At 59.3% G+C, this 57,671-nt stretch carries 53 protein-coding genes (2 of these 53 running past the window's edge); 40 read left to right on the plus strand and 13 right to left on the minus strand.

The window, feature by feature from the left end; all coding sequences use genetic code 11:
• The 6 genes in view from AC07N6_RS01785 to AC07N6_RS01810 are tightly spaced (at most 41 nt apart) and all read left to right on the plus strand, a layout consistent with a single transcriptional unit that may run on beyond the window.
• Positions 1–712, plus strand: the 3' portion of a protein-coding gene (locus tag AC07N6_RS01785; protein WP_494780611.1) for a YqgE/AlgH family protein. It extends 74 nt beyond the left edge of the window; only the last 712 of its 786 coding nucleotides appear in the window; the start codon falls outside the window, past its left edge; it ends in the stop codon at positions 710–712.
• A 16-nt stretch (positions 713–728) separates the two neighbouring features.
• Positions 729–1,115, plus strand: coding sequence for a Holliday junction resolvase RuvX (gene ruvX / locus AC07N6_RS01790; protein ID WP_050467300.1), 387 nt, complete (start codon positions 729–731; stop codon positions 1,113–1,115).
• Positions 1,112–1,633, plus strand: a complete 522-nt coding sequence (pyrR, locus tag AC07N6_RS01795) for a bifunctional pyr operon transcriptional regulator/uracil phosphoribosyltransferase PyrR (protein WP_494780612.1) — start codon at positions 1,112–1,114, stop codon at positions 1,631–1,633. Before ruvX ends, pyrR begins: the two co-directional genes overlap by 4 nt.
• Positions 1,626–2,585 (plus strand): aspartate carbamoyltransferase catalytic subunit, encoded by a 960-nt coding sequence (locus AC07N6_RS01800; RefSeq protein WP_494780613.1) that lies wholly within the window; start codon positions 1,626–1,628, stop codon positions 2,583–2,585. The genes pyrR and AC07N6_RS01800 overlap by 8 nt, the downstream gene beginning before the upstream one ends.
• Positions 2,586–2,625: 40 nt before the next feature.
• The gene (locus AC07N6_RS01805; protein ID WP_494780614.1) at positions 2,626–3,912 is read left to right on the plus strand and encodes a dihydroorotase; all 1,287 of its coding nucleotides are present in this window, start codon (positions 2,626–2,628) and stop codon (positions 3,910–3,912) included.
• A 41-nt stretch (positions 3,913–3,953) separates the two neighbouring features.
• The gene (locus tag AC07N6_RS01810) at positions 3,954–4,754 is read left to right on the plus strand and encodes a lysophospholipid acyltransferase family protein (RefSeq protein WP_494780615.1); all 801 of its coding nucleotides are present in this window, start codon (positions 3,954–3,956) and stop codon (positions 4,752–4,754) included.
• On the opposite strand, the gene AC07N6_RS01815 is transcribed toward AC07N6_RS01810, so the two are convergent.
• Positions 4,684–5,526: a symmetrical bis(5'-nucleosyl)-tetraphosphatase gene (locus AC07N6_RS01815; protein WP_494780616.1), complete on the minus strand. Its 843-nt coding sequence runs from the start codon at positions 5,524–5,526 to the stop codon at positions 4,684–4,686. The two genes, AC07N6_RS01810 and AC07N6_RS01815, sit on opposite strands and share 71 nt — an antisense overlap.
• 266 nt (positions 5,527–5,792) lie before the next feature.
• Between AC07N6_RS01815 and AC07N6_RS01820 the strand changes: the two genes are divergently transcribed.
• The 24 genes from AC07N6_RS01820 (at position 5,793) to waaA (ending at position 34,695) form a co-directional block, all read left to right on the plus strand.
• Positions 5,793–6,158 carry a hypothetical protein gene (locus AC07N6_RS01820; RefSeq protein WP_494780617.1) on the plus strand — a complete coding sequence of 122 codons (366 nt, stop codon included), beginning with the start codon at positions 5,793–5,795 and terminating at the stop codon, positions 6,156–6,158.
• A complete protein-coding gene (locus AC07N6_RS01825; RefSeq protein WP_494780618.1) occupies positions 6,152–6,946 on the plus strand; it encodes an ABC transporter permease in 795 nt (264 codons plus the stop codon). Before AC07N6_RS01820 ends, AC07N6_RS01825 begins: the two co-directional genes overlap by 7 nt.
• Entirely contained in the window at positions 6,946–8,184 is a 1,239-nt protein-coding gene (locus AC07N6_RS01830) for an ABC transporter ATP-binding protein (protein WP_494780619.1), read from the plus strand. The genes AC07N6_RS01825 and AC07N6_RS01830 overlap by 1 nt, the downstream gene beginning before the upstream one ends.
• Before the next feature lie 9 nt (positions 8,185–8,193).
• Positions 8,194–9,117 carry a class I SAM-dependent methyltransferase gene (locus AC07N6_RS01835; protein WP_494780620.1) on the plus strand — a complete coding sequence of 308 codons (924 nt, stop codon included), beginning with the start codon at positions 8,194–8,196 and terminating at the stop codon, positions 9,115–9,117.
• A gap of 3 nt (positions 9,118–9,120) precedes the next feature.
• On the plus strand, positions 9,121–12,204 hold the full coding sequence (locus tag AC07N6_RS01840; RefSeq protein WP_494780621.1) for an FkbM family methyltransferase: 3,084 nt from the start codon (positions 9,121–9,123) through the stop codon (positions 12,202–12,204).
• 2 nt (positions 12,205–12,206) lie between these two features.
• Entirely contained in the window at positions 12,207–13,346 is a 1,140-nt protein-coding gene (locus AC07N6_RS01845; RefSeq protein WP_494780622.1) for a glycosyltransferase, read from the plus strand.
• A gap of 58 nt (positions 13,347–13,404) precedes the next feature.
• Positions 13,405–14,697: a hypothetical protein gene (locus AC07N6_RS01850; RefSeq protein WP_494780623.1), complete on the plus strand. Its 1,293-nt coding sequence runs from the start codon at positions 13,405–13,407 to the stop codon at positions 14,695–14,697.
• A gap of 422 nt (positions 14,698–15,119) precedes the next feature.
• Positions 15,120–17,594: a glycosyltransferase family protein gene (locus AC07N6_RS01855; protein WP_494780624.1), complete on the plus strand. Its 2,475-nt coding sequence runs from the start codon at positions 15,120–15,122 to the stop codon at positions 17,592–17,594.
• Positions 17,587–18,576, plus strand: a complete 990-nt coding sequence (locus AC07N6_RS01860) for a glycosyltransferase family 2 protein (RefSeq protein WP_494781262.1) — start codon at positions 17,587–17,589, stop codon at positions 18,574–18,576. The genes AC07N6_RS01855 and AC07N6_RS01860 overlap by 8 nt, the downstream gene beginning before the upstream one ends.
• A complete protein-coding gene (locus AC07N6_RS01865; RefSeq protein WP_494780625.1) occupies positions 18,573–18,923 on the plus strand; it encodes an EamA family transporter in 351 nt (116 codons plus the stop codon). The genes AC07N6_RS01860 and AC07N6_RS01865 overlap by 4 nt, the downstream gene beginning before the upstream one ends.
• Positions 18,924–19,008: 85 nt before the next feature.
• Positions 19,009–20,043 (plus strand): GDP-mannose 4,6-dehydratase, encoded by a 1,035-nt coding sequence (gene gmd, locus AC07N6_RS01870; RefSeq protein WP_494780626.1) that lies wholly within the window; start codon positions 19,009–19,011, stop codon positions 20,041–20,043.
• On the plus strand, positions 20,021–20,938 hold the full coding sequence (locus AC07N6_RS01875; protein ID WP_494780627.1) for a GDP-mannose 4,6-dehydratase: 918 nt from the start codon (positions 20,021–20,023) through the stop codon (positions 20,936–20,938). The genes gmd and AC07N6_RS01875 overlap by 23 nt, the downstream gene beginning before the upstream one ends.
• Before the next feature lie 323 nt (positions 20,939–21,261).
• Entirely contained in the window at positions 21,262–22,329 is a 1,068-nt protein-coding gene (rfbB, locus tag AC07N6_RS01880; RefSeq protein ID WP_494780628.1) for a dTDP-glucose 4,6-dehydratase, read from the plus strand.
• The gene (gene rfbD, locus AC07N6_RS01885; RefSeq protein ID WP_494780629.1) at positions 22,326–23,225 is read left to right on the plus strand and encodes a dTDP-4-dehydrorhamnose reductase; all 900 of its coding nucleotides are present in this window, start codon (positions 22,326–22,328) and stop codon (positions 23,223–23,225) included. Before rfbB ends, rfbD begins: the two co-directional genes overlap by 4 nt.
• Complete coding sequence (rfbA, locus tag AC07N6_RS01890; protein WP_494781263.1) at positions 23,225–24,109, plus strand: glucose-1-phosphate thymidylyltransferase RfbA; 885 nt, start codon at positions 23,225–23,227, stop codon at positions 24,107–24,109. The genes rfbD and rfbA overlap by 1 nt, the downstream gene beginning before the upstream one ends.
• A 5-nt stretch (positions 24,110–24,114) precedes the next feature.
• A complete protein-coding gene (gene rfbC, locus AC07N6_RS01895) occupies positions 24,115–24,654 on the plus strand; it encodes a dTDP-4-dehydrorhamnose 3,5-epimerase (RefSeq protein ID WP_494780630.1) in 540 nt (179 codons plus the stop codon).
• A 261-nt stretch (positions 24,655–24,915) separates the two neighbouring features.
• Positions 24,916–26,049: a glycosyltransferase family 4 protein gene (locus AC07N6_RS01900; protein WP_494780631.1), complete on the plus strand. Its 1,134-nt coding sequence runs from the start codon at positions 24,916–24,918 to the stop codon at positions 26,047–26,049.
• Positions 26,050–26,102: 53 nt separating this feature from the next.
• The gene (locus AC07N6_RS01905; RefSeq protein WP_494780632.1) at positions 26,103–27,233 is read left to right on the plus strand and encodes a glycosyltransferase; all 1,131 of its coding nucleotides are present in this window, start codon (positions 26,103–26,105) and stop codon (positions 27,231–27,233) included.
• A 94-nt stretch (positions 27,234–27,327) separates the two neighbouring features.
• On the plus strand, positions 27,328–27,888 hold the full coding sequence (locus AC07N6_RS01910) for a sugar transferase (RefSeq protein ID WP_494781264.1): 561 nt from the start codon (positions 27,328–27,330) through the stop codon (positions 27,886–27,888).
• 83 nt (positions 27,889–27,971) lie between these two features.
• Entirely contained in the window at positions 27,972–29,942 is a 1,971-nt protein-coding gene (locus AC07N6_RS01915) for a polysaccharide biosynthesis protein (protein ID WP_494780633.1), read from the plus strand.
• Between the two features lie 34 nt (positions 29,943–29,976).
• Complete coding sequence (locus AC07N6_RS01920; RefSeq protein WP_494780634.1) at positions 29,977–31,353, plus strand: phosphomannomutase/phosphoglucomutase; 1,377 nt, start codon at positions 29,977–29,979, stop codon at positions 31,351–31,353.
• A gap of 46 nt (positions 31,354–31,399) precedes the next feature.
• On the plus strand, positions 31,400–32,380 hold the full coding sequence (gene waaC, locus AC07N6_RS01925) for a lipopolysaccharide heptosyltransferase I (protein WP_494780635.1): 981 nt from the start codon (positions 31,400–31,402) through the stop codon (positions 32,378–32,380).
• Between the two features lie 155 nt (positions 32,381–32,535).
• The gene (gene kdoO / locus AC07N6_RS01930) at positions 32,536–33,405 is read left to right on the plus strand and encodes a Kdo hydroxylase KdoO (protein WP_494780636.1); all 870 of its coding nucleotides are present in this window, start codon (positions 32,536–32,538) and stop codon (positions 33,403–33,405) included.
• Between the two features lie 3 nt (positions 33,406–33,408).
• Positions 33,409–34,695, plus strand: coding sequence for a lipid IV(A) 3-deoxy-D-manno-octulosonic acid transferase (gene waaA / locus AC07N6_RS01935; protein ID WP_494780637.1), 1,287 nt, complete (start codon positions 33,409–33,411; stop codon positions 34,693–34,695).
• Here the strand turns inward: waaA and AC07N6_RS01940 are convergent.
• From AC07N6_RS01940 to AC07N6_RS01955, 4 genes are all read right to left on the minus strand, one after another.
• Positions 34,677–35,642, minus strand: a complete 966-nt coding sequence (locus tag AC07N6_RS01940; protein ID WP_494780638.1) for a UDP-glucose 4-epimerase family protein — start codon at positions 35,640–35,642, stop codon at positions 34,677–34,679. The genes waaA and AC07N6_RS01940 overlap by 19 nt on opposite strands.
• Positions 35,643–35,778: 136 nt before the next feature.
• Positions 35,779–37,230, minus strand: a complete 1,452-nt coding sequence (locus AC07N6_RS01945) for an efflux transporter outer membrane subunit (protein WP_494780639.1) — start codon at positions 37,228–37,230, stop codon at positions 35,779–35,781.
• Positions 37,223–40,378, minus strand: coding sequence for an efflux RND transporter permease subunit (locus tag AC07N6_RS01950; protein ID WP_494780640.1), 3,156 nt, complete (start codon positions 40,376–40,378; stop codon positions 37,223–37,225). Before AC07N6_RS01950 ends, AC07N6_RS01945 begins: the two co-directional genes overlap by 8 nt.
• An 11-nt stretch (positions 40,379–40,389) precedes the next feature.
• Complete coding sequence (locus AC07N6_RS01955; RefSeq protein WP_494780641.1) at positions 40,390–41,562, minus strand: efflux RND transporter periplasmic adaptor subunit; 1,173 nt, start codon at positions 41,560–41,562, stop codon at positions 40,390–40,392.
• Positions 41,563–41,994: 432 nt separating this feature from the next.
• On the opposite strand from AC07N6_RS01955, the gene AC07N6_RS01960 reads away from it, so the two are divergent.
• Both AC07N6_RS01960 and AC07N6_RS01965 read left to right on the plus strand, forming a co-directional pair.
• Complete coding sequence (locus tag AC07N6_RS01960; protein WP_494786240.1) at positions 41,995–42,171, plus strand: hypothetical protein; 177 nt, start codon at positions 41,995–41,997, stop codon at positions 42,169–42,171.
• A 57-nt stretch (positions 42,172–42,228) separates the two neighbouring features.
• Complete coding sequence (locus AC07N6_RS01965) at positions 42,229–42,870, plus strand: TetR family transcriptional regulator (RefSeq protein WP_494780643.1); 642 nt, start codon at positions 42,229–42,231, stop codon at positions 42,868–42,870.
• A 12-nt stretch (positions 42,871–42,882) separates the two neighbouring features.
• Here the strand turns inward: AC07N6_RS01965 and AC07N6_RS01970 are convergent, their stop codons facing one another.
• From AC07N6_RS01970 to AC07N6_RS02000, 7 genes are all read right to left on the minus strand, one after another.
• Positions 42,883–44,187 carry a TolC family outer membrane protein gene (locus AC07N6_RS01970; protein ID WP_494780644.1) on the minus strand — a complete coding sequence of 435 codons (1,305 nt, stop codon included), beginning with the start codon at positions 44,185–44,187 and terminating at the stop codon, positions 42,883–42,885.
• Between the two features lie 196 nt (positions 44,188–44,383).
• A complete protein-coding gene (locus AC07N6_RS01975; protein WP_050467344.1) occupies positions 44,384–44,707 on the minus strand; it encodes a rhodanese-like domain-containing protein in 324 nt (107 codons plus the stop codon).
• An 8-nt stretch (positions 44,708–44,715) separates the two neighbouring features.
• Positions 44,716–45,381: a protein-L-isoaspartate O-methyltransferase family protein gene (locus AC07N6_RS01980; RefSeq protein ID WP_494780645.1), complete on the minus strand. Its 666-nt coding sequence runs from the start codon at positions 45,379–45,381 to the stop codon at positions 44,716–44,718.
• Positions 45,382–45,391: 10 nt separating this feature from the next.
• Entirely contained in the window at positions 45,392–45,538 is a 147-nt protein-coding gene (locus AC07N6_RS01985) for a hypothetical protein (RefSeq protein WP_494780646.1), read from the minus strand.
• The gene (locus AC07N6_RS01990) at positions 45,528–48,725 is read right to left on the minus strand and encodes an efflux RND transporter permease subunit (RefSeq protein WP_494780647.1); all 3,198 of its coding nucleotides are present in this window, start codon (positions 48,723–48,725) and stop codon (positions 45,528–45,530) included. Before AC07N6_RS01990 ends, AC07N6_RS01985 begins: the two co-directional genes overlap by 11 nt.
• A gap of 3 nt (positions 48,726–48,728) precedes the next feature.
• A complete protein-coding gene (locus AC07N6_RS01995) occupies positions 48,729–49,919 on the minus strand; it encodes an efflux RND transporter periplasmic adaptor subunit (RefSeq protein WP_494780648.1) in 1,191 nt (396 codons plus the stop codon).
• Between the two features lie 63 nt (positions 49,920–49,982).
• Positions 49,983–50,612 carry a TetR/AcrR family transcriptional regulator gene (locus tag AC07N6_RS02000; RefSeq protein ID WP_494780649.1) on the minus strand — a complete coding sequence of 210 codons (630 nt, stop codon included), beginning with the start codon at positions 50,610–50,612 and terminating at the stop codon, positions 49,983–49,985.
• A 397-nt stretch (positions 50,613–51,009) separates the two neighbouring features.
• Here AC07N6_RS02000 and AC07N6_RS02005 point away from each other — a divergent pair, with 397 nt between their 5' ends.
• From AC07N6_RS02005 to AC07N6_RS02035, 7 genes are all read left to right on the plus strand, one after another.
• A complete protein-coding gene (locus AC07N6_RS02005; protein ID WP_494780650.1) occupies positions 51,010–51,270 on the plus strand; it encodes a YkgJ family cysteine cluster protein in 261 nt (86 codons plus the stop codon).
• A gap of 461 nt (positions 51,271–51,731) precedes the next feature.
• Positions 51,732–52,316, plus strand: coding sequence for a cupin domain-containing protein (locus AC07N6_RS02010; protein WP_494780651.1), 585 nt, complete (start codon positions 51,732–51,734; stop codon positions 52,314–52,316).
• A 23-nt stretch (positions 52,317–52,339) separates the two neighbouring features.
• The gene (locus AC07N6_RS02015) at positions 52,340–53,005 is read left to right on the plus strand and encodes an amino acid ABC transporter permease (RefSeq protein WP_494780652.1); all 666 of its coding nucleotides are present in this window, start codon (positions 52,340–52,342) and stop codon (positions 53,003–53,005) included.
• Positions 53,006–53,039: 34 nt separating this feature from the next.
• Positions 53,040–53,795, plus strand: coding sequence for an amino acid ABC transporter ATP-binding protein (locus tag AC07N6_RS02020; RefSeq protein ID WP_494780653.1), 756 nt, complete (start codon positions 53,040–53,042; stop codon positions 53,793–53,795).
• A gap of 27 nt (positions 53,796–53,822) precedes the next feature.
• Complete coding sequence (locus AC07N6_RS02025; RefSeq protein WP_494780654.1) at positions 53,823–54,650, plus strand: substrate-binding periplasmic protein; 828 nt, start codon at positions 53,823–53,825, stop codon at positions 54,648–54,650.
• A gap of 47 nt (positions 54,651–54,697) precedes the next feature.
• Entirely contained in the window at positions 54,698–55,771 is a 1,074-nt protein-coding gene (locus AC07N6_RS02030) for an arginase family protein (protein WP_494780655.1), read from the plus strand.
• Position 55,772: 1 nt separating this feature from the next.
• On the plus strand, positions 55,773–56,984 hold the full coding sequence (locus AC07N6_RS02035) for a M20 family metallo-hydrolase (RefSeq protein WP_494780656.1): 1,212 nt from the start codon (positions 55,773–55,775) through the stop codon (positions 56,982–56,984).
• Positions 56,985–57,045: 61 nt separating this feature from the next.
• On the opposite strand, the gene arsC is transcribed toward AC07N6_RS02035, so the two are convergent.
• Entirely contained in the window at positions 57,046–57,399 is a 354-nt protein-coding gene (gene arsC / locus AC07N6_RS02040; protein ID WP_494780657.1) for an arsenate reductase (glutaredoxin), read from the minus strand.
• Between the two features lie 245 nt (positions 57,400–57,644).
• Between arsC and AC07N6_RS02045 the strand changes: the two genes are divergently transcribed.
• On the plus strand, positions 57,645–57,671 hold the 5' portion of the coding sequence (locus tag AC07N6_RS02045) for an undecaprenyl-diphosphate phosphatase (RefSeq protein ID WP_494780658.1). The gene runs 828 nt beyond the window's last position; only the first 27 of its 855 coding nucleotides appear in the window; its start codon is at positions 57,645–57,647; its stop codon lies beyond the right edge, outside the window.

Here is a 57,671-nt window from a genome sequence, read left to right on the forward strand (position 1 = left end):
TTTCGATCCTTTCGGCCGCATCCAGGCCCGTCGCGCGGCCGCTGCCGCCGCCGCGGCAAGTGAAGACGACGCGGCCGGGGCCGGCGACGACGCTTCCGCCGAAGAGGCCAAGGCTCCGCTGGAGCTGGACCTGACCAATCATTTCCTGATCGCCATGCCGTCCATGCTGGATCCGATCTTCGGCGGCACCGTGGTCTACCTGTGCGAACACAATCACAACGGCGCGCTCGGGGTGGTCATCAACAAGCCGACCGACATGACCATGGACGTGCTGTTGGACCGTATCAACCTCAAGCTCGAAATCAAACCCGACACGCCCGACGCCATGCCCGAGGTATACCGCCGACCGGTGATGTTCGGCGGCCCGGTGCAGGTGGAGCGCGGCTTCGTGCTGCATTCCGTGCAGCATTCGACATCGGATTCCTTTTCTTCCACGCTGCAGGTGACCGACGACATCGCCCTGACCACCTCCAAGGACGTGCTGGAAGCGGTGGCGCTGGGCAACGGCCCGGCGCAAGTGCTGGTCAGCCTGGGTTGCTCGGGCTGGAGCGCCGGCCAGTTGGAAGACGAACTCGGCCGCAACGGCTGGCTGACGGTGAAGGCCGACCCGGCCATCATCTTCGAGCTGCCGGTGGAAGAACGTTTCACCGCCGCGCTGGCCTTGCTGGGCATCGACCCGGTGATGCTGTCCGGCGATGCCGGACGCGCCTAGGTTCGGAGCGCGCCGCTTGGAGACTTTGCTTGCCTTCGACTTCGGCCTGAAACGCATCGGCGTGGCCGTGGGCAACACCGGCCTGAAGCAGGCGCAGCCGCTGGCGGTGATCAGCGAGCCGACCAACGACGGCAAGTTCGCCGCCGTCGGCCGGCTGATCGCAGAATGGCAGCCCAGCCGCTGCGTGGTCGGCCTGCCGCTGCATCCGGACGGCGCGGAACACGAGATGAGCGTGCGCTGCCGGCGTTTCGCCAACCAATTGCATGGCCGCTTCGGCGTCGAGGTGGCGCTGGTCGATGAGCGCTACTCGTCGGCCGTGATCGCGCAGCAGCGCGGCGAGCAGATCGACGACCAGGCGGCCGCCATCATTTTGCAGCAATACTTTGACGAGTCCGACTCATGAGCACAACAACCTCCACGCCTTCCGCGCTCGATGCGGAAGCGCTGTACCGGACGCTGGCGCAGCAGGTCAAGGCCGGCTTGCAGGGCGCGCCCGATGTCGCGCTGGTGGGCATCCATTCCGGCGGCGCCTGGCTGGCCGAACGCCTGGCCGATGAGCTGAAGCTGGGCCAACGCCTGGGCTTCATCGACGTTTCCTTCTACCGCGACGATTTCTCCGAGAAGGGCCTGCGCCCCGACGTCAAGCCCAGCCAGATCCCGTTCGATGTCGAAGGCGCCACCATCGTGCTGATCGACGACGTGCTCTATACCGGGCGCACCACGCGCGCGGCGATCAACGAGCTGTTCGACTACGGCCGTCCGGCGCGCGTGCTGCTGGCGGCGCTGGTCGACCGCGGCGGGCGCGAGCTGCCGATCGCCGCCGATTTCCTGGCCGAAACGGTCACGCTGTCCAAACAAGAAAACCTGCAATTGCAACGCGCCGACGATGGCCGATTCTCCCTGACGGTGGTCCATGCTTAATCCACAACTGAACAAAAACGGCGAACTGCAACACCTGCTGACCATTGAAGGTCTGCCCAAAGCGATCCTGAACCATATCCTCGACACTGCCTCGTCCTTCGTCAGCATCGGCGACCGCGAAGTGAAGAAGGTACCGCTGATGCGGGGTAAAAGCGTGTTCAACCTGTTCTTCGAGAACTCCACGCGCACCCGCACCACCTTCGAGATCGCCTCCAAGCGCCTGTCGGCCGACGTGATCAACCTCAACATCCAGGCATCGAGCACCAGCAAGGGCGAGTCGCTGCTGGATACCATCGACAACCTGGCGGCGATGCACGCCGACATGTTCGTGGTGCGCCACGCGCAATCCGGCGCGCCGTTCCTGATCGCCAAGCACCTGATCGACACCAAACAATCGCACGTCCACGTGGTCAACGCCGGCGACGGCCGCCACGCGCACCCGACCCAGGGCTTGCTGGACATGTACACCATCCGCCACTACAAGAAGGACTTCACCAACCTGCGCGTGGCGATCGTGGGCGACATCCTGCACAGCCGCGTGGCGCGCTCCGACATCCATGCGCTGACTACGCTGGGCGTGCCCGAAGTGCGCGCCATCGGCCCGCGCACCTTGCTGCCCGGCGGGCTGGAGCAGATGGGCGTGCGCGTGTTCCACAACATGGAAGAAGGCCTGAAGGACGTCGACGTCATCATCATGCTGCGCCTGCAGAACGAGCGCATGAGCGGGGCCTTGCTGCCCTCGGCGCAGGAGTTCTTCAAGAGCTACGGCCTGACGCCCGAGCGCCTGGCGCTGGCCAAGCCGGATGCGATCGTGATGCACCCGGGCCCGATGAACCGTGGCGTGGAAATCGATTCGGCGGTGGCCGACGGCGCCCAGGCGGTGATCCTGCCGCAGGTGACCTTCGGCATCGCGGTGCGCATGGCGGTGATGGGCATCGTGGCGGGCAATTGAATTATCAGACGAACGACCTCGTTAAGAAAATACTGAACTGATGAAACTGCATATCAAGAACGGCCGGCTGATCGATCCGGCCAACGGCATCGATGCGCAACAGGATGTGTATGTGGCGGCCGGCAAGATCGTCGGCATCGGCCAGGCGCCTGCCGACTTCACCGCCAACAAGACGCTCGACGCCACCGGCCTGGTGGTCGCGCCCGGCCTGGTCGACCTCTCGGCGCGCCTGCGCGAGCCGGGTTACGAATACAAGGCCACGCTGGAATCCGAAATGCAAGCCGCGATGCAGGGCGGCGTGACCAGCCTGGTGTGCCCGCCGGATACCGATCCGGTGCTGGATGAACCGGGCCTGGTGGAGATGCTGAAACATCGCGCCAAGTCGCTCAACCAGGCGCACGTCTATCCGCTGGGCGCGCTGACCGCCGGCTTGAAGGGCAAGGCTTTGACCGAGATGGCCGAGCTGACCGAAGCCGGTTGCATCGGCTTCTCGCAGGCCGAAGAGCCGATCACGGACACCACCGTGCTGATGAGCGCGCTGCAATACGCCAAGACCTTCAATTACACCGTCTGGCTGCGTCCGCAGGATCCGCACCTGGGCCGCTTCGGCATCGCCCACAGCGGCCCGGCGGCGTCGCGCCTGGGCCTGTCCGGCGTGCCGGTGATGTCGGAAACCATCGCGCTGTACACGCTGTTCGAGCTCATGCGCGCCACCGGCGCGCGCGTGCACCTGTGCCGCATCTCCTCGGCCGCCGGCCTGGAGCTGGTGCGCCAGGCCAAGAGCGAAGGCCTGCCGGTCACCTGCGACGTTGGCGTGCACCACATCCACCTGTGCGACCTGGACATCGGCTTCTTCGACTCCAACGCCCGCCTGACCCCGCCGCTGCGCTCGCAGCGCGACCGCGAGGCGATCCGCGCGGCGCTGCTGGACGGCACCATCGATGCGGTCTGCTCCGACCACACCCCGGTCGATGACGACGAGAAGCTATTGCCTTTCGGCGAAGCCTCACCCGGCGCCACCGGCCTGGAACTGCTGCTGTCGTTGTCGCTGAAATGGGCGCTGGAGTCCGATGGGCAGGGCAAGGATGTGCTGTCCAAGGCGATCGCCAAGGTCACCCACCGCGCCGCCAAGGTGGCTGGCCTGAAAGCCGGCAACCTGGCGCTGGGCAGCCCGGCCGACCTGTGCCTGTTCGACCCCAATGCGATGTGGAAGGTGGAGGGCGCCGCGCTGGCCAGCCAGGGCAAGCACACGCCTTTCCTCGGCTATGAACTGCCCGGCGTGGTCAAGGCCACCATCGTGTCCGGCCATATCGCGTTCGAGCGCTGATCCCAACCACAGCCGCCGAAGCCACGCCCGCCAGGATCGCCATGTTCGTCTTCCGTCTGCTGCGCCTGATTGCGCATTTGTTCCTCGGCATGGCGATCTGCGCCATCCTGTTCCCGTTCACCTCGGCCAAGGGACAGGAGGCGCACATCCGCCGCTGGTCGCACAAGCTGCTGCGCATCTGCGGCATCGCCGTGAAGATCGACAGCCCGCAGCCAATCCCGCGCGCGCTGCTGGTGTCCAACCACATCAGCTGGCTGGATATCTTCGTGGTCAATTCGCTGCAGCCTTGTCGCTTCGTGGCCAAGTCGGATATCCGCGGCTGGCCGCTGATCGGCTGGCTGTGCGCCAAGACCGGCACCATCTTCATCTCGCGCGGCAAGGCCAGCGACGTGCGGCGCATCTTCAAGGGACTGGTGGAAAGCATCGAAAAGGGCGAACACGTGGCCTTCTTCCCGGAAGGCACGACGGCGCCGCAAGGCACGCTGCTGCCGTTCCACGCCAACCTGTTCGAGGCGGCGATCGACGCCAAGGCGCCGGTGCAGCCGTATGCGCTGCGTTACGTGGATCGCGAAGGCAAGCTGCACCCGGCTGCCGACTTCATCGGCGACATGAGCATCGTGGAGAGTATCCTGGCCATCCTGAAATCGCGCGGCATGACGGCCGAGCTGAAGCAGCTTGCCATCATCCCGACCGAAGGCGCGCACCGGCGCGACCTGGCGCGCGTTTCGCACGCCGCCATCGCCGTGGGCCTGGGCTACGCGGTGGAAGATCTCAGCCCGGCTTCTGCGCCTGCGGACATTGCACCTGGAACAGCGCCCGATCCTCAAGCCGTACCGCGGTAAGCTTGCCGCCCCAGACGCAGCCGGTATCCAGCGCGATCAGGTTGGGGCGCAGCATCAGCCCCAGCGTCGACCAGTGGCCGAACACCACGGTCATATCCTCGGTGCGGCGGCCCGGCACCTCGAACCAGGGCACCAGCCCCTCCGGCGCCGAATCGGCCCCTTCCTTCACTGAAAAATCCATCGTGCCATCGGCCTGGCAGAAACGCACCCGCGTGAAGGCATTGATGATGCAGCGCAGGCGATCGTAGCCGGCCAGGTCATCGCTCCAGCGCGCCGGCTGGTTGCCGTACATGTGCGTGAGGAAGTCTACCCATTGGTCGCTCTGCAGCATGGCCTCCACTTCGCCGGCCAAGGCCAGGGCCTGTTCGAGGTTCCACTGCGGCAACACGCCGGCATGCACGATCAGGTGACCCTGCTCATGGATCGCCAGCGGCCGGTGGCGCAGCCAGTCGATCAGCTCGTCGCGGTCGGGGGCGTCGAGGATGTCGTGCAGGGTGTCGTCCTTGTGCAGCGGGCGGATGCCTTGCGACACCGCCAGCAGGTGCAGGTCATGGTTGCCCAGCACGGCCTGGGCACGATCGCCCATGGCCATGACGGTGCGCAGGGTTTGCAGGGATTGGGGGCCGCGGTTGATTAGGTCGCCGGCGAAGATCAGGTGATGTGCTTGCTCGCAGGGAAGTTGCTCCAAAAGTGCCATCAGACTTCCGCGGCAGCCTTGTACGTCGCCAATGATGTATTGAGTTTGGGTGGCGTAGGGAACTAAAATTGTCATTTTGCAAGATTTTGAAATTCGTGCACACGGAAATCCTGGTTTTCAATCGTTCCACAGGTGAACAATAATGTTGCACTTTCCACAGAAACACGAGTGCACGCATTCTAGCTGGTCACCTGAACCTGCATCGAGTTGCTTTTTGTGCCGGCCGGTTGCTCGGGGCGAAGCTGGGATACTGGTGCTTGCGAGATTATGTAATAGATTGGACAGATGTCTGCGACGATGTAAAATCGTGACTTTTCTCTCAGCAAGCGCGGTCAGGCACCATGTCCATTCTTGTCATCCTTTCTGGAGGCATAGCCGTTTGTGTTTTGCCTTTTTTGGTTAATGGTGTCCAGCAGGCAAAAGGTCGGTTTTCCAGCCTCGTGGGCTCAGCCATTTCGGCTTCTGCTGAGCTTACGGTCAAAATGCGAGAGGTCATCGTCGCTTCACGTCGCGCTATTGGCAAGGCTGAACATTACTCTGGAAGAACCAGTCATCAATTTCTCTGGCTATTGTGGGGGCGGCGGCGCGCGGCGCGCCGCAGGTGTCATCTGGTAATTGATGATACGGCCATTTCGGTCGGGAGCTTCCGTGCTCCTCCGCGTGAAGCAATCGTCTATCACGTCATCCAAGAGTGCGCACAATGCTGAGCATGTTCCGATCCTTATGGAGCTACCGGGGTTTCATCATTGGGAGCGTGAAGCGCGAATTCCAATCAAAATACCGTAATTCCCTGTTGGGTTCGGCGTGGACGATACTCAACCCCCTCTCCATGATCGTTGTTTATACCGTGATCTTCTCGCAGATCATGCATAGTCGTCTGCCTGGCGTAGCCAATCAATTTGGCTACAGCATCCATCTTTGCGCAGGCATGCTGACCTGGGCTTTGTTTTCCGAAATTGTCGGGCGAGGCCAGAATACCTTTATCGAGAATGCGAACTTGCTCAAGAAGCTGAGTTTTCCACGTTTGTGTCTGCCTGTTATCGTAGTTGCCAATGCCTTGGTCAACTTCGTGATCGTCTTCGGGTTGTTCACCGGTTTCCTGGTGTTATCGGGTAATTTTCCGGGGCTCCCCTATCTGGCCTTGATTCCACTCTTGATGCTGCTGGTGCTTTTTGCCGTCGGCCTGGGGGTGGCCTTGGGGGTACTTAACGTCTTCTTCCGCGATGTTGGTCAATTCTTCGGTATTTTTCTGAATTTCTGGTTTTGGCTCACGCCCATCGTTTATACCGTGGAGGTACTGCCTGAACGTATTCGCGTCCTAATCCACTTGAACCCCATGACCAGCATCATTGAGTCGTTCCAAATGATACTGGTGGCGAAACGCTGGCCCGACTGGTATGGTCTGTGGCCTGTTTTCGTTCTTGTAATATTTCTGTGCTTGATAGCCTTGAGCCTGGTCCGCAAGCGTGCGGGCGAAATGGTGGACGAACTTTGATGGGCTCGATTACTGTTGCAAACTTGGGCAAGGCATACCGCCGATATCCTTCGCGCTGGGCTCGCCTGCTCGAATGGCTCGATCCGCGTAACAAATCGAGGCACTCCCTGCATTGGGTATTGCGTGGTTTGGACTTCTCCGTACGCCCGGGCGAGGCTGTCGGCATTATTGGTATCAATGGCGCGGGCAAGAGCACCTTGCTGAAGATGATCGTGGGCACCACGCAGCCCACAACCGGCAGTGTAAAGATGACAGGCCGCGTAGCCGCCTTGCTGGAACTGGGTATGGGTTTTCATCCCGACTTTACCGGCCGCCAGAACGCCATCATGGCGGGGCAGTTATTGGGGATGGATGTCAAAGAGATCCAAACCTTGATGCCTGAGATCGAGGCATTTGCCGAGATCGGCCAGTACATTGATCAGCCTGTGCGCATGTATTCCAGCGGTATGCAGGTTCGACTGGCATTCGCGCTGGCGACGGCCCGCCGGCCAGATGTCCTCATTGTGGATGAGGCGCTCTCGGTGGGGGATGCTTATTTTCAGCATAAAAGCTTTGATCGCATCCGCAAATTCCGGGAACAAGGTACGACTCTCTTGATCGTATCGCACGATAAGCAAGCCATTCAGAGTGTCTGTGATCGCGCCATCCTGCTCGGGCGTGGCGGCCTCCTGATGGAGGGCGCACCCGAGGCGGTGATGGATTATTACAACGCCATGCTGGCTGAACATCAAAACCAGAGTGTTCGGCAGATTGAGTTGGAAAACGGTAAGACGCAGACTATCTCCGGTACCGGTGAGGCGACTGTTGCTGATATACAGCTTGTCAACACGGATGGTCATGCCGTCGAGGTCGTTGATGTGGGGGAATCCCTTTGCCTCAAGGTGGAAGTGTTGATCAATCAGGATCTGCCCAGATTGGTATTGGGTTACGGCATTCGAGACACGTTAGGTCGTTTCATTTACGGGACGAACACCGATCTCACCAAGCAGGCTCTCCTTAATGCGCCTGCCGGAGGAAAATACCTCTTCGACATCCAGTTTGTTGCCAATCTGGGGCCAGGATCTTATTCGATTGCTACCGCCCTGGCCAGCTCCGAAACCCATCTCGTCAATAATTATGAGTGGCGTGACCTTGCGCTGGTTTTTGATGTCGTCAATCAAAGCAAGCCATCCTTTGTTGGCTGCAATTGGTTGCCGCCCGAAATAGTTATTAAAGCAATGTCGTCTGAAAACTCATAATTTCGCACCATGAATTTGGCCATTATAAATCGCTTGCTTGCCTGTTTGAATCTTGCACTGGTCAGGCGCACTAGCTTGCAGCGCATCGAGTTTCAACTGGCCAATCTGTTGAATACTCAGGTTGAGCCGACTTCTCCTGAGCTGCCGACGAACGGGGTTGTCTACCAAGATTTGATCCGCCATCAAATTGCTCAGAAATGGGGAGTGGTGGATGCCTTCGAACGTCATCAGAAGGAAGAGAAACATTCCACGGATTGTCCTTTGTGCGAGTACGTTGCGCCTGATAAAGACTTCAAGAAGCTAGTTTCTCACTGTATTTTCGGTGGTGGGAATCTCGTCCGCCGGGCTTGCCCCAACTGCTCGCTCGTGTTCGGTCCGGAGAAAATGTTAACTCTGACGGATGCGGAGCTTTCTCTGGATTACGAGTGGCACTACAAAGTTTATCAAGAGGTGGATTCAACACCGGTTGAGCTGCAAGCTTTCCATGCGCTGAATCCCTCCAAAGAAGGTATTTATTTGAATTATGGCGCTGGAGCCTGGTCGAGCTCCGTTCAGCAGTTGCGCTCCGAGGGATGGAATGTATTTGCCTTTGAGCCCCATGCGGCTGCGACCGACAAAGCGGACTACATGATTAGTACCTATGAAAAGCTACAGTCGATGCGATTTGACGGTATTTTTTCCAATAACGTCCTCGAACATTTGCGTTGGCCAGTTCGAGAGCTTTCGGCAATGGCTGCGCTCCTCAAGCGAGATGGCGTGATGTCCCATGTGACTCCGTGTTTTGACTATCTATTTGAATATACGAGATTTCATTTGTTCTTTTACGTCGGGGCATCCAGAAAGTTATTAATAGAAAAAGCGGGCTTGCGAGAAACCTCTTACGTTGAGGATGGAAATTTCAAGTGCAGTGTAATGAGGTTGGGGGGGGGATAAATCGTGTCTTTTGTTTCGTATGCTCAAAACCTTGAGGACGTCATGCTTCGTCGTGCGTTGAAGGATATCTCTCAAGGGTTCTATATCGATATCGGTGCACAGGATCCGGAAGCGGATTCTGTGAGCCTCTCTTTTTATGAAGACGGTTGGCGAGGTGTGCATGTAGAACCGAATGCGCACTATGCGCAGATGCTGCGAGCGGCGAGGCCGGAAGAGCAGGTCGAACAGGTCGCCATCGGCAATGGCCATGGCGTCCTGACATTTTATGAATTCGCTGATACTGGATTGTCCACGGCGGATCCTGATATCGCCAAGAGCCATCAGGAACGCGGTTATAAATGCGTTCAAACAGAAGTAACGATGTGTACTTGCGATGAGCTTTTGGATAAACACGGCACATCAAGGCCTGTACATTGGCTCAAGTTGGACGTGGAAGGATTTGAAAAGCAAGTCCTGGAGAGCTGGCGTGCGTCTTCCGTTCGTCCGTGGATTCTGGTGGTCGAGAGCACCAAACCAATGAGTCAGGAACCGGTGCATGAAGAGTGGGAAGCCTTGGTGCTCGGCAAAGGATATTTGTATGCCTATTTCGACGGCTTGAACCGTTTCTACGTGCATGAAACCCAAAAGCAGCGCCTCGCAGCGTTCTCCAGCCCACCCAATATCTTTGATGAGTTTGTCGCGCTGGGTGGGGCTGCTCGACCATTTCATCAGTTTCATACCGATGCAGTCAGAAGGGCTGAAGATCGCGCTAATCTGGCCGAGCAAAAGGCTCTCGACATGCAGGCCATGGCTGCGCTGGTCGAGCAAAAGGCTCTCGACATGCAGGCCATGGCTGCGCGCAGTGAGGCACGTACGGCTGATCTTCGGGCGACTCTTGATGCCACGTTGCGGAGTCACTCCTGGCGCATCACGGCACCACTCAGGACCGTGTCGGCATCGCTGCAAGATCAGCGGCGGTTCGTTTCGGCAGTGGTACGACGTGGCTATCGCTATGCTCGCTGGATCAAGTTCCAGCTTCAGTTGCTTCGAGGCCATGGTGTCGCGAGCAGATTGGGGGCGCTCAAGCGTCGTCTCGAGTCGTCGTTTAACGAACGTGGAGGCAAGCCGCGCGTTCTGGAGCCGGTACTGCAGAAATTGCTGAAAGACGGGAAGTACGGAGAAGACCTGATCAAAGCGCTGAAGTCTCTGCGTAAGAACCAAGGTAATGCCGTATCGGTCATTATTATCAATTACAACTCAGACGAATTGATCTTCCAGTGTCTATCACAGGTAGCTGCTTCCGACTTCGATGGCGGTCTGGAAGTCGTTGTGGTGAACAATGATCCTGCCAGCGAGGCGATGGAGGCACTGCGTGCGCTCGGCGATGCGATCGTGCTGGTTGACAATCAGGTCAATCGCTATTTTGGCGAGGCCAATAATATTGGCGTAGAAAAGTCATCAGCGGAGTATCTGTGTTTCGTGAATGCTGATGCGTTCTTGGATAAGAAGTGTATCGAGCAGCTCTACTTGGCCATCCATGTTGCGGGGGAAAAGTATTCGGCTGTTGGTCCAAAGTTTTTCAATGCTGATGGCACGATTCAGGAAGCCGGCGCGGTGATCAGCCCCGATGGTATTCCGATCCGGTTTGGAAGAGGTCGTTCAGCGCTGACGGCCGAGTTCGACATCGAGCGTTCAGTGGACTACATTTCCGCAGCCTGCTTGATGGTTCGATGCGGCACTTTTTGCGCGACAGGCGGTTTCGATCTGCAATATGAGCCAGCATATTACGAGGACGTGGATCTTTGTTTCAAACTGCGCGCCTTTGGTGAGATCGGTTACATTCCTCGGGCTCATGTCTGGCATCTGGAAGGTGGTACTGCCACGAGTGAAACTCAGCGGGAGTTTGTCAGGCGTCTGGGCGATTTGAATCGTGAGAAGTTTCTCTCCACGTGGCGTTCATCGGAGAAAGGCGTGTGGAGAAAGTGGAGTGCTGCAAAGCCTGCTGCCCAAGCGTCTACTTCGGGAGCGCGGCAAATTGCTGTCTACACGCCTTATGACCTGACCTTGGGCGGCGGAGAGCGTTATATCTTTACCCTCCTGGATGCGCTTGCAGCGCAGTATGGTTTGAAGCCGGTCATTGTTACGCCCAAGCCGTACAGTAAGTTGCGCGTATCGCAGTTGTGTCATGCATTTGAGCTCGAATCGGATATTGACGTTGCGACTTTGGCCGACTTCAAGCACGGAAGTGCTCCGGAATTGTTCTTCGCGTTGGGCAACCATCCTTATCCCCCACTGGATGGAATGGGAAGGTTCAATGTCTTCATTTGCCAATTCCCGTTCCCAGGTCAGTATGCCGGTGATTCTTACGGGGCGATTCAGACTTATCAAGATACGATTGTGTATTCGTCTTTCGTGCGCGAGCAGCTTGCGCGAAACAAGGAATTCAAAGGTTCTCGGATCAGCGTGGTTGAGCCTGCTTTGCCTTGGTCGGCTTCGGAGATGGAGCATTTTCCCCTAGACAGGAACACTGATGAGATCCAGATCATCACTGTGGGTCGATTCTTTGCCGGCGGGCACAACAAGCAGCATGGCGCGCTGATCAAGTTCTTTAAGGAGCTGTATTCAACGCATCGGAATATCCGGTTGCATCTCGTGGGAACGACCATGCCCCACAAAGAACATATGGAGTACCTTGAGTCATTGCGCTCCGATGCGATGGGGTTCCCGATCGAATTCCACTTGAACGCAGAACCTGACCGCTTGAAGAGGCTTTACGGCCAGTGTCATATTTATTGGCACGCGACCGGTATGACTGTTGACGCTCAGGCTACGCCAGAGAAGCTTGAGCATTTCGGAATTAGCGTGATCGAGGCTATGTCATTTGGTTGTACACCCGTTGTCCATCGATCGGGTGGTCCCTTGGCGATACTTGGAGAGCCTCTGGCAGAGCTAACTTATTCCAACGGCGCCGACTTCGTCCAGATCAATCAAAAGCTGATTGGTCATCCCGAGTCCTTGCGTCAGTTCGCCGAAAAGGCGAGAGCGAGAGCATTCGAGTTTGATCGGGAGCATTTCGTCGCCAAGCTCGTTTCTGTTGTTGGGGAGTAATAATGCGATTCCTCGATATCACTGATTTGCCTCAGTGGTTCGCTTATTTCAAAAGGGTGAGTGGCGTTCAGCGGGTTTCCGTCGAGGCTATCAAGGCGATATTCCAGCGAGCCGATTGGGGGCTGGTGTGGTTTGATCAGCGCCAGCGCCAATGGAAGATGTTGACGCCAACGGGGATGGCTGCGATACGCGCATCCCTGGAGAAGGAAGACTACTCGATTTTTTTTCACGAAAGTCTGGATGCATACAGCGACCACGTTCGTTTCTCCAATGCGGTGCTATATTCGCTCGGGATGAACTGGGTTATTTCCAGTTGCGAGCAGTTTCATAGGTTTAAACAAGACGGATATGGCAATAAGATTGTCCTTTACTTCCACGATCTGATTCCCTTCACGCATCCGCATTTAGTAGATGCAGCGTTCGTCCGTCACTGGGGAGAATTTCTGGCTCAAGCAGTAACGCTTGCTGACGCTATCTGTTGTTCTACCTCAGTGACAAAGAGAAAAATAGAGCATCTCTCTCGTTGGGGCATGCTTATTCCTCCGGTCTTTGTTGCAACCTATGGACTAGATCATGTCCGTTTCGCTCGAGGTGCGAGTGATGAAGATCTGTCAGTCTATGTCGGAGAGGCGACGCGCTACTTAGTATCATTCGGTACGATAGATGCTCGTAAGAATCAGCATGCACTGTTGCGTCCATGGCAGTCTCTTATGTCGGTTCGATCCAGGCAAGACTGTAAGTTAGTGTTGATTGGTCGCGTGGCGGACAATAGAGTTGAGGTTTTTAGAGATGATAAGTCGATTCTATTTATGGAGAATGCGACTGACGCACAGATGCATGCGCTCATTGCCGGTGCATCCGGAGTGCTTCTTCCGACCCTCGCTGAAGGATTTTGCTTCCCTGCATTTGAATCGTTGGCGCTGGGTTTGACTCCTACGGTAACGAACTTGTCTGAAATCAGGGCAGTAGGTCAGGATAGTCTTGCGTATTTCAATTCACTTGATTCTAGTGATATACGCGAAAAGATGAACGAGATACTCGAGACCCAACCAGCCCCGCGTCATCACCAGAGTGAAATTGCCTGTTTCAAGCAATATACTTGGAATGAATTTATTCATTCGCTTGAGCAGATATCCGGTTAGTGTGGCTTTGAATTCTTTGGCCTAATATTCAAATTATTAATACTTGAGGAGTAAAGGTATGGCCCTTGACAAGTCTTTCTTTGAAAATAGTTTTCGCGTCTTTCATTCTTCGATTAGCCCCGAAAATCTGATTCAGAAATATGCATTGAAGGACCAAACTGCCAAAGAAGGATATCTCCTTAATGCTTTCGGTGTGCTTGTCAGGCCATCTTATGCCCCACAGATTTTGTCCGGTAGAGAGGGCGAGGTGGAGCCTGTTCCTGTGCCCGCCAACTGGCATGCAGACATGGCGGAGTTCGGAGCCGTGCTGCGGTCAATTGATCTGGCGACCGACCGATTCACCATGATAGAACTTGGTTGCGGTTGGGGATGCTGGATGAACATTGCCGGAGTCGTTGCGAAAAGGCGAGGGCTTGACGTCAAGGTAATCGGGGTCGAGGGAGATGAGGGGCATGTGGGTTTCGCGAAAGAGGCGTTTCGTGATAATCAATTTGGCGAGGAAGAATATGCTCTTTATCACGGTGTCGCCGCAGCATCGGCAGGGATTGCATTATTTCCCAAGCAGGCCGCTGGTCACTCATGGGGGCTTGAACCTATTTTCGATCTGAAGAAGTCTAAGGCCGCCACGTTGCTGGAGAGCGGAAATTATTTAATGGCCAGGCAGTACACTCTTGCAGAAATTGCAGGATCTGATCAGAGAATTGACTTACTTCACATCGATATCCAAGGTGGTGAGCAGCAGCTTATCCCCTCAGCGATGGAATTCATATCGCGGAATGTGGCCTATCTCATGATAGGTACGCACTCGCGCGAGATTGAAGGGGTAATGTTCAAGACCATGTTGGCGGCGGGATTCGTGTTAGAGATTGAGCGTCCAGCGATCATCTCTCTCGACGGTCCCACACCAACACTTGTCGTTGATGGGGTTCAGGGCTGGCGTAACTCGCGTCTTCTTCCGGTTGTAGACCTAGCCGAGCCCCGCGGGGCTATTGAGCTCATCGATCAAGTTCCCGATTTAACTGCCGGGCGAGAGCTAACCTTGGAAGTTAGGATCACGAATTCTTCGAAGACCGATTGGGAGAGCGTAGGTGCCAAACCTGTGATGATTTCTTATAAGTGGATGGCCAAAAATGGAAATGCCGGAGATATTTCAGAGGGCATCCGGACACCTTTGCCAGATACTGTATTAAGGGCAGGAGAACTAAAGAATGCACTAGTACGTATCGTTGCACCCACTATTCCAGGTGATTACGAACTTGTGATTACTTGCTTGCAGGAATGTGTTCGATGGTTCGAAGCACCGACATTCGTTTCAAAAGTTATTGCTGTGAGGGTGTCGGCTGGTTGCTAAAGTATTTGAAAGCGTAAATTACTTCTCTCTTTAATTCGTCAGATCAGCATGAAGCAGCTTGAGTTTCGCTTCTGCAGCGTGGTTGTTCTTCCTCTTTTGAATTCGCTTCTTGGGGATACAGAGTGGGTTAGCATCTAAGCTTTTCGAGAGCGGCCAACTAGCATCCTAGCTGCGGCAAACCAGCCTCTCGCAATGACTCGACCCGGGCCCCATTGCTTGTCTTGTCGATACCTTGGGAATTTGAGAAGTGGCCAAGCAATGTTGCCAGCGATAGCTAGTTTAAGTACTTTTCTGCAAAGCGGGTTTCTGTTTTCTAATGTTGCTTATTTGCAATGATGGCGGTATGTTCCGTCCACGTAATTCTTAGGATGTTGGACGCACTGTAACTCCAATTCCTCGTTTCGAGCTAAAGAATTTATCAAATGATAATTAGAAATTTCTGCCGGCAGGTTTTGCCGGCCATCGCATTATTGCTGGGCGTCACTCTTTTGGGGACAGGTTTTGCGCTCGAAACGATCCAGCAGATTAGCGGCAAGTTTGCGAATGTCGCAGCCTTGGCTTTTTTAATGGTGCTGGTTTGCGTAGTCGCAGTAAAGATAAGGGAATTTGCGGGGGCTATTCTCATCAGCGTGTTCATGCTGGCCTTAGTTGTCGCTTTTGGCTGGGTGCCAGTCGCCTTGGTGATGCTGGTCGGTATCAGTTTCTCTACGCTCGGCAGTTTGATTTATCGTCCTGTTAGTAACGGCTTTAGTGGTCTGTTTGTGCTGGCGACACTCGGAGCTGGCATATTTGTGATCGTACTGAACATTATGGTTCGGTTCCCCATCAATACGCCCTTCGTTTATGGGGCGCTACTGTTTCTTCCATGTCTTCATGTGCCGGCATTGAAAGCAACTCTGAAAAAGGTTGCATCTCTTTCTCGGAGCGCGTCATTTCTCGCCATTGATGAGATCTGTGTAGGTAGTTTTTTACTGTTTATCGTTATCCTGCACATGGCCGGTGCGGGGCTGCCCGAACGTTATGCAGATGGCGCTTTGTATCATCTGTACATTGGGCAGACAGTTGCTCGTCTTCATTATTGGCCAGGTGATTTCCAATCTTTTGTTTGGGCGTTAATGCCGGCTGGTACAGATTGGCTTCACACAATTGGCGAGGTTCTGGCGGGACAACTGGCCACCAAAGGTATGTCATTCCTGGTCTTCATGTTGTTATTGGGAATGTTATTTCATGCCAGCTTGTCCACGCGGGTATCGAGGGCGAAAGCGATGCTCGTGGTGGCTCTTGCCGCATCGACACCCTTGGCCTTCATTGAAACTGCCACTTTGTTCATTGAAAATGGCCTGACCCTTTTTGTGTTTGCGGCTTTCTGGGTGCTTAGTGAAAAAGAGCTCTCAACTCCGAGACGCATCCTGTGTGGTGCGGTTCTGATCGCAGCTGCTTTGGCGACCAAGTTACATGCAGTGGTATTTGCTGGTCCACTGGGAATTTACGCGCTGTGGCTTGCTTGGAAGCATGGAAAGCGGACTAGCGCCTATGCAGTTGTTGCATCAGTAGGTATTTTGGCCCTAGGTATTTTTGGATACCTGTATGCATATGCCAAGACCGGAAATCCTGTTTTCCCATTTTTTAATGGCATCTTCAAGTCACCGTACTACGCGTTGGAGAATTTCTCCGATTCGCGCTGGCATCAGGCTCCTCCGTGGGATTTATTTTATAAGATTACTTTTCATACCAACCTGTATGGAGAGTTTAAAGACGGTGCGTTTGGTTTTCAGGCACTCACTTTGTCTGCGGCGATACTCATATCGACATTTTTGACGAACGCACGGCAATGTGCCGCCGTGATTCTCGGGCTGTTTTATATTTTCGTTATATCTTTCAGCACCACCTATGCTCGTTATTTGTACCCAGGCCTTATGTTCCTGACATTTGGAGGCGGTGCACTTCTAATGCATACTTGGTCCGCGGCCTCTGTGGGACGCTACTGTAGAACTTTTGTCGTCAGCGTCGTCACCTTTGTTGCGGTACTCAACTTGATTTTCTTTAGTTCTGCAGGCTGGCCTCTGGCGCAGAACTTCTGGGGCGGTTTTACCAGTCAGGAGAAGTGGGAGTCTGTTGCCGATGAGTCTCTGTCGCAGATGGCTCTGAATCGGCGAGCAAGCCAGGATGGGTTGCCTTCTCCCAGAGTGCTGTTGTTGGGGGACGCGGTCGCCGCCAATGTTGCCGGGACACCGCTCCCTGTAAATTGGTATAACTCCAAGCTGGTGGATCGGTTTCGACAAGTCAAGACAGTTGATGATGTTAGGCAGATTCTTGCTGACATGAAGGTAACTCATGCAAGCTTTGATATTAGAAATAATTTATATGAATTGAACATGGCGTTAATCGGCGCGGCTTTGGAACAGTTTGGTGAGCCGATTTTTAGAAAAGATACGCAGGTTTTGTATCGTATTCACCCGGACGTATGGCTTGGGCCGAATCTTGCTGAAGATAGCTCTGCCCAAAGTGGATTCAAGGGCTGGGAGATTCGGGGCGAGGTCAATCAAATAGAAAGCTCGGGCTTGATGCTCGGCAGCAGTGTGGCAATTGAAAAGGCACTGCCGCAGTCCTTATCGCCAAATACTTTGTATCGTTTTTCGGCCGCGATGAACTGTGAAAAAGCAGGCGCGAACCTGCATGTTGCAGTCCTACTTACTCCTTCCAAAGGAGGCGCAGTTCAGCGGTTCGATGACGTTCTTCCCTGCAACAAGAAGGGCACAGTGGAGCGGTATTTCGATTTGGTTACTCCCTCGGTTCCGGTTACCGCGCGACTAATTATTGATCATGCCGATGCCAATCTTTTAACGGTTACAGTTCGTGAGGGATATGATGTCAGAGGTGGGCGTAGTGCTGAATGAGTTCGTCGAAGAAAAATGTATCGCTGTGGTAATTCCTTGTTATAAGGTAGGAGCACACGTCCTTGGTGTGATCTCAGCGATTGGTCCTGAAGTTGATCTGATCTATTGTGTTGACGATGCTTGTCCAGAGCAGTCGGGTGCCATGATTGAGGCCGAGTGCTCTGATACGCGCGTTAGGGTGATCTATAACCAAGTCAATCTCGGCGTAGGCGGTGCAGTCATGCACGGCTATCGAGCCGCGATAGCAGATGGTGCGGATGTGATTGTCAAAGTGGACGGAGATGGACAAATGGATCCGCTACTGATCCCTGAATTTGTTGCTCCAATTCTGGCAGGTGAAGCAGACTACACCAAAGGAAATCGCTTTTACGATTTGGAAAAAGTTAGTGCGATGCCGCCTGTGAGGCTGTTCGGAAATGCCGTTCTGTCGCTGATGACAAAGCTATCTTCTGGCTACTGGCATCTTTTTGATCCGACTAATGGTTACACGGCGATCCACGTTGAGGCTGCCAAAAGACTTCCGTTTGACAAGATTTCATCTCGTTACTATTTCGAAAGCGATATCCTTTTTCGCCTCAATACCTTACGGGCGGTCGTTTTAGATGTTCCAATGGATGCTAAGTATGGTGATGAAGTAAGCAATCTGAAGATCTCCAAGATCATCGGAGAGTTCTTGTTCAAACATGCCCGAAACTTCATTAAGCGGATTTTCTATAATTATTACCTCAGAGACTTATCGCTGGCTTCTATTGAACTTCCAATGGGGCTGTTAATGGTTTGTTTCGGAGCGGGATTCGGTTTGTACCACTGGGTCCACTCTGTTCAGCAAGAAGTATTGACACCAACCGGCACGATCATCCTTGCAACTCTTCCTTTGTTGATGGGGTGGCAACTATTGCTGGCTTTCATCGGATACGATATTTCGTCGGTGCCGAAGCGGCCGTTGCAGAGAAGAACGTTCAAAATGAAAAAAAAGAAATGAACATATTTCAGATTCTGGGAGCGCTGGCAACAGTGCTAGCGTTGTCCGTTGGGCAGGTTCTGTTCAAGCTTGCTTCGCAGAAATTGGACTTCGCGGGACAAGGGTTTTGGGCCAGCACGATATTAAATGTTCCGTTATTGATCGCGCTGGTGGTATACGGCGGAGCAACTTTCGCCTGGCTGATGGTGATCAAGAATATGCCACTGAGGACAGCTTATCCTTTCGTGGCGCTGGCGTTTGTTATAGTGCCAATATTCAGCCATTTCTTTTTGGGTGAATCCCTGTCTGTCAAGACGTTCATCGGCGCTGCTTTCATTTTCATTGGCGTGTGCATTTCAGTGAGTTGATGCAGGCCGGAGCCAGAATTTTTCAACCTGATGCTGCCATCCATTTAAGATCCCGTAAATCAAAGTTATCGATACAAAGAGCACTATGAAATCAGCTATCATCACAGGCATCTCAGGCCAAGACGGCGCGTATCTCGCACAATTGCTTCTAGAAAAGGGTTACGCCGTCTATGGGACATATCGGCGCACTAGCTCGGTAAACTTCTGGCGCATAGCCGAACTCGGAATCCAGGCTCATCCCAATTTACACTTGGTTGAATATGATCTGACGGACCTTTCCGCCTCGGTTCGACTTTTGCAGAACACAGGTGCCACAGAGGTCTACAATTTGGCCGCGCAGAGCTTTGTGGGCGTGTCATTTGATCAGCCGATTACCACTGCCGAAATTACAGGGCTGGGGGCATTGCATTTGCTTGAAGCGATTCGCATCGTCAATCCGAAAATCCGTTTCTACCAAGCGAGCACCTCCGAAATGTTTGGCAAGGTGCAGGCGGTGCCGCAAATCGAGAGCACTCCTTTTTATCCGCGCAGTCCATACGGCGTCGCCAAGTTGTATGCGCACTGGATGACCATCAATTACCGCGAGAGCTACGGTATCTTCGGTTGTAGTGGCATTCTGTTTAATCACGAGTCGCCGCTGCGTGGTCGCGAGTTCGTCACGCGAAAGATTACCGATGCAGTAGCGAAGATCAAGCTTGGCAAACTTGATGTCTTGGAGCTCGGGAATATGGGGGCCAAGAGAGATTGGGGATTCGCCAAGGAATACGTTGAGGGTATGTGGCGTATGATGCAAGTCGATGAGCCTGATACCTATGTATTGGCAACTAATCGTGCAGAAACTGTCCGTGATTTCGTCACCATGGCCTTTAAGGCGATTGATGTCGTTTTGGAATTCCAAGGTAACGATGAGAATGAGGTCGGAGTAGACGTTTCCAGCGGGAAGGTTCTCGTCAGGGTGAACCCCAAGTTTTATCGCCCCGCTGAGGTGGACTTGCTTATCGGTAATCCACTTAGGGCAAAGCAGAAACTGGGTTGGGAACCGAAGACTCAACTCGAGCAACTCTGTGCCATGATGGTTGAAGCGGATTTGGCTCGCAATGTCGCCGGCTTCTCGTTCTGATGCGCCACGGGCCCTGGTTACCGGGGGCAGTGGATTCACGGGATACTATCTGATCCGTGAGTTGGAGGCGCGCGGCTATCACGTCTACGGGACCTGTTTCTCTCCAATTCAGCAGGGGATCCCAATGGATCTCTGTGATCGCTCGGCGATACAGCGGGTCGTTAATGAAATCCAGCCCGATGTCGTAGCGCATCTGGCGGCGATATCTTATGTACCGCACGGCGATGTTGATGCCATTTATCGCACCAACGTCATTGGTAGCCGTAATCTGCTCGAGACGTTGGCTCAACTGCCCAAACCACCCAAGGCCGTTCTTATGGCCAGCAGTGCCACGGTGTATGGCAACTCGGCGGTTGAAATAATTGATGAGACAGTCCCTCCAAGTCCTCCCAATGATTATGCAGTCAGCAAGCTCACGATGGAATATGTGGCGAAAATCTGGGCGGACCGTCTGCCGATCATTGTGACTCGTCCTTTCAACTATACCGGTGTTGGACAAGCAGAGAAGTTTCTTCTACCAAAGATCGTTAGTCATTTTCGACGCGGCGAGCGGGTTATTGAGCTTGGTAATATTGATGTCGAACGCGATTTCTCTGATGTGCGCATGGTGGCAGAGGTCTATGCACGTTTGCTTGATCAAAGTCCGTCGGGCTTTCTCTACAATGTTTGCTCCGGTCACTCTGTATCGCTGAAGAAGGTGATTGCAATGATGGAAACCATTGCTGGATATTCCATTGAGGTCCGGACTAACCCTGCGTTTGTTCGTGCAAATGAGGTGAGACGGTTGCAGGGGGATTCCACCAAGCTCGTCAATGAAGTCGGACCGTTACGGGAAATCCCATTGGAAGAGACCTTAAGATGGATGTACACCGATTTTGATCACAAGCTGGCTTAATGGGGGGCTCCGTTTCGAGCTGGCCTGTGGCCAGTAATCAAGCTGTGGTAGCGGTGGCTGCCATCATATGATCCAGCTTCGTGCCAGTTTTTATCCTCGGACTGCAGGCCTTGTTGTATCAGGCGAGCGCGTGAAGGTTCGGACAAGCTTCCTTAATCGTCCAAGCAGAGGCTTATCTCGATGATTGATCGCTTAATAACTGGTCATTTTTGACCGCGCAATCAGGACGATTTGCCTAGTTCGCAGCTATTCACCCGAGACAAGCATATTTGTAAACTTAAAGTGTCGGCTGCCTTCGATGGTCGTTGGCGACAAGGGATGTAATGATTTTAGTCACAGGCGGTGCAGGATTCATCGGGGCCAACTTCGTGCTGGACTGGATTGGGCAGACGCAGGAGTCGCTGATTAATTTGGACCTGCTGACCTATGCTGGCAACATCAGTAATCTTTCATCGGTAGAAGGAAATTCCCTGTATGGGTTCGTGCAGGGCGATATCGGTGATCGTGCATTGGTCGGGGATCTGCTGCGGCGCCATCGGCCGCGCGCGGTGATCAATTTTGCGGCGGAAAGCCACGTGGACCGTTCGATCCACGGTCCGGATGTGTTCGTGCAGACCAATGTTGTGGGCACCTTCAATTTGCTTGAAGAGACACGAAACTACTGGAGTACGTTGGAAGGTGACGCGCGCTCTGCGTTCCGTTTCCTGCACGTCTCCACCGATGAGGTATACGGCTCGCTGGCACCGGATGCCCCTGCTTTCACGGAACTCAATCGCTATGAACCGAATAGTCCCTACTCGGCCAGCAAGGCTGCCAGCGATCATTTGGTCCGGGCTTACCACCATACATACGGGCTACCGGTATTGACCACGAATTGTTCCAACAACTACGGGCCATATCATTTTCCCGAGAAGCTAATTCCGCTAATGATTGTCAATGCGCTCGATGGTAAGCCTTTGCCGATCTACGGTGATGGTCGCCAGATACGTGACTGGCTCTACGTGAAAGATCATTGCAGCGCCATCCGCCGGGTGTTGGAGGCGGGTACGCCGGGCGAGGTTTACAATGTTGGTGGCTGGAACGAAAAGGCCAATGTGGAGATCGTCGGCGCGATTTGCGCCTTGCTTGATGAGCTGAGACCACGTCTCGATGGTCGAGCATACGCGGATCAGATCGTCTATGTGGCAGACCGTCCAGGACATGACCGTCGCTATGCGATTGACGCAAGCAAGATTGAACGCGATCTGGGATGGAAGCCGATCGAGACCTTCGACAGCGGCATCCGCAAGACCGTCGAATGGTATCTTCAGAACCAGCAATGGGTGGACGACGTGCGGTCCGGCGGATATCGCGAGTGGATTGAGAAGAATTACAAGAGGGGCGCGGAATGAAGATCGTCTTGTTTGGCAAGAACGGGCAGGTTGGCTGGGAGCTTCAGCGCAGCTTGGCCGTGTTGGGAGAAGTGATCAGCCTGACTGCCGACGATACGACGTATTGCGGCGATCTCGCCGATTCAGCAGGGATTTCAGAAACTATCGCACGCCTGCGCCCTGATGTGGTGGTCAATGCAGCCGCCTATACGGCAGTGGACAAGGCGGAGTCGGAATCGTCGCGGGCGACGCTGGTGAATGCCAAGGCCCCCGGTGTGATGGCGATGGCGGCTCGTGCATGTGATGCACTGCTTGTGCACTATTCGACGGATTATGTATTTAACGGGGACGGCACCGCGCCTTGGCGGGAAAGTGACGCAACTGCACCTCTGAGTGTGTATGGAGCAACCAAGCTGGTGGGGGAACAAGCCATTGTCAGTTCCGGCTGCCGTCATCTGATTTTCAGAACCAGCTGGGTATATGCCACGCGTGGCAACAACTTCGCCAGCACCATGGTTCGGCTCGCTTCACAAAGGGATCGACTCAATATTGTGGATGACCAGATCGGGGCGCCGACTTCGGCCGAACTGATTGCGGACGTCACCGCGCAAGCGATCATGCAATGCATGGCCGATCGGAATCGAGAGGGGGTATATCACCTGGCTACCCATGGATCCACTTCCTGGGCAGGATATGCCCGATTCGTGTTTGAGGTGCTCAGCCGTCTGCGTATGGATTTCTCTGCACCGGTAGTCGACCCCATCCCCTCAAGTGCCTATCCGACCGCAGCGCGGCGGCCGATGAATTCCAGGCTTGATTGTAGTCTGCTGCGGAATACATTCAATCTGGCGCTGCCTCCGTGGGAACATGGAGTGGCGCGAATGCTCACCGAACGATATGGAAACCAAGAAGAATGATCTCTCGTAAAGGTATCATCCTGGCTGGCGGCTCTGGAACACGTCTGTATCCCGTGACAAAAGCAGTGTCCAAGCAACTATTGCCTGTCTACGACAAACCGATGATCTATTACCCGCTCAGCACATTGATGCTTGCGGGTATCCAGGACATTCTGATTATCACCACGCCGGATGAGGCGGCCCGTTTCCAGGCCCTGCTGGGCGATGGGAGCGGTTGGGGCCTGAACATCTCTTATGCAGACCAGCCTAGTCCCGACGGGCTGGCGCAAGCATTCATCATCGGTCGCGATTTTGTGGGCAATTCCCCCTCGGCACTGGTGTTGGGCGACAACATATTTTATGGGCATGACCTCCAGCCTAAGCTGGAGTCTGCACGCGAACGTGATGTTGGGGCGACCGTATTTGCCTATCACGTTACCGATCCCGAACGCTACGGCGTGGTGGCATTTGACGCCGCTGGCCGCGCGACCAGTCTCGAAGAGAAACCCAGAGTGCCCAAGAGCAATTATGTGGTGACGGGGCTGTATTTTTATGACAACCAAGTGTGCGATATCGCCGCGGACATCAAGCCATCCGCACGTGGCGAACTGGAAATCACCGACGTCAATAGTCGTTATCTGGAGCACGGCCAACTGAACGTGGAAATCATGGGGCGAGGTTACGCGTGGCTGGATACGGGTACCCATGAAAGCCTCATTGAAGCCGCCAACTTCATTCAGACCATTGAACGTCGTCAGGGCCTGAAGATCGCTTGCCCGGAAGAGATTGCCTATCGCATGGGTTTCATCGACGCCGCTCAGTTGAATGCCTTGGCTCAGCCGTTGCTGAAGAGCGGTTACGGAGATTATCTGAAACGTATTCTTGATCAAGAAGCTGTATTTTGAAAGTAATGGTGACTCCAATCAAAGATTTGCTCGTCGTTGAGCCGAAGGTCTTCGGTGATGAGCGGGGCTTCTTTTTTGAAAGCTTCAATCTGAAGCGTTTCAACGAGCTTGTTGGCCGGGATGTGGATTTCGTCCAAGACAATCATAGCAAGTCGGCGCGAAATGTCGTTCGCGGGCTGCATTATCAGATTCGTCAAGCGCAAGGCAAGCTGGTGCGTGTTATTGCTGGCAGCGTGTTGGATGTGGCGGTCGACCTGCGCAGATCCTCTCCCACATTCGGCCAGCATTTCAGTATCGAATTGAGTGCCGCCAATAAGTCCATGTTGTGGATCCCGGAAGGCTTCGCCCACGGTTTTCGAGTGATATCGGAGACGGCCGAGTTCCTGTACAAGACGACCGACTATTGGGCCCCGGAATTTGAACGCAGCATCGTATGGAATGATCCCGCCCTGGGAATCGACTGGGGTATCGGCGATGAGCCTGCGGTGCTATCCGCCAAAGATCTTGCCGGCAGTCTGTTCGCCGCAGCAGAATATTTTGACTAGGAATAGGGCGGACTACTTCCTTGGGTTGGTGTGAGCCAGTACGGACGCGGCTTTCCGTTTCCGGATTTCTCCGTCTCCAGGGGGCGTTGAGGATGGACGGGCTACCAGGAAGGGGGGGGCAGTCCGGCTTTTATCCGCAGCGCTTATCTGTGCAGGAGGTGTAGGTTGCCTCTCGGCTTGGATTGTGACCTGTAATAGCATAAGCATAATGATCTTCATTGGACAATCCTTCATACCGGGTGCCGTTTTGGCAGAAATGCTATGCGCATTGCCTTGAATGCTACGATTCTGCTCTCGCCGTTCACCGGACTTGGTCAATATACCTATCAATTGGCACAGGGCCTGGCAGCTAGATCCGACGTCGATTTGAAGCTGTTCTATGGCGCCAAGTGGGACCATCAGGTTCGGCAAGCACCGTTGGCCAATATCACCCTGCTCAAGGCGGGGATTAAGCGCTTCGTTCCCTTCGCGTATGAACTGAAGCATGCGGTTTCGCAATTTCGTTTCAATGCCGGAATCGCCGCGCAGATGCCTGATGTCTACCATGAGCCCAATTTCTTGGCGTTCAAGTGCGACAGGCCGTCAGTCATCACGGTGCATGATCTGTCTTGGATTCGCTTTCCTCAGACCCACCCTGCCGAACGGGTGAGGGCGATGGAGCGTTATTTCGAGTCCGGCTTGCGCCGCGCATCCATGATTCTGACCGATTCGGAGTTCGTCAAGGCAGAGGTCATGGAAGTGTTCGGCGTACCATCCGAGCGCATCGTTTCGGTGCCTCTGGGCGTGGAAACCTTGTTCCATCCGCGTACCAACGAGCAATGCCGTGTCGTGCTGCAGAAGTATGCGTTGACTTATGGGCGCTACTTGTTAGCCGTCGGGACGCTGGAGCCGCGCAAGAACCTCTCTGTGGCCTTGGAAGCGTTTTCTCGCCTGCCTGCCGAGGACAGGAAGCGTTTTCCGCTGGTGTTGGCAGGGATGAAGGGGTGGCATACTTCGGCCATGGAACGGCAGATGGCCACCATGGTGAATGCAGGCGAAGTCCGTATTTTGGGATATCTGCCGCGGGAAGATCTGGCGATGATCACCGCAGGCGCGGGCTCTTTGGTCTATCCCTCCATCTACGAAGGATTCGGCTTGCCTCCCTTGGAGGCAATGGCCTGCGGTGTTCCGGTCATCGTTTCGAATGCGTCCTCGTTGCCTGAGGTAGTGGGAGATGCCGGAATAATGATCGATCCCAAGGATGTCGACAGACTTTCCCACGCCATGGCGCGCATCATTGCCGACGGTAGATTACGTGGCGAGTTAGCGCAGAAGGCATTTGACAGGAGCCGGCAATTTTCTTGGAATCATTGCGTAGAAAATACCTTGGCGGTATATCGTCGTGCGACTGCTTAAGAGGAGTAGTGAACAGATATATCTGCATCAACGACGAAACATGAGGGCATGATTTGAATCCAGCCGTATTGCACGTCTATCGCACCTATTTTCCTGATCCGCCCGGTGGGCTGCAAGAAGCGATTCGCCAGATCACCCTGTCGACCGCCGGGCTGGGTGCCTCCAACACCATCTTCACGCTCTCGCCGCAACCGCAGCCGGCTGTGTTGCAACGCCCCGAGGCCACGGTGGTGCGCTGCCGTTCCTGGGCCGCACCGGCGTCGTGTGATCTTGGTGGGCCGGCCGCGTTCAGGGAGTTTGCCGCGCGCGCGGCGGCCTCGGATGTGATCCACTACCTGTTCCCCTGGCCGTTCCTGGATGTCCTGCATGGTGTGGTGCGTCCGCGTCGGCCGGCCGTGATGACCTATATTTCCGATGTGGTGCGCCAGCGCTGGCTCAACGCCGCTTACGGTCCGCTGATGTGGCATACCCTCAAGGACATGCGCCTCATCGTAGCCAACGCGCCGCCATATGCCAGCTCCAGTCCGGTCCTGGCACAGCCGGAGATACGGGAAAAAGTGCGCATCATTCCTCTGGGTATCGAGGAGAGCTCGTATTCCAAACAGGGCGACGACAGGATCCTGTCCCGTCTGGGGCTGCAGACGGGAGAGCCTTTCTTCCTGTTCATCGGCGTACTGCGCTACTACAAGGGGCTGCCCTTCCTGATCGATGCCGCCGCCAAGCTGGGCGCCAAGCTGGTGGTTGCCGGCTCCGGTGCAGAACTTGAAGGCTTGCAGCAATACGCACGGCAGGCCGGGGCGGGCAATGTGCTCTTCGCTGGTCAAGTCAGTGATGCAGAGAAAATATCGCTGCTGCAATCCTGCCACGCTCTGGTGCTGCCCTCCCATCTGCGTTCGGAGGCATACGGGATGGTGCTGGTGGAGGCATCGATGTTCGGCAAGCCGATGATTTCCTGCGAAATTGGCACCGGCACGTCGTTCGTCAATGCTCATGAAGAAACCGGCCTGGTGGTCGAGCCGCAGTCGCCGACGGCCTTGCGGCAGGCCATGCAGACCCTTTTGACGGAAAACGGCTTGGCTGCAAAGATGGGCGCAGCGGCGCGGCAGCGGTATGAACGAATGTTCTCGGGTGCGGCACTTGGTAAGGCCTATCTGGAATTGTTCCGCGAAGTTGCGAACATGTAAAGCTACGGGAACATAGGTTCCCTGCAAATATTTCAGTGGCCTGAATAAAGAAGATATCATGAGCGAGCGATTGGACAATAGCGCTGTCAATAATATGAAACGTCTGTTTGACTTCAGTGTTGTGCTGGTTGCCAGCGTCGTATTTGCCCTACCGATGGCCATGATTGCGATTCTGATCAAGCTCACCTCAGATGGCCCGGTGTTGTATTGGTCTGATCGCGTGGGAAGGCGCAATGAAATCTTCCGCATGCCCAAGTTTCGGACCATGAAGACCGGGACACCGGTGGTGGCGACGCATCTGCTGGGCAATTCGACCTCGCATCTGACGCCGATCGGCAGTTTCTTGCGCAGGTCCAGCCTGGATGAACTGCCGCAGCTCTGGAGTATCCTACGAGGCGATATGTCGCTGGTAGGACCGCGGCCCGCCCTGTACAACCAGGAAGATTTGATTGCCTTGCGTACCCAGAGTGGGGTCAGCGAATTACAACCAGGCTTGACGGGTTGGGCCCAGATCAACGGTCGTGACGAGCTTCCCATCCCGCTCAAGGTGCAGTTTGATGTCGAATATCTGCAGAAACGCTCCTTCTGGTTCGATTTATGCATCCTATGGGGGACTTTGATCAAGGTCGTCAAGAGCGATGGAGTGGCCCATTGAACTCCGACCTCATGTTGACAAGATGGAACCAATTCAATGAGAGCCCCTGAGCGATGAAACACCGTATGCTTGAGCTCCCACGCTTGAACAAGCAGGCCATCGCGGCCCTGGCCGACATCTGCATGTCGTTCCTGGCAACCTGGATTGCCTTTTCCCTGCGCCTGGATACGGTGCATTGGCCGGAAGGCTATCAGTGGCACGTCTATCAACTGGCCCCCCTGTTGATGTTGCCCATCTTCGTGCGCCTGGGCTTGTATCGCTCGGTCTTCCGCTATACCGGTATCTCCGCCATCGTGACCATTGCCAAGGCGGTTACCCTGTATGGACTGGCGCTGTTCTCGCTGCTGGTGTGGCTTGGCCTGCCAGGCGTACCGCGCTCGCTGGGGGTGCTGCAACCATTGCTGGTACTGGTGCTGGTCGGCGGCAGTCGGGCTTTCGCCCGGTTATGGCTGAGCCGGGTCGACTCCTCACGCAGGCATTTGCGGCAGTCACGTTTGCTGGTGTACGGTGCCGGCCAGCTCGGTGCACAAATCGCCGAAGCCATGGAGCGACGGCATCAACTGGTCCTGTTCGGTTTTCTAGAAGACAACCCCGAGTTGTTTGGCAAGACCATTAACGGCCGCCGTGTCTATGCCGCCAGCGATGCCGCGTCGCTGATTCACGCCTATGCCATCACGGATGTGCTGCTGGCCTTGCCATCCATCAGTCGCTCAAGGCGCAAGGAAATCATCGAGAGGTTGAGACCGTTCCAGGTCCACATCAGATCAGTCCCCGACCTGGCCGATCTGGCCCAGGGCAAGGTCACGGTGGCAGATGAGCACGAGCTGGATATCCTCGACCTGCTGGGGCGCGACCCGGTGCAGCCCAATCCGACCCTGATCGGGCGCAACATCACCAACAAGGTGGTACTGGTGACCGGCGCCGGCGGTAGCATCGGTAGTGAGTTGTGCCGGCAGATCCTCGATTCCGGCCCCAGCAAATTGCTGTTGCTGGATCACAATGAGTACAACCTGTACGCTATCCACCGCGACCTGGAGCAACGCCTGGCGCGCCAGGGCGGCAGTACGGAATTGATTCCACTTCTGGGTAGCGTGCGCAATTACATACGGCTTACGCAGATCTTCCGTACCTGGAATCCTTGTACGGTCTACCATGCCGCAGCCTACAAGCATGTGCCGTTGGTGGAACATAATCCGGTCGAAGGTGTCATCAACAACGTGTTTGGCACTTATCACGTAGCACGCGTGGCGATCGAGAACAATGTCAGCGACTATGTGCTGGTCAGTACTGACAAGGCAGTGCGCCCTACCAACGTGATGGGAGCCAGCAAGCGCCTGGCGGAAATGATCCTGCAATCGCTGGCTGCTAGTTCGGCGCCACGCTTCCTGGAGCAGCCGCGCAATGTGTCTGGCACACGTAATACCACGCGTTTCTCGATGGTGCGTTTCGGCAATGTGTTGGGGTCATCGGGCTCGGTGGTTCCGTTGTTTCGTGAGCAAATCAAGGCCGGCGGTCCGATCACGGTAACCGACCCCGATGTGACCCGCTACTTCATGTTGATCCCGGAAGCCGTACAGCTTGTACTACAGGCAGGGGCGATGACCGAAGGCGGTGACGTCTTCGTGCTGGACATGGGGGAGCCGGTCAAGATCAATGACCTGGCCCGACGCATGGTGGAGCTGTCAGGCATGACTGTGCGTGACGAACTCTGCCCGGACGGAGACATCGAGATCAAGGTGGTTGGTTTGCGTCCTGGCGAAAAGCTCTATGAGGAATTGCTGATCGGCGAGAAGCCGGAGCCAACCGCGCATCCACGCATCATGACGGCTCACGAAGACTTCATCGTATGGGACAAGCTGTGTGTGGTGCTCGAACAATTGCGTGCGGCGCTGGATGACAACGACATCGATGTCATCCGGTCGTTGTTGCATGCCGTCGTCAGCGGCTATCAACCGGCGGCGGAGATCGTCGATTGGACATTCGTAGAAAGGAAGCGGCAGGCGGCACAGCGTCCGCCAGGCGCCCACCGACTCGAAGTCATCGGCAAGTCCTGATTTCAATTTTCAACAAAATGTATCGGCAATCATCATGACCCTGCTTTCTCAATCCATCTTCAAAGCCTACGACATCCGCGGCATCATCGGTAAAACCCTGGACGGCAAGGTCGCCTACCAAATCGGTCAGGCCTTCGGCGCCGCCGCCCTGGCCAAAGGCCAAAAGAAAGTCGTAATCGGCCGTGACGGCCGTCTCTCCGGCCCTGAATTGTCCGCTGAACTGGCCAAGGGCCTGCAATCGGTCGGTGTTGATGTTATCGACCTGGGCATGGTAGCCACCCCGATGGTCTATTTCGGCACCAACGTTCTGGACACCCAATCCGGCATCATGGTCACCGGCAGCCACAACCCGCCGGATTACAACGGTTTCAAGATGGTGCTGGCCGGCGAGGCGATTCATGGCGAGACCATCCAGGCGCTGTACCACGCCATCGTCAAGGGCGAGTTTCCGCAGGGCGCCGGCGCCTATTCGACGCATGACATCAAGGATGCCTACATCAAGCGCATGATCAGTGACGTCAAGCTGGCGCGTCCGCTGAAGATCGCGGTGGATTGCGGCAACGGCGTGGCCGGGGCCTTCGCCGGCGAGATCTATCGCGCGTTGGGCTGCGAAGTGACCGAGCTGTTCTGCGAAGTCGACGGCACCTTCCCTAACCACCATCCCGATCCGGCTCATCCGGAAAACCTGCAGGACCTGATCCGCTGCCTGCGGGAAACCGACAATGAACTGGGCCTGGCCTTCGACGGCGATGGCGACCGCCTGGGCCTGGTGACCAAGGACGGTCAGATCATTTATCCGGATCGCCAGCTGATGCTGTTCGCGGCCGATGTGCTGACCCGCAACCCGGGTAAGGAAATCCTCTACGACGTGAAGTGCACCCGCCATCTGGCGCCGTGGATTTCGGCGCGCGGCGGCAAGCCGTTGATGTGGAAGACCGGCCACTCGCTGGTCAAGGCCAAGCTGCGCGAGACCGGCGCCCCGCTGGGCGGCGAGATGAGCGGCCATATCTTCTTCAAGGACCGCTGGTTCGGTTTCGACGACGGCCTGTACGCCGGCGTGCGCATGCTGGAGTTGCTGGCGCGTGAGGCTGATCCGTCGGCGCTGCTCAATTCGCTGCCGCAATCGGTCAGCACGCCCGAGTTGCAGCTGAAGTTGCAGGAAGGCGAGAACTTCGCGCTGATCGGGAAATTGCAAAGCGAGGCCAAGTTCGACGGTGCGCAGGACATCATCACCATCGACGGCCTGCGTGTCGAATACGCCGATGGTTTCGGCCTGGCGCGCTCGTCCAATACCACGCCGGTGGTGGTGCTGCGCTTCGAGGCCGAGACGCCGGAGGCGCTGGAACGCATCCAGGGCGAATTCCGCAAGGTGATCCTGGCCGCGCGTCCGGACGTGGCATTGCCGTTTTGATGAGGTAAGATGCTGGCCCACAGAACAACGTAACCGTGGGCCAGCCTTGAAGATCCTGATCGTACGCGTTTCCTCACTGGGAGACGTCGTCCATAACATGCCGATGGTGGCCGATATCCGCCGCCATTTCCCCGGCGCCCAGATCGACTGGGTGGTGGAAGAGGGCTATACCAGCCTGGTCCGCCTCAATCCCCACGTCCGCAACATCATCCCCATCGCGCTGCGGCGCTGGCGCAAGACGCTGTTCTCGGCCGCCACGCGCGCCGAGATTTCCACCTTCTGGCACGCCTTGCGCGCAGACCGATACGATGTCGTGTTCGATACCCAGGGCCTGCTCAAGACCAGTGTCGTGATGCGCATGGCGCGCCTGGCGCCGGGCGGCAGGCGCGTCGGGCTGGCCAATGCCACCGAGGGCTCCGGTTATGAGCCCATCTCGCGTATCTTTCATGATCAAAGCATCAAGGTTGGACTGCATACGCATGCGGTAATGCGGGCGCGCCTGGTGGCGGCCGATGCGCTCGGCTATACGCTGGACGATGCCGCCGACTTCGCGCTGCAAGCCCCCGCGCAGCAGCGTTTCCCCTGGATGCCGGAGCAGCCGTACGCGGTGTTCTTCCACGGCACCGCGCGCGCAGCCAAGCAGTGGCCGCAGGCCGAGTGGGCCAGACTGGGGCAGGCCTTGGCCGCGCGCGGCTTGCCGGTGTTGCTGCCCTGGGGCAGCAAGAAAGAGCAGCAAGCCGCCCAGGCGCTGGCCGCGCAGATTCCCGGCGCCCAGGTATTGCCGGCGCTGCCGCTGATGGAAGCGGTCAGCCTGGTGCAGCAGGCGCGACTGGTGGTCGGCCTGGACACCGGCCTGACCCACATTGCCGCCGCTTATTGCAGGCCGACCGTCGAGCTATATTGCGACTCGCCGCGCTGGAAGACCGAGGGCAACTGGTCGCCCAATATCATCAACCTGGGCGACGCCGGTACCCCGCCGAGTGGCGAAGCGGTGCTTGAGGCTGCGGGGAAATTGCTTTCCTGGTAACTGGGAAGTGCATCGCGCGCCTGCGTTGAGGCACGTCAAAGTCCCGCTTCAAACTGCCGTCTTGGCCCGCCTGTCCGCCTGTAGCGGGCGTTTTCACCGCTTTTTACACGGTCTGGCGGATACACGGCGGAGATGCTTGCGGGCATAATGTCGGGATGGAATCGCAAATCATCGAGATCGACTTGGCCAAGTGGCAAGTCGACACCCCCAACGACCAATGGATCGCCGCGCTCGAAGCCGGCAAGGTACTGTATTTCCCGCACCTGGCCTTCGAATTGCTGGCGTCCGAACTCGGCCTGCTCACTCCCGCCGTGCGCGATCCCAAGGCCCGCAACATCAGCCTGGATGCACGCGGGCACCTCAAGGGCGCGGCTGGCGGCGCCGAGCAGCAACTGGCGCTGGCGGCGATGGTCGGGCGTTTCCGTGAACAGGCCCTGTCGCTGGTGCATACGCTCTTGCCCAAGTACCGTGAGGCCTTGCGCGTGGCGCCCACCAGCTACCGCCCGATGCAGGTGGAGACGCGCAGCCAGTCCTGGCGCGCCGACGACCGCCGCATGCATGTCGACGCCTTTCCGTCGCGCCCCAATTATGGCGAGCGCATCTTGCGCGTATTTACCAACGTCAACCCGGATGGCGCGCCGCGCGTGTGGCGTGTGGGCGAGCCTTTCGAAACCGTGGCGCGGCGCTTCCTGCCGCGCGCCAAGCCCTACGTGCGCTGGCAGGCCAGCCTGCTCAAGGCGCTGCGCATCACCAAGTCCTTTCGCAGCGAATACGATCACCTGATGCTGCAACTGCATGACGGCATGAAGGGCGACATGCAATACCAGCAGGACGCCGAGCAGGTCACCATGCCCTTCGCCGCCGGTTCGGTGTGGGTGTGCTTCTCCGACCAGGCTTCGCATGCTGTCATGGCCGGCCAATACATGCTGGAACAGACGCTGCACCTGCCGCCGGAAAAACAATACGATCCGCAGTCCAGTCCGTTGGCGATCCTGACGCGCCTGGTCGGCCACCCGCTGGTCTGACACATGCGCCTGCTTTACTCCGCATTATGGTGGTTCGCCATGCCGCTGGTGCTGCTGCGCCTGTGGCGGCGCGGGCGCAAGGAACCCGGTTACCGGCAGCATGTCGGCGAGCGCCTGGGTTTCTATCCGCGCCTGTCCGAACCGGCGCCGCGCTTCATCTGGGTCCACGCCGTGTCGGTGGGCGAGACGCGCGCGGCCGAGCCGCTGATCGACGCCCTGCTGCGCGACTATCCGCAGCACGCCATTCTGCTCACCTGCATGACCGCCACCGGCCGCGCCACCGGCGCCCAGCTATTCGGCAAGCATGGCGCGCGCGTGGTGCAAAGCTTCCTGCCCTACGACACCGGCTGGATGTGCGCGCGTTTCCTGCGCCATTTCAGGCCGGCCGTTTGCGTGCTGATGGAAACAGAAGTCTGGCCTAGCCTGATTGCACAATGCCGGCGCCATAGCGTGCCTGTGATGCTGGCCAATGCACGCTTGTCCGAACGTTCCTTGCGGCGCGGGCAGCGTTTCGCTGCGTTATTGCGGCCGGCGGCGGAAGCCATCGCTTGCGTCGGTGCGCAATCCGAAGCCGACGCGCAGCGGCTGCGCGCATTCGGCGCGCGCCATGTCGAAGTCACCGGCAGCTTGAAGTTCGATGTGCAGCCCCCGGCCGACGTGGTCGAGCGAGGCTTGGCGTGGAAGAGGGCAATCGGCGAGCGCAAGGTCCTGCTGTGCGCCAGCACGCGCGAGGGCGAGGAGCAACTGATCCTCGATGCGCTCGGCAAGCTGGGCAAGGTCGACTGGCTGACCGTGATCGTGCCGCGCCATCCGCAGCGTTTCGACGAAGTGGCGGCGATGATCGAGGCGCATGGCTTGTCCATGCGACGGCGTTCGGCCATGGGCGAACGGTTTGATGTGCAGGGCGCGGATGTGGTGCTGGGCGATTCGATGGGAGAGATGTTCGCTTACTACGCCGTTTGCGACGTCGCCTTCATCGGCGGCAGCCTGTTGCCGCTGGGCGGGCAGAACCTGATCGAAGCCTTCGCATTGGGCAAGCCGGTGCTGATCGGGCCGCATACGTTCAATTTCCAGGCCATCACCGAGGATGCCGTCAGGGACGGCGCGGCTGCGCGTGTGACCGACGCCTCCGAATTGTTGCGTAGCTGGTCGGCGTTGCTTGCCTCTGAAGAGGCAAGCCAGCAAATGTCGCAAGCAGCAACCCGGTTTGCCCGGCAGCACCAAGGCGCAACCGGACGCACCTTGGCCTTGCTGCGGCCGCAGGTCGCCGCTCAGGCGCCGGCGCGGTAAGCCGCGACGGTCTTTCGCAGGGCTTCATCCACTTTGACCGGCGGCGTCCAGTTCAACAGCCGCCGGTTTTTCTCGATATCTACTTGCAATGAACCGCACAGGCGCTGTGCGACACCGGGTTTGCCCAGCAGCCGCGCCGCCAGGGCCAGCAGTGGCGCGGGCGCCGGCAGCAACAGCGGGCGCTTGCCCAGCGCTTGCGCCGCGCGCCGCAACAGCGCGGTGGTCGACAGGTCTTCGCCATCGCTGGCGAGGAATATCTGTCCGGCGGCTTCGGGATGGGTGAGGCAAACGGCGATGAGGTCGACCAGGTTGTCCAGCGCCACGATGCTGCGGCGGTTTTCGGTAATGCCGCCCAGGGGCAGCGGCAAGCTCTTGTCCAGCCAGCGGAGCATGCTGAGGAAGTTGGCTTTCACGCCCGGGCCATAGACCAGCACCGGCCGCACGATCACTATCTCCATGCCGCCTTGTTCTTCCAATGCCAGCAGCCCCTGTTCCGCTTCCAGTTTGGAAATGCCGTAAGGATCCATGGGGCGGGGTTTGTCATCTGCCGTGAATGGCCGGCCAGCCGGCGTCTGCTCGCCGTTGACCTTGACCGAGCTGACAAAGACGAAGCGTTTCACGCCAGCCGCCAGCGCTTGGCGCGCCAGGTTCAAGGTTCCTTCGACATTGACGCGCCGGAACTCGGCCAGCGGATCGGCTTCCCGTTCATGCATCACATGTACCCGCGCCGCGCAGTGGATGACGGCATCGACTTGCGCCAGCGCCATTTGCCAATCGGTGTGCGGCGAGAGCTCGCCGACTGTGGTCAGCGCGACATTGGCAGGCGCCGCCGCCAGGCGTGCAGGATGACGCACGGCGGCGCGCACCTGATATCCGGAAAGCGCGGAAAAATGTTCGACAAGTGCCCGTCCGACAAAGCCGGAGGCGCCGGTGACGAGGAGATGCATGGCGTTGAGGCAGGGATATGCCCCTGAATGTGGTCAGGCGCAAATACTAACACCGGCGGCCGGCGCAAAAAAAGAGCAGGCCGGAAGGCCTGCTCTTTTCAGTTCGGAACCGGAACCCGATCCGGGTTGCCGACAATTACTGCTTGGCCGCCAAACTCACCGAATTCTCGTTGAGCCCGCCTCCCAATGCCTTGTACAGATCGATGGCGTTATTCAAGCGCAACTGCCGCGCCTGAATCAACGCCTGCTGCGCCGAGAACAGATCGCGCTGCGCGTCGAGCTGGTCGAGCGAAGAGGCGATGCCGTTCTTGAAACGCAGGTCGGTCAGCTTCAGGCGTTCCTGCTGGGCGTTCAGGAAGGCTTCCTGGGCCTTGACCTGGTCGTCCAGGCTGCCGCGCGCGACCAGGGCGTCGGCCACTTCGCGGAAGGCGGTCTGGATGGTCTTTTCATACGTGACCACCGCCTTGTTCTTGCGCACTTCGGCCAGGTCCAGGTTGGCGCTGTTGCGGCCGAAATCGAAGATCGGCAGCGACAGCGACGGGCCGAAGCTCCAGGCGCCCGAGCCTGAATCGAACAGGCCGCCCAGCGTGCTGCTGGCGGTGCCGAAGTTGCCGGTCAGGCTGATGCTCGGGAAGAAGGCCGCGCGCGCGGCGCCGATGTTGGCGTTGGTGGCGATCAGGCTTTGCTCGGCCGAGCGGATGTCGGGACGGTTGGTCAGCAGGTCCGAGGGCAGGCCGGCCGGGATGTCGGTGACGATCTTTTCATCCGACAGCAACTGCGCCGGCGGCAGGTCGGAGACCTTCTTGCCGACCAGCAGCGTCAACGCGTTCTCGGCCTGGGCGCGCTGGCGTTCCAGTTGGGCCTTGGCGATCCGCGCCGATTCCACCAGCGTTTGCGTCAGGCGGAAGTCCAGGGCCGAGGAAGCGCCCACGTCCAGGCGCTTTTGCGCCAGCTGGATATCGTCCTCGCGCGACTTCAGCGTCTGTTCGGCCAGCAGCAGTTGCTCGGCGTAGGAGCGCTCGGAGAGGTAGGCCTGCGCCACCTGGGCGACCAGGCTGATCTGCGCCGACTTCTTGGCTTCCTCGGTGGAGAGGTAGGTCGCCAGCGCGGCGTCCTTCAGGTTGCGCACGCGGCCGAAGAAATCCAGCTCGTACGCCGGCACCGCCAGGCCGACCTGGTAGCTGTTGCTGACGAAAGGCTGGCCGGTCAGCGACTGGCTGGCCGCGGTGCGGGTGCGGGCAGCCGAGCCCGATACGTTCAGGCTGGGCAGCAGGTCGGCGCGGGCGATCTGGTATTGCGCGCGCGCTTCCTCGATATTGAGCACCGCGGTGCGCAGGTCGCGGTTGTTCTCCAGCGCGGCCACGATCAGCGATTGCAGCCGCTGGTCCGGGAAGAACTGGCGCCAGCCCAGGTTGACCGCCTCCAGCTCCTTGCTGCCGGCGGCGTCGGCCGGGTAGGCGGTTTCTACCGGCGCGGCTGGACGCTCGTAGGTGGGGGCCAGCGAGCAGCCCCCCAGTACACCGGCGACCGCCAGCGCTGCGCAGAGTTGCAGCAAGCGAGGCGCGCGCGGCATCGACAGATTAGCCATTGTGATTCTCCACATTAATCTTGGGGGAGTGTTCGGCGTCGAACTTGTGTTGACGCTCGCTACCCTTGAACAGTTTGCGCACGACCACGAAGAAGATCGGCACCAGGAACACGGCCAGCACGGTGGCGGTGATCATGCCGCCCATCACGCCGGTACCGATGGCGCGCTGGCTGGCCGAACCGGCGCCGGAGGCGATCGCCAGGGGCAGCACGCCCAGGATGAACGCCAGCGAGGTCATGATGATCGGGCGGAAGCGCAGGTGCACCGCTTCCAGCGTCGCTTCGATCAGGCCCATGCCTTGTGCCTGCAGGTCCTTGGCGAACTCGATGATCAGGATCGCGTTCTTGGCTGACAAGCCCACCACCGCGATCATGCCCACCTTGAAGTACACGTCGTTGGGCATGGCGCGCAGCGTCACGCCCAAGAGTGCGCCGAGGATACCCAGCGGCACCACCAGCATCACCGCCAGCGGGATCGAGGTGCTTTCATACAAGGCAGCCAGCACCAGGAACACGGCGATCAGCGACAGCACGTACAGCGCCGGCGCCTGGTTGCCGGAAGTCTTTTCTTCCAGCGACTGGCCGGTCCACTCGAAGCCGAAACCTTCCGGCAGCTTGGCCACGAACGATTCCATCTCGGCCATGGCTTCGCCGGTGCTGCGGCCCGGGGCTGCGCCGCCGGCGATCTTCATGGCCGGATAGCCGTTGTAGCGGATCAGCTGCACCGGGCCATTGATCCACTTCGCCGTCACGAAGGACGAGAACGGGACCATGGTGCCGGACGAGTTCTTGGCATACAGGTTGACCAGGTCTTCCGGTTGCAGGCGGCGGTTGGCGTCGGCCTGCACGATCACGCGTTGCTGGCGGCCCTGGTTGGGGAAGTCGTTCACATACGACGAACCCAGTGCGGTCGACAGCACGCTGTTGATCGTGGAGAACGGCACGCCCAGCGCATTGGCCTTGTCGCGGTCGATGTCCAGTTGCAGCTGCGGCGCATCTTCCAGGCCTTCCGGACGCACGCCGGCCAGCACCTTGCTTTGCGACGCCATGCCCAGGATCTGGTTGCGGGCCTGTACCAGCGCCGCGTGGCCCAGGCCGGCGCGATCCTGCAGGCGGAAGGTGAAGCCGGTCGCGTTGCCCAGTTCGGGAATCGGCGGCGGGTTCAGCGGGAACACGATCGCATCCTTGATCTGCGAGAAGGCGCCGAAGGCCTTGCCGGCGATGGCGTCGGCCGACTGCGCCTTGGTGCGTTCGCTCCAGTCCTTGAGCGGCGTGAACACCAGTGCAGCGTTCTGGCCATTACCCGAGAACGAGAAGCCCAGCACCGCGATGGCGTGCTCGACCGCCGGATCCTTCAGGTAATACTCTTCCACCTTCTTCACCACCTCGGTCGTACGCCCCGTGCTGGCGCCCGGCGGCAGCTGGATGTTGGTGATGATGTAGCCCTGGTCTTCGTTGGGCAGGAAGGAGGCCGGCAGGCGCACATACAGCAGCCCCACGCAGGCCACGATCAACACGTACAGGATCATGTAGCGGCCGGTCTTGGTCAGCATCTTGCCGATGATGCCTTGGTAGCCGGAGGCAGTTGCGTTGAAGCGGCGGTTGAACCAGCCGAAGAAGCCCTTCTTCTCGTGATGATGGCCCTTCTCCACAGGCTTGAGGATGGTCGCGCACAGCGCCGGCGTCAGCGTGAATGCCATCAGCACCGAGAACACCATCGACGCCACCATCGACAGCGAGAACTGGCGATAGATCGCGCCCACGGCGCCGCCGAAGAAGGCCATCGGGATGAACACCGCGATCAGCACCAGCGTGATGCCGATCAGCGCGCCGCTGATCTGGCCCATCGCCTTGCGCGTGGCTTCAGGCGGCGACAAGCCTTCCTCGCTCATGATGCGCTCGACGTTTTCCACCACCACGATCGCATCGTCGACCAGGATACCGATGGCCAGCACCATGCCGAACATGGTCAGCACGTTGATCGAGAAGCCGAACAGCAGCAGTGTCGCGAAGGTGCCCAGCAGCGCCACCGGCACCACCACCGTCGGGATGATGGTGTAGCGGATGTTCTGCAGGAACAGGAACATCACCAGGAACACCAGCACGATCGCTTCGATCAGGGTCTTGACCACTTCCTCGATCGAGATCTTGACGAACTTGGAGGTGTCGTAAGGGATGGTGTACTTCACGCCGGCCGGGAAGTACTTGGACAGCTCTTCCATCTTCTTGTGCACGGCGGTGGCGGTGCCCAGCGCATTGGCGGTGGGCGAGAGCTGCACGCCGATGAACGAACTGGGCTTGCCGTCCAGGCGGCCCGAGGTGTCGTAGGTCTGGCCGCCGACTTCGATGCGGGCCACGTCGCGCATGCGCACTGACGAGCCGTTGGCGTTGGCGCGCAGGACGATGTCGCCGAACTGTTCAGGCGTGGTCAGTTGGCCGTTGACGACCACGGTCGCGGCGATCTGCTGCGTGCCGGGGCTGGGCAGCGCGCCCAGCGTGCCGCCGGCCACCAGCGCGTTTTGCGCGGTGATGGCGGCCGTCACGTCGGCTGGCGTCAGGTTCAGGCCGATCAGCTTGTTCGGATCGATCCAGATGCGCATGGCGCGTTCGGTGCCGAACAGCTGTGCCTGGCCCACGCCCGGCACACGCTTGACTTCGTTGAGGACGTTACGCGACAGGTAGTCGCCCAGCGCCACCGGATCCAGCTTGCCGTCGGTGGAAGACAAGCCGATGAACAGCAGGAAGTTGCTGCGCGACTTGGTCACCTGCACACCCTGTTGGGTGACGGCCGCCGGCAAGCGCGCTTCCACGCGCTTCAAGCGGTTTTGCACGTCCACCGCCGCCAGATCGGGGTTGGTTTCCGGCGAGAAGGTGACGGTGATCTGCACCTGGCCGTTGGCCTGGCTTTGCGACTCCATGTACTGCAGGCCGTCGGCGCCGTTCATTTCCTGTTCGATCAGGCTGGTCACCGAATCGTCCAGGGTCTGGGCGGTCGCGCCCGGATAAGTCGCCGTCACCACGATGGTGGGCGGCGCGATGTTGGGGTACTGGGACACCGGCAAGCCGGTGATCGCCAATGCCCCGGCCAACATGATGAAGATGGCCAACACCCACGCAAAAACGGGGCGATCAATAAAAAACTTTCCCATCTGGCAGCCTCTTAGTTAGCTTTCGGTTGGGCGCCCGCTGCACCTTGTTGGGCCGCTTGGCCCGACTGGTTGGGAGCGGCGCCCGCGGGATTCCATTGCACCGGTTTGACGGCCGCGCCCGGCCTGACCTTTTGCAGGCCTTCCACGATCACGCGGTCACCATCCTTGAGGCCATCGATGACCTGCCAGTTGTTGCCCTGTGCCGAGCCGGTCTTGACCACGCGCGGCGCCACCTTGTTGTCGGCGTCCACCACGAACACGGACGAGCCGTTGAGGTCGCGCATGACGGCCTGTTGCGGCACCATCAGCGCCTGCTCGTCGATTGCCTGTTCAATCTTGGCGCGCACGTAGGTGCCCGGCAGCAGCACGCGCTTGGGATTGGGGAATTCGGCGCGCAGCGAGATCGAGCCGGTCGCTTCGTCGACCGTGATGTCGGAGAACAGCAGCTTGCCCGGCAACGGGTAGGGCTGGCCGTTTTCCAGGAGCAGCGTCACGCTGGCCTTGCCGTCGCCCACGCTCTTCAACTGGCCGTTGGCCATCGCCTGCTGCAGCTTCAACAGGTCGGCGCTGGACTGGGTCACGTTGACGTAGATCGGGTCGAGCTGCTGCACCAGCGCCAGCTGGGTGGCGTCGCTGCCCTGGCCGACCAGCGCGCCCTCGGTCACCAGCGCGCGGCCGATGCGGCCGGAGATGGGCGAGGTCACCGAGGCGTAGCCCAGGTTCAGTTTGGCGATCCGGACTGCGGCTTCGGCTTGTTTCTGGGCCGCGACGGCATCGTCGTATTCCTGCTTGGAGACGGCGTTGACTTCCACCAGCGGTTTGTAGCGCTGCGCCTTGAGGGTGGTCTGGGTCAGATTGGCCTGGGCATTGTCATAGCTGGCCTGGTACTGGGCCGGGTCGATCTGGAACAGGAGCTGGCCTTCCTTGACGTCGCTGCCCTCCTTGAAGACGCGCTTCTGGACGATGCCGGCCACGCGGGCGCGGACCTGGGCGACGCGGTAAGCCTCGAGGCGGCCCGGCAGTTCATTGGTGATGGCGATGCGTTGCGGGGCCACGGTGACCACCGATACTTCCGCCGGCGGCATGGCGCCGCCTTGAGCAGCTGGTTTTTGTCCGCAAGCGGCCAGGGCGGCAGCGATTGCGACGGTCATGGTGAGGCGCGTGAAACGACTGACTGAGCTCATAGATATCTCGCACGAAAGTAAAGTGAGGCCGCCGTGGCGGCAATGAAACGAATTCGGTAAAGCAGATGTTGCGATCCCGCCTGAGGGCGAGAGGTAGGCTATGTTGCGGAGCAAAAAAAGAAGCTGCTGGCTTCCCGGCGGAAGCGGTTACTTTTTTGCGGTTGATTTACAGCAGGGACTTGGAACGGGTGCTATTATACATACATTCGTGTATGTATGTATTTGCCTGATACTCCATATTAATTTATCAAACTTGTTGAAATAGGCGTAGCGAAATATGAGCGATTCCTTGCATTGTGAGAATCATGCTGCCGCTGCGCCATTTCTGCCAGTCAAAAACCGAGCCGGATCCTCGTGCATGCGGCAATTTGCCGCGGCCGGAGCGGGCGGCCTCACGCCATGCCATTGTGTCAAACATTGTCTTACGAAAACATGACAGCCGTGTTTCAGCGCAAGCCGCAGTCCATTGCGGCTTGTCCAGATTCGTTGTGCAAATGCAGCATGAAGGCCGGTGCGCGGGCGCTTGCCGGGAGCCGCGGCATCATGCGCCTGCGGGCGCCGGCATGGTTTTTTTCTTCATTTTCATCCAGCATGCAGGTTTTGCCATGATCCAGACTCCAATTTCGGTTTCCACCCGTGTTCCGGCCGCGGCCGGGAGGCGCTGATATGGCCCGCGCGACCAAGGAAGAAGCGCTCGAAACGCGCGCGCGCATCCTCGATGCCGCCGAGCATGTATTCCACGAGCGCGGCGTCTCGCACACCTCGCTGGCCGACGTGGCCAAGGCGGCCGACGTCACGCGCGGCGCCATCTACTGGCATTTCAAGAACAAGAGCGACCTGTTCGACGCCATGTGCGAACGGGTGCGCCTGCCCATGGAAGCCGTGCTGGAAGAAAGCGCCAGCCCGCAGCTGGCCGACCCGCTCGGGCAGTTCCTGCGCAGCGGCGTGTACGTGCTGACCATGGCCGCCACCGATGAGCGATGCCGCAGGGTGTTCGATATCATCTTCAACAAGTGCGAATTTGCCGACCATGAGGATCCCATCCTGGTGCGCCAGCGCGAATGCCATGTCGATGGCATGCTGCGCCTGGAACAGATCCTCGCCAACGCCATTGCTCGCGGGCAGTTGCCCGGCACGCTGAACGTGCGGCTGGCCTGCCTGATGGCGCACGCCACGTTCAGCGGCCTGCTGACCGACTGGTTCTTCGCGCCGGACAGCTTCGACCTGGTCAAGGACGGCGAAAAGCTGCTGGCCGCTTCGCTGCACGCCCTCAAGACCGCGCCTTCGCTGCAGAACGACGCCGCCTGAGGCGGCCCGCCCTTACTGCGGCGGCGCCGTCAGCAGCGCGTTGATCAGCGCCAGGTCTTGCTCGCGCAATGCACCGGCCGCCGCTTTCAATTTCAAGCCGTTCATCAATGTATCGTAGCGCGCCTTGGACAGGTCGCGCCGGGTCGAATACAGCTGCTGCTGCGCGTTGAGCACGTCGATATTGATGCGCACGCCGACCTGGTAGCCCAGCTTGTTGGAGTCCAGCGATGACTGGCTCGACACTTGCGCCGCCTCGTACGCCTTCACCTGCGACAAGCCGTTGGCCACGCCCAGGTAGGCCTGGCGCGCATTGAGCACCGCGGTGCGGCGTGCATTGTCGAGGTCGGAGCGCGCCTTGTCGGCCAGCGCGATGGCCTCATCCACCTTGCTGCCGGTCGCAAATCCCGAGAACAGCGGGATATTCCATTGCACCCCGATCGAATTGCTGTAGCCGCGCTGATTCAGGTAGGGCGTGCGCACGCTCTTCTGGTCGTTGAAGTTGCGCGCCGCCACCAGATCCACCGTCGGCGCATGGCCGGCGCGGTTGCGCTTGATTTCGCTTTGCGCGATCTCCAGCGCCACCTGTTGCGCCACCACGCCGTAGTTGTCCGATTGCGCGCCGGCGACCCAGGTATCGATCTGCGCCGGCTGCGGCGGCGCGAGCTTGACGTTGCCGCGCAAGACCGCCAGCGGCGTCGGCGGCTGGCCGATGATTTGCTGCAGCCTGGCCAGCGCCACTTCCAGGTCGTTCTGGGCGGCGATCTCTTGCGCGTTGGCCAGGTCGTAGCGGGCCTGGGCTTCGTTGGTGTCGGTGATGGTCGAGGTGCCGATCTCGAAATTGCGCTTGGCCGAGGCCAGTTGTTCCGAGATCGCGATCTTTTGCGCGCCCAGGAAGGACAGCGCATCCTGCGCCGACAGCACGTCGAAGTAGGTCTGGCCCACGCGCAGGATCAGGTCTTGCTGCGCCTGGACGAACTGCGCCTCGCTGGAGGCGACCGCGAGCTTGCCCTGCTGGTAGCTCTCCCAGTTGGCCAGGCGAAACAGCGGCTGGGTCAGCTGCAGCGCATAGGTATTGGATGAACTGTCGAAGTTCTCGTCCGAGCGCGTATAGCTGCCGCCGACGCCGGCGCTCGGCAACAGGCCGGCGCGTCCCTGGGTTTCCTTCTCGCGGCCGGCCGTCAGCGCATAGCGCGCGCTGGTGTAGACCGGGTCATTGGCCAGCGCGAGCTGGTAGACCTGCAGCAGGTCGGCGGCGCCGGCGGCAGCGTGCAAGGAAAGGCCGGCGGCCATCAGGGAAGCGAGCAGGGTACGGCGCATGGACGGATTCTCCGGGCAGAACAAGGCTGGACAAACGATAGGAATGCAAGCGCATCGGCGCGGCCGGGACGGTATCGGGCGGAAGGCGTGCCTGCCGCGCTTGCGCTGGGCACAGGTAACAGGAAATGGGGAAATCCGCCGGAAGCTGTCTGCGGCTTGTTGCGCCCGCCTCCGGTCGGCGGCAGGCGCATCAGGCTCAGTAGGTCGGCATGGACGGGTCGACCTGGCTGGCCCAGGCGTGGACGCCGCCGGTCAGGTTGATGACCTTGGTGAAACCCTGGCGTTCGAGGAAGGCCGCCACTTGCATGCTGCGCCCGCCATGGTGGCAGATGCATACCACGGGCTGCTCTTCATCCAGCTCGGAAAAGCGCCCGGGAACGGTATTCATCGGTACCAGCTGCGAGCCGGCGATGTTGCAGGTTTGGTGTTCCCAAGGTTCGCGCACATCCAGCAGCAGAGGGGTAGGGCGGTCGGGATCGGCGATCCAGGCGGCCAGGTCCGGGGCGGTGATGTGCTCCATAAAAAATCCTAGAAAGTGAAGTGTGAAGGTGTGGCGGCCGCGTGCAAGGGTTTGGCCAGCGTTTCCACCACGTTGACGGTATCGAAGGTGTGTTCGGAGGTGCGGGTGATGAGCTTGAGCTCCATCACCGGTTCGGCGCCGACGATGGCCAGCAGGCGGCCGCCGACCTTGAGTTGCTTGCCGAAGCCTTCCGGCAGGAACGGCAGCGAGCCGGAGATGACGATCACATCGTATTCGCCCGCGCGGCCGTCGGCGCCGGTCCAGCCTTGGGCGCCGTTGCCCAACTGCACGTCGACATTGGCCACGCCGTAGTCGGACAGGTTTTGCTCGGCCAGCGACTTCAGTGCCGGCGAGATCTCGACGGTGGTCACATGGCGCGCCTTGTACGCCAGCAGCGCCGCCATGTAGCCCGAACCGGCGCCGATTTCCAGCACGTATTCGTGTTTCTTGACGTTGGCTTCCTGCAGGATGCGGGCTTCCATTTTGGGCGACAGCATGTTTTCGCCGCCCGGCAGCGGGATTTCGGTGTCGAAGAAGGCCAGGCTACGATGCGCGGCCGGGACAAAGTCTTCGCGCTTGACGACCGTGAGCAGGTCCAGGATGTCCTGCGCCAGCACGTTCCAGGGGCGGATTTGCTGTTCGATCATGTTGAAGCGGGCTTGTTCGATATTCATGGCAGTAGGCTCAATAGCGACGGAAAGCCGCCATTTTATCAAACACCGTCCAGCTCAACAGCTCATATACATCCGGGAAATCCCCGCCAAATCCCGCCTGTTGCAGGATTTCCCCGGTGCAATCGGCCGCGGCGGCGGGCATGCGCTCAATCGTCATGGCGTTCCCCCGCGCCGGCGCGATCCTGCGCCGGGCCGAACCACTTGCGCTTGACCCAGGCGCCCAGGTCGTCCAGGTAGGTATAGGCCACCGGCACCACCACCAGCGTCAGCAGCGAGGAGGTGATGATGCCGCCGATCACCGCCTGTCCCATCGGCGCGCGCTGCTCGGAACCCTCGCCCACGCCGAAGGCCAGCGGCACCATGCCGAACACCATCGCCAGCGTGGTCATCAGGATCGGGCGCAGGCGCACATGCGCCGCTTCCAGCAGCGCCGCGCCGCGTTCCATGCCTTCGCGCCGCGCCTGGTTGGCGAAGTCCACCAGCAGGATGGCGTTCTTGGTCACCAGGCCCATGAGCATGATGAAACCGATGATGGAGAACATGTTGAGCGTCGAGCGAAACATCATCAGCGCCAGGAACACGCCGATCAGCGTGAGCGGCAGCGACGACATGATGGCCAGCGGCTGCAGGAAGCTGGCGAACTGCGAGGCCAGGATCATGTAGATGAACACGATCGCCAGCGCCAGCGCGCCCACGGCATAGCCGAAGGACTCGTTCATGCTCTTGGTCGAGCCGCCGATCTGGTAGCGGTAGCCCGGCGGCCAGTGCATGCCGTCCAGCATGGTCTTGATCTGGGCGTTGATCTGCCCGGCCGACGCGCCCTGGGCGTTGGCCGAGAGCTCGACCTCGCGGTTCAGGTCGCGCCGGTTGATCTGGTTGGCGCCCAGCGTGTTCTTGATTTCGGCCACCTGGCGCAGCGGCACCATGCGCGGCGAACCGTCCGCATTGGTCAGCGTGCTGGCCAGCATCAGGCGCGAGAGGTCGTCCACGGTGCTGCGGTCGCTCGGCGCCAGGCGCACGTTGACATCGTAGTTCTCGTCGTCCGGCGCGCGCCAGCTGCTGGCTGCCTCGCCCGCCAGCAGCGGCGACAGCGCATTGCCCAGCTCGGCCACGCCGATGCCCAGATCGGAACCGATATCGCGCCGCGGTTCGACCGAGATGGTCGGTTTTTGCGCCTTCAGGCTGGAGTCGAGGTCGACCACGCCGGGAATCTGACTGAGCTTTTGCTGCACCTGGTCCGACAGTCGCGCCAGTTGCTGCAGATCCGGCCCCAGCAGGCTGAAGCGGATCTGCTTGCTGTCGCCGCCCACGCCGTCCAGCGTGCCCACGTGGGTCACCGTGATGCCGGCCACTTGCGACAGTTTCTGGCGCAGCAGCGGCGCCATCTGGCCGGTGCTCAGCGTGCGTTCGGCACGGGGCTTCAGGCGCACGAACACGGTCGCATAGTTCTTGCCTTGCGAGTTGCCGGTGTTGACGGTGCTGTAGATGTCGGTGATCTCGGGGAACTGCCGCAAGATCGCCTCGACCTGGTGCACCTTGCTTTCGGTCAGCTCCAGCGAGGAACCCACCGGCGTGAAGAAGGTGACGCCGGTCTCGGAATAGTCCGCCTGCGGCACGAATTCGGAGCCGATCAGGCCTGCGGCCGGCAGCGCTAAGCCGCCGAAGAAGCTTGCCAGCGCGATCGCCAGCGTGGCCACGCGGTGCTTCAACGACCAGCGCAGCATTTCCTGGTAGCGCGCCGACAGCCATTGCACCAGGCGGTCGAAGGCCTGCAGCACGCGGCCGATGGTCTTGTCATACCAGCCGGCCTTCTTGCCATGTTCGCCATGCGCATCCGGATCGGGCCAGATGGAAGAGAGCATCGGGTCCAGCGTGAAGGAGACGAACATCGAAATCAGCACGGCGGCGGCCACGGTCACGCCGAACTGGTGGAAGAAGCGTCCGATGATGCCGCCCATGAAGCCCACCGGCAGGAACACCGCAACGATGGAGAAAGTGGTGGCCAGCACCGCCAGGCCGATTTCCTGCGTGCCTTCCAGCGCCGCCATCCGGTGCGACTTGAACTTGCCGTGCAGCTTCATGCCGGCATGGCGCACGATGTTTTCCCGCACCACGATGGCGTCGTCGATCAAGAGGCCCACGCACAGCGACAGCGCCATGAGCGTGATCATGTTGATGGTGAAGCCGAACATGTACATGAACAGGAAGGTGCCGATCAGCGCCACCGGCAATGTCAGCCCGGTGATCACGGTGGAGCGCCAGGAGTTCAGGAACAGGAACACGATCGCGATGGTCAGCGCCGCGCCCTCGATCAGCGTGCGGCGCACGTTCTCCACCCCGGTGCGGATCTGGCGCGAGCCGTCCTTGACCACCTGCAGCGTCACGCCCGGATACAGCTGTTTCAGGCTGGGTTCCATTTCCTTGATGCTGTGCTTGAGACCGTCGGCCACATCGATGGTGTTCTGGCCCTGGGCTTTCAGGATATCCAGCGCCAGCGTGCGCTGGCCGTTGTACAGGGCCAGCGTCTCTTGCTCTTCCTGGCCGTCGACCACGTTGGCGACCTGCGCCAGCGTCACCGGCTGGCCGCCGCGGCGCGCCACGATGATGCGCTTGAAGTCTTCCGGATTCTTCACGCGGCCCTGTACCTGCACGGTCTTTTCCGCGTCCAGCATGCGGATGGCGCCGGTCGGCAATTCCTGGTTTTCATTCCTGACCGCGTCCACTACCTGGTTCACGCCGATGCCCAGCGCCTCCATCTCGGCCGGCTTGACGTAGATGTTGACCTGGCGCTTGACGCCGCCCACCAGCGTCACCGAACCCACGCCGCGCACATTTTCCAGCCGCTTCTTGATCACCTGGTCGGCGATGGTGGTCAGTTCGCGCAGCGTGCGCGGCTTGGCATCGGGCGCATTGGTGACCGAGATCGAGAAGATCGGCTGGTCGGCCGGGTCGAAGCGGGTGATGCGCGGCTCGTCCACTTCCTTGCGGAAGGCCGACTTCACCAGCGCCACCTTCTCGCGCACGTCCTGTGCGCCCTGGGCCGGGTCAACGGTGAGGTCGAACTGCACGATCACCACCGACAGGCCTTCATACGAATGCGACACCAGCGAATCGATGCCGTTGATGGTGTTGACCGATTCTTCGATCTTGCGCGTGACGTCGGACTCGACGTTCTCCGGCGAGGCGCCGGGGTAGGTGGTCTGCACCACCACCACAGGGAAGGTGATGTCGGGGAACTGGTCGACCCGCATGCGCTGGTAGGAGAACAGGCCCAGCACCACGAAGGCCATCATCATCATGGTGGCCAGGACCGGGTTGCCGATCGAGATGCGCGTGAACCACATCGTTCAGCGCTCCTGCGGTTGGGCCGCGGGCACGGCCGCAGTGGCCGCAGCGGTAGCGCCGCGCTGCAGGATGCGCACCGGCGTGCCGGCACGCAGGATGCCCAGGTTGGCCTTGACCACCAGCGCGCCTTCGGCCAGGCCGCTGGCGATTTCCACCGCGCCGCCGTCGGCGTTGCTGCCTTGCAGGCCGGTCGCCACCGGGCGCCGCGTCAGCACGTTGTTTTCGATGGCGTAGACGTAGGCGTTGCCATCCTCGACCTGGATCGCCGTACCCGGCACGGCCAGCACGCGCTCCTTCTTTTCCAGCGTCAGGCCGGCATCGGCGAACATGCCGGCGCGCAACAGGCCCGTGGGATTGTCCACGCGCACGTAGACCATGATCGAGCGCGAACCCGACTGCGTGGCCGGGTTGATGCGCACCACGCGGCCGACCACCTTCTGCGGCAGGCCTTCCACCGCGACCAGCACTTCCTGGCCGATTTGCACTTTCAGGATATCGTTGGTCGGCACCGGTGCTTCCAGTTCCATCTGCGACAGGTCGACCACGTCCAGCAGCTTGCCGTCGACCGCCACCTTCTCCCCGGGCTGCACATTGCGGGCGCTGATCATGCCGCTAATCGGCGAGCGCACCACGGTATCGGCCAGCGCCTTCCTGGCCACGTCCAGCGCGCCGCGCGCGCTGTCGACGTTGGCGCGGGCGATGTCGAACTGGCTGGCGGCGGTATCGAAGGCGTTGCGCGAGATGAAGCCCTTGTCCAGCAGCACCTGGTTGTTGTTGCGGGTCTGGGTGGCGATCTCCAGCTGGCCTTGCGAGGCCAGCAGCGAACCGCGCGCCTGGTCGACCTTGGCCTGGTAATCGGCGGTCTCGATGCGGGCCAGCACCTGGCCTTGCTTGACCGCTTCGCCTTCGCGCACCAGCACCTGCTGCACCTCGCCCGCCACGCGCGCCTTCACCGACGCCTGGTTCAGCGCGCGCAGCGCGCCCGACAGCGGCAGCACGCGGCGCAGCTCGCCGGCCTGCACGGTGACCAGGTCGCCCGGGAGGAACTCCATCGCGCTGGGGGCCGCCGCCTGCGCAACAGGCGGGGCCGAGGCGGGCGCGCGCTTTTTCAGCAGCAGGCCGGTGGCCCCCAGCAGTACCAGGGCCAGCAGGGTCCAGCGCAGCCAGCGGCGTTTGGGCAGGGCAAGCTTCATTGAAAGTCTCGGTTTGAACATGCAGACGTTGGCGCCCGCGATTTATTGTTGGCCATTGCGGCGTCAGGCCTTCAGGCCGTTGATGCACAGGTCGACCAGGCTGGCCAGGTAAGCATGCGGATCGATCGGTGCGATCGAGCAGGGGCCGAAGGACTGATCCCACAGCATCAGCATCAGCACCGGCGCGACGATCACCTTCTTCAGCGATTCGGCATCGATCTGGCGGAACTCGCCGCGCGCCATGCCGCGTTCCAGCATGCGCACGACCATGGCGTCGCTGCGCACGATGATTTCTTCATGATAGAAGCGCGCCAGCTCGGGGAAATTGCCCGACTCCGCCATCATCAGCTTGGTGATGCCGTTCAGGCCGGAACGCACGGCCGCCTCCCACCATCCCAGGATCAGCTCGCGCAGCAGCTCGGCGCTGCTGCCGGGGTAGTTATCCACCATCGCTTCGGCCTCGTCCAGCAGCGGCAGCATGTGGGTGCGCACCACCGACTTGAACAGGCTTTCCTTGTTTTCGTAATAGAGATACAGCGTGCCCTTGGAGACGCCGGCGCGCGCGGCCACGTCTTCCAGGCGGGTGGCGGCGAAACCGCGTTCCACGAACAATTGCATCGCCGCCGCCAGCAGCTCCTGCGGGCGGTCTTGTTTGCGGCGTTCCCAGCGGGGTTCTTTGGCGGCGTCGGACATAGGCGAGCAAGACAAGGCGCACCGCATCGGCGGCCGGCAAGATCCTGCGTGAAAATGGGGTTGCCGTCGGGCGGGAATACGAGTGCGCCGGTAAATTACCGGAGAGTCAGCAATGTAAGTGGCAAACGGCATGGCGTCAAGGATCAAGGTGGAAGCGGATGGCCAGACTACGGGCGGGCCGGCCCGGCGGCCAGCGCCATGCGACCGGAGGCGACTCCAGCGCCGTGAAATGCGGCAAAGGCGAGGCGAACCGCTGCCGCGATGGCGTGCAAGCATACCCAAGGCCGGATGAAGAAAAGATGAAGCGGCGAGCCCGGCCGCCGCCAGGGCTTTACAATGGCGCCTGCGCATTGCCGGCCGGCAGTGCGCGTCCCGCCCCTTCGATGATTTGCCATCTATGAACTGTCGTCCCCAATGTGGCGCCTGCTGTACGGCGCCTTCCATCACCAGCCATATTCCTGGAATGCCAGACGGAAAGCCTGCGAATGTGCGATGCGTGCAACTGGGCGACGATGACCGATGCCTGATCTTTGGCCGGCCTGAGCGACCCGCGTTCTGCGCCGGCTTGCAGCCTTCGGCGGAGATGTGTGGCGCGACAAGAGACGAGGCGATCCGGTGGTTGTCGACATTGGAGCGTTTAACCGCGCCCAATCCATAGGGTTTTCCTGGCGCCTTTCATTTGCAGTGCGTTGGCAATTAAGCCGGCGCTGCACGACACCCGCCCGTGAAGCCACAGGGTATGCGCAGCCTTAAATAATCAACGCGTCGCGTTATAAAGATTCACCCCGGAGCCGCCTCGGCCCCGGATCCGTTTTCATTATTTCCATCCCCCCAATAACGCCGGCAGCGGTGTGGTCCGAGTATGGCCTCTTTCCATCCAGGGAGGCCTTCGCCTGCCCGTCAGATATTTCCGAAACGACAGAGGCATCCGCACCAAAGTCGAACGCGCATCTCACCAAAGATGCTCCGCGCCTTCGGGCTTGCACTGAACCTGTCCAATCGGCGGGGGCCAATACGCAAAACAGACTGGTATGAAACTTGCTGTCCGGATGTAAAGAGACTTTCACATAAGGAAAGTTACTTGCATTGCCTTTCATCCCCTGTCTGGAGCGCCGTTCGATGGAAAAAGAAAACCAGCTTAACGCCGAGTTTGCGGCAGACGCGATCCAATTGGGCGTCCGGCTCCGGCACGCCAGGAGGCTGCGCAACCTCACCCTCAAGGAGTGTGCCGTTGCGGCCGGATGCTCGGAAGGCCAGCTTTCCAAAGTGGAGCGGGGCGTTTCCGCGCCATCGCTGGCGTTGCTGCACCGGCTTGCGCATCTCTACCAAAGCAACGTCTCCGAACTTCTCGGCAAGACCGCCCAGAACAGCTCGCCGGTGCTGATGCGCGGAAGCCGTCCGACGTTCGACGCCCATGGAGAGATCCGTCTGGAGCGGATGGACCATGCCGCGCCAGGCTCGCTGCTCCAGGCGCACATCCACATCATTCCTGCCGGGGCCAAGAGCGACGGCCTGATCGAGCACGCGGGAGAAGAGGTGGGTTACGTATTGGAGGGAACGGTGAGGCTGACCATCGGCGGCGAGACCTATGTGCTGGGCGCCGGCGACGGCTTTCACTTCCCCAGCCAGATGCCGCACGGGTACGAAAACATCGGACAGGAAATGGCGCGGATCTACTGGGTCAATACGCCCGCCACGTTTTAATCGCAATCGTCTGGGAGCCTACGGTGGAATACAACTGGCAATTTCATTTGCTGTCTCAATATTGGCCGGTCTTTCTGCATGGCGCCCTGGTGACGTTGCAGATTACCTTCAGCGCCACCTTCATCGGCTTGCTGATCGGCTTGCCCGTGGGAGTTGCCCGGCAAGCCCACAATAGCGCATTGCGCATCGTCTCGACCGTGTATGTCGAAGCGATCCGTTCCACGCCGGCGCTGGTACAGATTGTCTGGGTCTACTACTGCTTTCCGGTGCTGTTCGACATCCAGCTGGGCGCCAAGACCGCGGTCATCCTCACCCTGGGGATTCACAGCGGCGCATACGTCGCCGAAATCGTGCGCGCAGGCGTGGAAAGCGTCGATAAGGGGCAACTGGCCGCGGCGCGTTCCATCGGCATGGCGCACATCATGGCGCTGCGCCGCATCATCCTGCCGCAGGCCATCCAACGGATGATCCCGCCGTTCATCAATGAGTTCGCCAACCTGATGAAGCTCTCCACCCTGGGCTCGACCATCGCAGTGTACGAACTGCTGCAGGAGTCGAACAACCTCATTGCCCAGACCTACCGCCCGCTCGAGGTCTATACCTTCCTCGCCATCGTGTTCTTCGCCATCACGTTCCCGTGGATCTGGATCTCACGGCAGCTTGAGAAGAAGCTCAAGAAGAACGCCTGATAAGCCTGATACGCCTGATTGAAAAGGATTACGCATGTTGTCCATCAAATCTCTCGGAAAGTCCTACGACAAGCTACGCGTCCTCAACGACATCAACCTGGAAATCAACACTAAGGATGTCGTGGCGCTGATCGGCCCCAGCGGTTCGGGCAAGAGCACCTTGCTCAAGTGCCTGAATTTCCTCGAGCCGTACGACCAGGGCGAGGTGTTCTTCAATGGCCAGCTGGTTGGCTATTCCAGCACCGGACAGGTGCGCAAGCCGGCGTCGCAATCCGACATCAACAAGCTGCGCACGCAAATGGGCATGGTGTTCCAGAACTTCAACCTGTTTCCGCACATGACGCTCTTGCAAAACGTCATGGAGGGGCCGGTGCATGTGTTGAAAAAATCGACCGACGAGGCCAGGCAGACCGCCGAAGCCATTCTCAGGCGCGTCGGCCTGGGCGACAAGCTCGATGTGCGCCCGACCCGTCTGTCCGGCGGCCAGCAGCAGCGTGCGGCAATTGCGCGTTCGCTGGCCATGAAGCCGCAGCTGATGCTGTTCGACGAACCGACATCGGCGCTGGATCCGGAACTGGTCAATGAAGTCCTGGCCGTCATGGGCGACCTGGCGAACGAAGGCATGACCATGGTCATCGTCACGCACGAGATGTCCTTCGCCAGGGATGTCGCCGACCGGGTCGTGTTCATGGAGGGAGGCTATGTCGTGGAAGAGGGGCCGCCCGAGCAGATCTTTACCTCACCCACAAATGCACGCACGCAGTCGTTTCTTTCGCGCGTTCTTCGATAACAGCATTACTACCTCAAGGGAATCGTCATGTTTAAAAAGCTTGCCTCATTCGTCCTGACTGCCGCATTCGTCGTCGGCGCATTCTGTGCGCCGGCCCACGCCGCCGGCGAGCTCGATGCCATCCAGAAGCGCGGCGAACTGCGTATCGGCTACATCCCTTCCCCGCCGGGCACCAACAAGGATCCGGCGACCGGCGAACTGACCGGTTTCTATGTCGACATCATCAAGAACATCGCAAGCCAGATGAACGTCAAGCCGGTGTTTGTCGAAACCACCTGGGCCAACTTCGTCGCCGGCCTGCAGGCCAAGCAGTTCGATATGTCCATCGGTGCGACCTTTGCGACCGTCAAGCGCGCCATGGCGGTGGATTTTTCCGATCCGCTGTTCTACCTGGGCAGCGTGGCCGTGGTGAAAGCCAGCGACAACCGCTTCAAGACGCCGGCTGACATGAACAAGCCCGACGTGCGCATCGCCGTTGTGCAGGGCACGGCCGCGGAAGATTGGGTCAAGACCACGATGCCCAATGCCAAGGTCATTTCCCTGGCCGGCGGCAACCTGGCCGCGGGCTTCGTCGAAGTCGCGGCCGGGCGCGTCGACGCCAGTTTCGAAGACGTATTCACTGCCGGTCGTTTCGTGGAACAGCAACCGTCGACCAAGGTCATCTTCGCCGACAAGCCGGTGTTCTTCCTGCCGATCGCATGGACGGTCAAGAAGGGCAATACCGAGTTGGCCGATGTCCTGAGCATCGCGTTGCGTAACCTGAAGATGTCGAACCAGATGAATACCATCGTCGGCAAGTACCTCAAGGGCGGCCGCTATCTCGATACCCCGACACTGACCGAATTCCCGAAGTAATCAATCGCTGATCCATCCCCCCGAAACCAATACAGAAGGTAGCCGTCATGCCGTCATATCCAAGTTGGGAAGCAACCCTGGCCGGGAAGCACTGGAGAAACGTCCATTTTCCGCGCATCCGCGAGGACACGCCGACGTTCCTGGGCGTGCCTTACGCCATCGACGAATCCGATCTCCAGGGCGCCGACATCGTCATCATCGGCGCGCCCTTTGCCGCGGGCTGGGGCAAGAAGTACAGCGGCGTGGACAAGGCGGAGTGGCTGGCCGCCACCACCCGCGTGCGCCAGCAATCCATCCGCTACCGCGGCGGCTATGTCCAGGAACTGGATATAGACGTCTTCGAGCACCTCAAAGTCGTCGACTATGGGGATATCCCCATTCCGCTCGAGGCCAGCTACGAAGGGACCGTCGAGCGCATCCTGGCGGCCCAGGACATGGTGGAATCGCGCGTGAAGCAGGCCTTGAACGCCGGCGCCATTCCCATCGTGATCGGCCAGAACTCGCCGGTGGCGTCGTACGCTGTTGGCCGCCCGATCGCCGAGCACTATCCGGGCACCGTCGGCATGGTCAGCCTGGACACGCACTGGGATTGCTGGCCCTACGACTGGGCCACCAAGAACGACCGCATCGCAGGCTCGACCAACTGGAAGGACAAGCTGTTTCGCGATTGTCCCAATTACGCCATCAGGAACCTGGTGGAAATCGGCGAACGCGGGATGCTCGAAGATCCCGCGACCGTGCGCCGCTTCGTCAACGGCGGCTGCTGCTTCATGCCGATGTGGAAGATCCGCACCGAACTGGGCATCGAGGGCGTCATCAAGAACCTGGACCACGCCTACCAGGGCGCCGACGCCGTCTACGCGCACTTCGACATGGACGTGCTCGGCGGCGCCGGGCCGACCGAGGGCGACATCCTGGGCGAGTTGGCCGAGCCCATGGGGATGACCGACTACGAGGCCATCCGCATCGCCTACGAAACCGGCAAGCGCGGTTGTGCGGGCCTGTCGTTTCTGTGCATTCCGCCCGGTTCGGCCATCATGTATCGGGTGATCGTCTATTGCCTGACCTATTTCATGGCCGGTATTGCAGAGCGCAAGCGCAGCGGGAAAGGCGGCGCATGAGATGTTGCTGATTAACGAAGACAAGGTCATTGCCTCGTTGCAGGCGCTTGCCCGATTCGGCGCGCAGGGCGAAGGCGTGAACCGTCCTGCGCTGTCCGCCGAGGATATGCAGGCCAGGCAATGGCTGGCAGCCGAGATGCGCAGCGCAGGTCTTGACGTGACCGTCGACGCGGTCGGCAATGTGTTCGGGAAATCGAAAGCGCCCCGGGCGCTGCTGTTGGGCTCCCATGCGGACAGCGTACCCACGGGCGGCTGGCTCGATGGCGCGCTGGGCGTCATCTACGGCATCGAAACCGCCCGCGCCATGAACCAGCAGCATTCGCAGGCCGCGGTCGGGATCGACGTCGTTGCCTTCGCGGACGAAGAGGGGCGTTACCTGAGCTGCCTTGGCAGCAAATGGTTTTGCGGCGAGATGACCGAAGCGGGGTTGGCGGCACTGGGCTACGACGGTTGCCCGTTTCCTGAGGCCGCCAGCCGGATTGGCCTCGATTCGCAAGTAGGCGCGCTGCTGGACGCCAGGCGCCACGTCGGCTATTTCGAAGGCCACATCGAGCAGGGGCCGCGCCTGGACGACGGCGGCCTGGATCTGGGCATCGTCACGGGCATCGCGGGTATGCGCCGCTTCATCGTGACGTTTGCCGGGCAGGCGGACCACGCCGGCACCACCCCGATGTCGTTGCGCAAGGATGCCGGCATGGCGGCATTTGATTTCGCCACGGCGTTGCGCGACCGCTTCCAGGGCCTGGGCGTTGCCGACGCCGTCTGGAACTTTGGCGCCATCAAGTTGTTCCCGGGCGTTGCCAATGTCGTGCCGCGGGAGGCGATCCTGACGGTCGAGATCCGGCACCTGGATCCGGAAGCGCTCGACCAGATGCAGGCGCAGGTGGCCGATCTGGCCATGAAGCACGACAACAAAGGCGGCGTGGGGATTGCCTGCGAGCTGGCGGGAAACCTGGCGCCCGCTGCCATGGATGCGCGCCTGACCAGGCTACTGGCTAGCGCCGGCAGCGCCAGCAGCACCAGGCTGATGCACATGCACAGCGGCGCCATCCACGATGCGATGGTGATGTCCCGTCACCTGCCCTCAGCGATGCTGTTCGTGCCCAGCATTGGCGGACGCAGCCACGACGCCATTGAAAATACCTCCGAGAAGCATCTGCGCATGGGCGCCAATGTATTTGCCAGGGCGGCTTATGCCATGACGACCGCTTGACGGTCCGCATAAGCCCTTGCGTTGCGGCGGCCTTCCTCCAGGCTGGAGGAAGGGGATTGCATCAGGGAAAAATTTCCGTCAGCCGCTCCTTGGGGCGCACCAGCAACGTCCCCTTGGGCGTGACGACGATCGGGCGGTTGATCAGGATCGGATGTTCGGCCATCGCATCGATCAGTTGGCCATCGGTCAGCGCCGGGTCGTCCAGGCCCAGCTCGGTGTACACCGCTTCCTTGCTGCGGATGATGGCGCGCACCGGCACCCCCATGGCGGCCACCAATTTCTTCAGCGTGGCGCGGTCGGGCGGGGTCTTCAGGTATTCGATCACGGCCGGTTCGGCGCCGCCGTCGCGCAACGCCTGCAGCACGTTGCGGGAGGTGCCGCATTTGGGGTTGTGATAAATGGTGATGTCGCTCATGGGGATCCTTTCGGGCGTGCGTGCCGCGGTTGTCGCTGGCAAAACCGACATGGTAACGTTTCCGGCCGGCGTGGTTGTGCGAGGCTGTCGACTTCGGCACTCATAGAGCGCTAAGTGTCGTACTGTAGAATTTCGGTTTGTTGCGGCGCACCTTTATGCGCAAACATAGTCAAAAAGCCGGTTTGCCCGATCCACCCGCCGCTTTTTCCTGCCAACCCCACCAAAAGAAGCCACCTCAGCCACGTATGGACACTATCCTCGCGCTCAAGGCG

The sequence above is a fragment of the Herbaspirillum sp. GW821-FHT09A12 genome (genome assembly GCF_059418325.1).

What these genes read in the sequence shown, in the direction of transcription:
- AC07N6_RS01800 (WP_494780613.1), top strand. Translation starts at nt 1,626, where the DNA reads ATGCTTAATCCACAACTGAACAAAAACGGCGAACTGCAACACCTGCTG.
- AC07N6_RS01900 (WP_494780631.1), top strand. Translation starts at nt 24,916, where the DNA reads ATGCGCATTGCCTTGAATGCTACGATTCTGCTCTCGCCGTTCACCGGA.
- arsC (WP_494780657.1), bottom strand. Translation starts at nt 57,399, where the DNA reads ATGAGCGACATCACCATTTATCACAACCCCAAATGCGGCACCTCCCGC.
- kdoO (WP_494780636.1), top strand. Translation starts at nt 32,536, where the DNA reads ATGGAATCGCAAATCATCGAGATCGACTTGGCCAAGTGGCAAGTCGAC.
- AC07N6_RS02025 (WP_494780654.1), top strand. Translation starts at nt 53,823, where the DNA reads ATGTTTAAAAAGCTTGCCTCATTCGTCCTGACTGCCGCATTCGTCGTC.
- AC07N6_RS01835 (WP_494780620.1), top strand. Translation starts at nt 8,194, where the DNA reads ATGAATTTGGCCATTATAAATCGCTTGCTTGCCTGTTTGAATCTTGCA.
- AC07N6_RS01875 (WP_494780627.1), top strand. Translation starts at nt 20,021, where the DNA reads ATGTCGCCGGCTTCTCGTTCTGATGCGCCACGGGCCCTGGTTACCGGG.
- AC07N6_RS01955 (WP_494780641.1), bottom strand. Translation starts at nt 41,562, where the DNA reads ATGAGCTCAGTCAGTCGTTTCACGCGCCTCACCATGACCGTCGCAATC.
- AC07N6_RS01970 (WP_494780644.1), bottom strand. Translation starts at nt 44,187, where the DNA reads ATGCGCCGTACCCTGCTCGCTTCCCTGATGGCCGCCGGCCTTTCCTTG.
- rfbC (WP_494780630.1), top strand. Translation starts at nt 24,115, where the DNA reads ATGGTGACTCCAATCAAAGATTTGCTCGTCGTTGAGCCGAAGGTCTTC.
- waaA (WP_494780637.1), top strand. Translation starts at nt 33,409, where the DNA reads ATGCGCCTGCTTTACTCCGCATTATGGTGGTTCGCCATGCCGCTGGTG.
- AC07N6_RS01960 (WP_494786240.1), top strand. Translation starts at nt 41,995, where the DNA reads ATGACAGCCGTGTTTCAGCGCAAGCCGCAGTCCATTGCGGCTTGTCCA.
- AC07N6_RS02005 (WP_494780650.1), top strand. Translation starts at nt 51,010, where the DNA reads ATGAACTGTCGTCCCCAATGTGGCGCCTGCTGTACGGCGCCTTCCATC.
- AC07N6_RS02000 (WP_494780649.1), bottom strand. Translation starts at nt 50,612, where the DNA reads ATGTCCGACGCCGCCAAAGAACCCCGCTGGGAACGCCGCAAACAAGAC.
- pyrR (WP_494780612.1), top strand. Translation starts at nt 1,112, where the DNA reads ATGAGCACAACAACCTCCACGCCTTCCGCGCTCGATGCGGAAGCGCTG.
- AC07N6_RS01995 (WP_494780648.1), bottom strand. Translation starts at nt 49,919, where the DNA reads ATGAAGCTTGCCCTGCCCAAACGCCGCTGGCTGCGCTGGACCCTGCTG.
- AC07N6_RS01845 (WP_494780622.1), top strand. Translation starts at nt 12,207, where the DNA reads ATGCGATTCCTCGATATCACTGATTTGCCTCAGTGGTTCGCTTATTTC.
- AC07N6_RS01850 (WP_494780623.1), top strand. Translation starts at nt 13,405, where the DNA reads ATGGCCCTTGACAAGTCTTTCTTTGAAAATAGTTTTCGCGTCTTTCAT.
- AC07N6_RS01820 (WP_494780617.1), top strand. Translation starts at nt 5,793, where the DNA reads ATGTCCATTCTTGTCATCCTTTCTGGAGGCATAGCCGTTTGTGTTTTG.
- gmd (WP_494780626.1), top strand. Translation starts at nt 19,009, where the DNA reads ATGAAATCAGCTATCATCACAGGCATCTCAGGCCAAGACGGCGCGTAT.
- AC07N6_RS01825 (WP_494780618.1), top strand. Translation starts at nt 6,152, where the DNA reads ATGCTGAGCATGTTCCGATCCTTATGGAGCTACCGGGGTTTCATCATT.
- AC07N6_RS01920 (WP_494780634.1), top strand. Translation starts at nt 29,977, where the DNA reads ATGACCCTGCTTTCTCAATCCATCTTCAAAGCCTACGACATCCGCGGC.
- AC07N6_RS02035 (WP_494780656.1), top strand. Translation starts at nt 55,773, where the DNA reads ATGTTGCTGATTAACGAAGACAAGGTCATTGCCTCGTTGCAGGCGCTT.
- rfbD (WP_494780629.1), top strand. Translation starts at nt 22,326, where the DNA reads ATGAAGATCGTCTTGTTTGGCAAGAACGGGCAGGTTGGCTGGGAGCTT.
- AC07N6_RS01830 (WP_494780619.1), top strand. Translation starts at nt 6,946, where the DNA reads ATGGGCTCGATTACTGTTGCAAACTTGGGCAAGGCATACCGCCGATAT.
- AC07N6_RS01945 (WP_494780639.1), bottom strand. Translation starts at nt 37,230, where the DNA reads ATGGCTAATCTGTCGATGCCGCGCGCGCCTCGCTTGCTGCAACTCTGC.
- AC07N6_RS01980 (WP_494780645.1), bottom strand. Translation starts at nt 45,381, where the DNA reads ATGAATATCGAACAAGCCCGCTTCAACATGATCGAACAGCAAATCCGC.
- AC07N6_RS01815 (WP_494780616.1), bottom strand. Translation starts at nt 5,526, where the DNA reads ATGACAATTTTAGTTCCCTACGCCACCCAAACTCAATACATCATTGGC.
- AC07N6_RS01940 (WP_494780638.1), bottom strand. Translation starts at nt 35,642, where the DNA reads ATGCATCTCCTCGTCACCGGCGCCTCCGGCTTTGTCGGACGGGCACTT.
- AC07N6_RS01910 (WP_494781264.1), top strand. Translation starts at nt 27,328, where the DNA reads ATGAAACGTCTGTTTGACTTCAGTGTTGTGCTGGTTGCCAGCGTCGTA.
- AC07N6_RS01805 (WP_494780614.1), top strand. Translation starts at nt 2,626, where the DNA reads ATGAAACTGCATATCAAGAACGGCCGGCTGATCGATCCGGCCAACGGC.
- AC07N6_RS02020 (WP_494780653.1), top strand. Translation starts at nt 53,040, where the DNA reads ATGTTGTCCATCAAATCTCTCGGAAAGTCCTACGACAAGCTACGCGTC.
- AC07N6_RS02030 (WP_494780655.1), top strand. Translation starts at nt 54,698, where the DNA reads ATGCCGTCATATCCAAGTTGGGAAGCAACCCTGGCCGGGAAGCACTGG.
- AC07N6_RS01855 (WP_494780624.1), top strand. Translation starts at nt 15,120, where the DNA reads ATGATAATTAGAAATTTCTGCCGGCAGGTTTTGCCGGCCATCGCATTA.
- AC07N6_RS01965 (WP_494780643.1), top strand. Translation starts at nt 42,229, where the DNA reads ATGGCCCGCGCGACCAAGGAAGAAGCGCTCGAAACGCGCGCGCGCATC.
- AC07N6_RS01975 (WP_050467344.1), bottom strand. Translation starts at nt 44,707, where the DNA reads ATGGAGCACATCACCGCCCCGGACCTGGCCGCCTGGATCGCCGATCCC.
- rfbB (WP_494780628.1), top strand. Translation starts at nt 21,262, where the DNA reads ATGATTTTAGTCACAGGCGGTGCAGGATTCATCGGGGCCAACTTCGTG.
- AC07N6_RS01990 (WP_494780647.1), bottom strand. Translation starts at nt 48,725, where the DNA reads ATGTGGTTCACGCGCATCTCGATCGGCAACCCGGTCCTGGCCACCATG.
- AC07N6_RS01950 (WP_494780640.1), bottom strand. Translation starts at nt 40,378, where the DNA reads ATGGGAAAGTTTTTTATTGATCGCCCCGTTTTTGCGTGGGTGTTGGCC.
- AC07N6_RS02010 (WP_494780651.1), top strand. Translation starts at nt 51,732, where the DNA reads ATGGAAAAAGAAAACCAGCTTAACGCCGAGTTTGCGGCAGACGCGATC.
- AC07N6_RS01985 (WP_494780646.1), bottom strand. Translation starts at nt 45,538, where the DNA reads ATGACGATTGAGCGCATGCCCGCCGCCGCGGCCGATTGCACCGGGGAA.
- AC07N6_RS01865 (WP_494780625.1), top strand. Translation starts at nt 18,573, where the DNA reads ATGAACATATTTCAGATTCTGGGAGCGCTGGCAACAGTGCTAGCGTTG.
- AC07N6_RS01810 (WP_494780615.1), top strand. Translation starts at nt 3,954, where the DNA reads ATGTTCGTCTTCCGTCTGCTGCGCCTGATTGCGCATTTGTTCCTCGGC.